The organism is Ruegeria sp. O4 (assembly GCF_056535125.1).
Genome location: NZ_JBQERO010000006.1, coordinates 111,566 through 167,178, shown reverse-complemented (window position 1 = coordinate 167,178; position 55,613 = coordinate 111,566). Strand labels below are relative to the sequence as shown.

At 59.6% G+C, this 55,613-nt stretch carries 58 protein-coding genes (2 of these 58 running past the window's edge); 31 read left to right on the top strand and 27 right to left on the bottom strand.

Annotated features, from left to right (window positions below; translation table 11 throughout):
- Positions 1-1,667, bottom strand: the 5' portion of a protein-coding gene (clpA, locus tag ACR0J7_RS10060) for an ATP-dependent Clp protease ATP-binding subunit ClpA (protein ID WP_480493588.1). 658 nt of this gene lie to the left of the window's left edge; 1,667 of the gene's 2,325 nt are visible here — the first part of the coding sequence; its start codon is at positions 1,665-1,667; its stop codon lies beyond the left edge, outside the window.
- A gap of 174 nt (positions 1,668-1,841) precedes the next feature.
- Positions 1,842-2,609 carry a hydroxyacylglutathione hydrolase gene (gene gloB, locus ACR0J7_RS10055; RefSeq protein WP_267363007.1) on the bottom strand — a complete coding sequence of 256 codons (768 nt, stop codon included), beginning with the start codon at positions 2,607-2,609 and terminating at the stop codon, positions 1,842-1,844.
- Between the two features lie 61 nt (positions 2,610-2,670).
- Between gloB and ACR0J7_RS10050 the strand changes: the two genes are divergently transcribed.
- The 7 genes from ACR0J7_RS10050 (at position 2,671) to ACR0J7_RS10020 (ending at position 9,028) form a co-directional block, all read left to right on the top strand.
- Positions 2,671-3,405 (top strand): class I SAM-dependent methyltransferase, encoded by a 735-nt coding sequence (locus tag ACR0J7_RS10050; RefSeq protein WP_480622105.1) that lies wholly within the window; start codon positions 2,671-2,673, stop codon positions 3,403-3,405.
- A gap of 302 nt (positions 3,406-3,707) precedes the next feature.
- Entirely contained in the window at positions 3,708-4,268 is a 561-nt protein-coding gene (locus ACR0J7_RS10045; RefSeq protein WP_209598051.1) for a F0F1 ATP synthase subunit delta, read from the top strand.
- Positions 4,269-5,807, top strand: a complete 1,539-nt coding sequence (atpA, locus tag ACR0J7_RS10040) for a F0F1 ATP synthase subunit alpha (RefSeq protein ID WP_209504804.1) — start codon at positions 4,269-4,271, stop codon at positions 5,805-5,807.
- 12 nt (positions 5,808-5,819) lie between these two features.
- Positions 5,820-6,695: a F0F1 ATP synthase subunit gamma gene (locus tag ACR0J7_RS10035; protein WP_480487549.1), complete on the top strand. Its 876-nt coding sequence runs from the start codon at positions 5,820-5,822 to the stop codon at positions 6,693-6,695.
- Between the two features lie 20 nt (positions 6,696-6,715).
- A complete protein-coding gene (atpD, locus tag ACR0J7_RS10030; RefSeq protein ID WP_209504802.1) occupies positions 6,716-8,140 on the top strand; it encodes a F0F1 ATP synthase subunit beta in 1,425 nt (474 codons plus the stop codon).
- Between the two features lie 12 nt (positions 8,141-8,152).
- A complete protein-coding gene (locus tag ACR0J7_RS10025; protein WP_209504801.1) occupies positions 8,153-8,563 on the top strand; it encodes a F0F1 ATP synthase subunit epsilon in 411 nt (136 codons plus the stop codon).
- A 114-nt stretch (positions 8,564-8,677) separates the two neighbouring features.
- Positions 8,678-9,028: an H-type lectin domain-containing protein gene (locus ACR0J7_RS10020; RefSeq protein ID WP_480482280.1), complete on the top strand. Its 351-nt coding sequence runs from the start codon at positions 8,678-8,680 to the stop codon at positions 9,026-9,028.
- Between the two features lie 28 nt (positions 9,029-9,056).
- Here the strand turns inward: ACR0J7_RS10020 and rpiB are convergent, their stop codons facing one another.
- Entirely contained in the window at positions 9,057-9,506 is a 450-nt protein-coding gene (gene rpiB / locus ACR0J7_RS10015) for a ribose 5-phosphate isomerase B (RefSeq protein WP_480482278.1), read from the bottom strand.
- Between the two features lie 105 nt (positions 9,507-9,611).
- Positions 9,612-10,631 carry a ribose-phosphate pyrophosphokinase gene (locus tag ACR0J7_RS10010; protein ID WP_209504798.1) on the bottom strand — a complete coding sequence of 340 codons (1,020 nt, stop codon included), beginning with the start codon at positions 10,629-10,631 and terminating at the stop codon, positions 9,612-9,614.
- A 107-nt stretch (positions 10,632-10,738) separates the two neighbouring features.
- Here ACR0J7_RS10010 and ACR0J7_RS10005 point away from each other — a divergent pair, with 107 nt between their 5' ends.
- A complete protein-coding gene (locus ACR0J7_RS10005) occupies positions 10,739-11,341 on the top strand; it encodes a DsbA family protein (protein WP_480557821.1) in 603 nt (200 codons plus the stop codon).
- A 14-nt stretch (positions 11,342-11,355) separates the two neighbouring features.
- Positions 11,356-12,171, top strand: coding sequence for an alpha/beta fold hydrolase (locus ACR0J7_RS10000; RefSeq protein ID WP_480914090.1), 816 nt, complete (start codon positions 11,356-11,358; stop codon positions 12,169-12,171).
- Here the strand turns inward: ACR0J7_RS10000 and ACR0J7_RS09995 are convergent.
- The 3 genes from ACR0J7_RS09995 to ACR0J7_RS09985 are packed head-to-tail and all read right to left on the bottom strand — an operon-like array spanning position 12,158 to position 14,594.
- Complete coding sequence (locus tag ACR0J7_RS09995; RefSeq protein ID WP_480914088.1) at positions 12,158-13,192, bottom strand: threonine aldolase family protein; 1,035 nt, start codon at positions 13,190-13,192, stop codon at positions 12,158-12,160. The genes ACR0J7_RS10000 and ACR0J7_RS09995 overlap by 14 nt on opposite strands.
- Positions 13,192-13,665: a YcgN family cysteine cluster protein gene (locus ACR0J7_RS09990; RefSeq protein WP_209504795.1), complete on the bottom strand. Its 474-nt coding sequence runs from the start codon at positions 13,663-13,665 to the stop codon at positions 13,192-13,194. The genes ACR0J7_RS09995 and ACR0J7_RS09990 overlap by 1 nt, the downstream gene beginning before the upstream one ends.
- Positions 13,662-14,594 carry a bifunctional riboflavin kinase/FAD synthetase gene (locus ACR0J7_RS09985; RefSeq protein WP_480475451.1) on the bottom strand — a complete coding sequence of 311 codons (933 nt, stop codon included), beginning with the start codon at positions 14,592-14,594 and terminating at the stop codon, positions 13,662-13,664. Before ACR0J7_RS09985 ends, ACR0J7_RS09990 begins: the two co-directional genes overlap by 4 nt.
- Positions 14,595-14,855: 261 nt before the next feature.
- On the opposite strand from ACR0J7_RS09985, the gene ACR0J7_RS09980 reads away from it, so the two are divergent.
- A complete protein-coding gene (locus tag ACR0J7_RS09980; RefSeq protein WP_209598048.1) occupies positions 14,856-15,437 on the top strand; it encodes a methylenetetrahydrofolate reductase C-terminal domain-containing protein in 582 nt (193 codons plus the stop codon).
- Positions 15,434-16,423, top strand: coding sequence for a methylenetetrahydrofolate reductase (locus ACR0J7_RS09975; RefSeq protein ID WP_480914085.1), 990 nt, complete (start codon positions 15,434-15,436; stop codon positions 16,421-16,423). Before ACR0J7_RS09980 ends, ACR0J7_RS09975 begins: the two co-directional genes overlap by 4 nt.
- A 75-nt stretch (positions 16,424-16,498) precedes the next feature.
- Here ACR0J7_RS09975 and ACR0J7_RS09970 read toward each other — a convergent pair whose 3' ends face one another.
- The 4 genes from ACR0J7_RS09970 to ACR0J7_RS09955 all read right to left on the bottom strand — a co-directional run bounded on the left by ACR0J7_RS09970 (position 16,499) and on the right by ACR0J7_RS09955 (position 20,122).
- Positions 16,499-16,942, bottom strand: coding sequence for a MaoC family dehydratase (locus tag ACR0J7_RS09970; RefSeq protein ID WP_209504791.1), 444 nt, complete (start codon positions 16,940-16,942; stop codon positions 16,499-16,501).
- A 101-nt stretch (positions 16,943-17,043) separates the two neighbouring features.
- Positions 17,044-17,919 (bottom strand): TIGR01459 family HAD-type hydrolase, encoded by an 876-nt coding sequence (locus ACR0J7_RS09965; RefSeq protein WP_209504790.1) that lies wholly within the window; start codon positions 17,917-17,919, stop codon positions 17,044-17,046.
- Positions 17,920-18,110: 191 nt separating this feature from the next.
- A complete protein-coding gene (locus ACR0J7_RS09960) occupies positions 18,111-19,031 on the bottom strand; it encodes a manganese-dependent inorganic pyrophosphatase (RefSeq protein ID WP_480475459.1) in 921 nt (306 codons plus the stop codon).
- Between the two features lie 110 nt (positions 19,032-19,141).
- Positions 19,142-20,122: a TraB/GumN family protein gene (locus tag ACR0J7_RS09955; protein WP_480773769.1), complete on the bottom strand. Its 981-nt coding sequence runs from the start codon at positions 20,120-20,122 to the stop codon at positions 19,142-19,144.
- 110 nt (positions 20,123-20,232) lie between these two features.
- Between ACR0J7_RS09955 and ACR0J7_RS09950 the strand changes: the two genes are divergently transcribed.
- The 6 genes from ACR0J7_RS09950 (at position 20,233) to ACR0J7_RS09925 (ending at position 26,089) form a co-directional block, all read left to right on the top strand.
- On the top strand, positions 20,233-20,907 hold the full coding sequence (locus tag ACR0J7_RS09950; RefSeq protein WP_480557812.1) for a DUF2161 domain-containing phosphodiesterase: 675 nt from the start codon (positions 20,233-20,235) through the stop codon (positions 20,905-20,907).
- Positions 20,908-21,059: 152 nt separating this feature from the next.
- The gene (gene groES / locus ACR0J7_RS09945; protein WP_209504786.1) at positions 21,060-21,347 is read left to right on the top strand and encodes a co-chaperone GroES; all 288 of its coding nucleotides are present in this window, start codon (positions 21,060-21,062) and stop codon (positions 21,345-21,347) included.
- Between the two features lie 53 nt (positions 21,348-21,400).
- Positions 21,401-23,041 carry a chaperonin GroEL gene (gene groL / locus ACR0J7_RS09940; RefSeq protein WP_480587939.1) on the top strand — a complete coding sequence of 547 codons (1,641 nt, stop codon included), beginning with the start codon at positions 21,401-21,403 and terminating at the stop codon, positions 23,039-23,041.
- Positions 23,042-23,286: 245 nt separating this feature from the next.
- Complete coding sequence (locus ACR0J7_RS09935) at positions 23,287-24,138, top strand: DMT family transporter (protein WP_480914084.1); 852 nt, start codon at positions 23,287-23,289, stop codon at positions 24,136-24,138.
- 29 nt (positions 24,139-24,167) lie between these two features.
- Positions 24,168-24,941 carry an alpha/beta fold hydrolase gene (locus ACR0J7_RS09930; protein ID WP_480565335.1) on the top strand — a complete coding sequence of 258 codons (774 nt, stop codon included), beginning with the start codon at positions 24,168-24,170 and terminating at the stop codon, positions 24,939-24,941.
- Entirely contained in the window at positions 24,938-26,089 is a 1,152-nt protein-coding gene (locus tag ACR0J7_RS09925) for an alpha-D-ribose 1-methylphosphonate 5-triphosphate diphosphatase (RefSeq protein WP_480565338.1), read from the top strand. The genes ACR0J7_RS09930 and ACR0J7_RS09925 overlap by 4 nt, the downstream gene beginning before the upstream one ends.
- A 65-nt stretch (positions 26,090-26,154) precedes the next feature.
- Here ACR0J7_RS09925 and ACR0J7_RS09920 read toward each other — a convergent pair whose 3' ends face one another.
- From ACR0J7_RS09920 to ACR0J7_RS09905, 4 genes are all read right to left on the bottom strand, one after another.
- Positions 26,155-27,222, bottom strand: coding sequence for a 5-(carboxyamino)imidazole ribonucleotide synthase (locus tag ACR0J7_RS09920; RefSeq protein ID WP_480565341.1), 1,068 nt, complete (start codon positions 27,220-27,222; stop codon positions 26,155-26,157).
- Between the two features lie 2 nt (positions 27,223-27,224).
- On the bottom strand, positions 27,225-27,980 hold the full coding sequence (locus ACR0J7_RS09915; RefSeq protein ID WP_480565344.1) for an NAD(P)-binding domain-containing protein: 756 nt from the start codon (positions 27,978-27,980) through the stop codon (positions 27,225-27,227).
- On the bottom strand, positions 27,977-28,462 hold the full coding sequence (purE, locus tag ACR0J7_RS09910; protein WP_480539325.1) for a 5-(carboxyamino)imidazole ribonucleotide mutase: 486 nt from the start codon (positions 28,460-28,462) through the stop codon (positions 27,977-27,979). The genes ACR0J7_RS09915 and purE overlap by 4 nt, the downstream gene beginning before the upstream one ends.
- A 76-nt stretch (positions 28,463-28,538) precedes the next feature.
- Positions 28,539-28,763: a YdcH family protein gene (locus ACR0J7_RS09905; protein WP_267362973.1), complete on the bottom strand. Its 225-nt coding sequence runs from the start codon at positions 28,761-28,763 to the stop codon at positions 28,539-28,541.
- Between the two features lie 163 nt (positions 28,764-28,926).
- Here ACR0J7_RS09905 and ACR0J7_RS09900 point away from each other — a divergent pair, with 163 nt between their 5' ends.
- The 3 genes from ACR0J7_RS09900 to ACR0J7_RS09890 all read left to right on the top strand — a co-directional run bounded on the left by ACR0J7_RS09900 (position 28,927) and on the right by ACR0J7_RS09890 (position 30,551).
- On the top strand, positions 28,927-29,340 hold the full coding sequence (locus ACR0J7_RS09900; protein ID WP_058275530.1) for an Hsp20 family protein: 414 nt from the start codon (positions 28,927-28,929) through the stop codon (positions 29,338-29,340).
- Between the two features lie 5 nt (positions 29,341-29,345).
- Positions 29,346-29,570, top strand: coding sequence for a DUF1150 family protein (locus tag ACR0J7_RS09895; protein WP_209504776.1), 225 nt, complete (start codon positions 29,346-29,348; stop codon positions 29,568-29,570).
- 93 nt (positions 29,571-29,663) lie between these two features.
- Positions 29,664-30,551 (top strand): PhzF family phenazine biosynthesis protein, encoded by an 888-nt coding sequence (locus tag ACR0J7_RS09890; RefSeq protein ID WP_480914080.1) that lies wholly within the window; start codon positions 29,664-29,666, stop codon positions 30,549-30,551.
- A 100-nt stretch (positions 30,552-30,651) separates the two neighbouring features.
- On the opposite strand, the gene ACR0J7_RS09885 is transcribed toward ACR0J7_RS09890, so the two are convergent.
- The 4 genes from ACR0J7_RS09885 to trxB form a co-directional block, all read right to left on the bottom strand.
- Positions 30,652-32,370: a bifunctional sulfate adenylyltransferase/adenylylsulfate kinase gene (locus ACR0J7_RS09885; protein WP_267362968.1), complete on the bottom strand. Its 1,719-nt coding sequence runs from the start codon at positions 32,368-32,370 to the stop codon at positions 30,652-30,654.
- A gap of 196 nt (positions 32,371-32,566) precedes the next feature.
- Positions 32,567-34,258 carry an adenylate/guanylate cyclase domain-containing protein gene (locus ACR0J7_RS09880; RefSeq protein WP_480914078.1) on the bottom strand — a complete coding sequence of 564 codons (1,692 nt, stop codon included), beginning with the start codon at positions 34,256-34,258 and terminating at the stop codon, positions 32,567-32,569.
- 80 nt (positions 34,259-34,338) lie between these two features.
- Complete coding sequence (locus ACR0J7_RS09875; RefSeq protein WP_480505925.1) at positions 34,339-34,788, bottom strand: RES family NAD+ phosphorylase; 450 nt, start codon at positions 34,786-34,788, stop codon at positions 34,339-34,341.
- Between the two features lie 3 nt (positions 34,789-34,791).
- Positions 34,792-35,733 (bottom strand): thioredoxin-disulfide reductase, encoded by a 942-nt coding sequence (gene trxB, locus ACR0J7_RS09870; RefSeq protein ID WP_209598032.1) that lies wholly within the window; start codon positions 35,731-35,733, stop codon positions 34,792-34,794.
- Between the two features lie 226 nt (positions 35,734-35,959).
- Here trxB and ACR0J7_RS09865 point away from each other — a divergent pair, with 226 nt between their 5' ends.
- A complete protein-coding gene (locus ACR0J7_RS09865) occupies positions 35,960-36,460 on the top strand; it encodes an Lrp/AsnC family transcriptional regulator (protein ID WP_209504770.1) in 501 nt (166 codons plus the stop codon).
- A gap of 119 nt (positions 36,461-36,579) precedes the next feature.
- Here the strand turns inward: ACR0J7_RS09865 and ACR0J7_RS09860 are convergent, their stop codons facing one another.
- The 5 genes from ACR0J7_RS09860 to lgt form a co-directional block, all read right to left on the bottom strand.
- Positions 36,580-37,362 carry a Hint domain-containing protein gene (locus ACR0J7_RS09860; protein ID WP_267362963.1) on the bottom strand — a complete coding sequence of 261 codons (783 nt, stop codon included), beginning with the start codon at positions 37,360-37,362 and terminating at the stop codon, positions 36,580-36,582.
- 330 nt (positions 37,363-37,692) lie between these two features.
- A complete protein-coding gene (locus ACR0J7_RS09855; RefSeq protein WP_267362961.1) occupies positions 37,693-37,821 on the bottom strand; it encodes a hypothetical protein in 129 nt (42 codons plus the stop codon).
- Positions 37,822-38,091: 270 nt separating this feature from the next.
- Positions 38,092-38,850: a peptidoglycan editing factor PgeF gene (pgeF, locus tag ACR0J7_RS09850; RefSeq protein ID WP_480553930.1), complete on the bottom strand. Its 759-nt coding sequence runs from the start codon at positions 38,848-38,850 to the stop codon at positions 38,092-38,094.
- A complete protein-coding gene (locus ACR0J7_RS09845) occupies positions 38,847-39,914 on the bottom strand; it encodes a class I SAM-dependent methyltransferase (protein WP_480914075.1) in 1,068 nt (355 codons plus the stop codon). The genes pgeF and ACR0J7_RS09845 overlap by 4 nt, the downstream gene beginning before the upstream one ends.
- Positions 39,911-40,801 (bottom strand): prolipoprotein diacylglyceryl transferase, encoded by an 891-nt coding sequence (gene lgt, locus ACR0J7_RS09840; RefSeq protein ID WP_480546136.1) that lies wholly within the window; start codon positions 40,799-40,801, stop codon positions 39,911-39,913. The genes ACR0J7_RS09845 and lgt overlap by 4 nt, the downstream gene beginning before the upstream one ends.
- Positions 40,802-40,898: 97 nt before the next feature.
- On the opposite strand from lgt, the gene ACR0J7_RS09835 reads away from it, so the two are divergent.
- The 5 genes from ACR0J7_RS09835 to ACR0J7_RS09815 all read left to right on the top strand — a co-directional run bounded on the left by ACR0J7_RS09835 (position 40,899) and on the right by ACR0J7_RS09815 (position 44,105).
- Positions 40,899-41,147, top strand: coding sequence for an accessory factor UbiK family protein (locus tag ACR0J7_RS09835; RefSeq protein ID WP_050604795.1), 249 nt, complete (start codon positions 40,899-40,901; stop codon positions 41,145-41,147).
- A 321-nt stretch (positions 41,148-41,468) separates the two neighbouring features.
- Positions 41,469-41,969 carry a type III secretion system chaperone family protein gene (locus ACR0J7_RS09830; protein WP_209598027.1) on the top strand — a complete coding sequence of 167 codons (501 nt, stop codon included), beginning with the start codon at positions 41,469-41,471 and terminating at the stop codon, positions 41,967-41,969.
- A gap of 39 nt (positions 41,970-42,008) precedes the next feature.
- Entirely contained in the window at positions 42,009-42,824 is an 816-nt protein-coding gene (gene proC, locus ACR0J7_RS09825) for a pyrroline-5-carboxylate reductase (RefSeq protein ID WP_480910634.1), read from the top strand.
- A complete protein-coding gene (locus ACR0J7_RS09820) occupies positions 42,817-43,155 on the top strand; it encodes a tRNA-binding protein (RefSeq protein WP_267362951.1) in 339 nt (112 codons plus the stop codon). Before proC ends, ACR0J7_RS09820 begins: the two co-directional genes overlap by 8 nt.
- Positions 43,155-44,105 carry a 2-hydroxyacid dehydrogenase gene (locus ACR0J7_RS09815; RefSeq protein WP_480914072.1) on the top strand — a complete coding sequence of 317 codons (951 nt, stop codon included), beginning with the start codon at positions 43,155-43,157 and terminating at the stop codon, positions 44,103-44,105. The genes ACR0J7_RS09820 and ACR0J7_RS09815 overlap by 1 nt, the downstream gene beginning before the upstream one ends.
- Here ACR0J7_RS09815 and ACR0J7_RS09810 read toward each other — a convergent pair.
- Complete coding sequence (locus ACR0J7_RS09810) at positions 44,102-44,680, bottom strand: thymidine kinase (protein ID WP_480914069.1); 579 nt, start codon at positions 44,678-44,680, stop codon at positions 44,102-44,104. The two genes, ACR0J7_RS09815 and ACR0J7_RS09810, sit on opposite strands and share 4 nt — an antisense overlap.
- A gap of 355 nt (positions 44,681-45,035) precedes the next feature.
- Here ACR0J7_RS09810 and ACR0J7_RS09805 point away from each other — a divergent pair, with 355 nt between their 5' ends.
- Positions 45,036-45,497, top strand: coding sequence for a hypothetical protein (locus ACR0J7_RS09805; protein WP_480475505.1), 462 nt, complete (start codon positions 45,036-45,038; stop codon positions 45,495-45,497).
- 159 nt (positions 45,498-45,656) lie between these two features.
- A complete protein-coding gene (locus ACR0J7_RS09800) occupies positions 45,657-47,459 on the top strand; it encodes a hypothetical protein (protein WP_480914067.1) in 1,803 nt (600 codons plus the stop codon).
- Positions 47,460-47,485: 26 nt separating this feature from the next.
- Here ACR0J7_RS09800 and ACR0J7_RS09795 read toward each other — a convergent pair whose 3' ends face one another.
- A complete protein-coding gene (locus ACR0J7_RS09795) occupies positions 47,486-48,610 on the bottom strand; it encodes a beta-ketoacyl-ACP synthase III (protein ID WP_480914064.1) in 1,125 nt (374 codons plus the stop codon).
- Positions 48,611-48,770: 160 nt separating this feature from the next.
- Between ACR0J7_RS09795 and ACR0J7_RS09790 the strand changes: the two genes are divergently transcribed.
- From ACR0J7_RS09790 to ACR0J7_RS09780, 3 genes are read left to right on the top strand one after another with little or no spacing between them, the layout of a single operon-like run.
- Positions 48,771-49,238 carry a MarR family winged helix-turn-helix transcriptional regulator gene (locus ACR0J7_RS09790; RefSeq protein ID WP_480487592.1) on the top strand — a complete coding sequence of 156 codons (468 nt, stop codon included), beginning with the start codon at positions 48,771-48,773 and terminating at the stop codon, positions 49,236-49,238.
- Positions 49,235-50,272: an efflux RND transporter periplasmic adaptor subunit gene (locus ACR0J7_RS09785; protein WP_480493636.1), complete on the top strand. Its 1,038-nt coding sequence runs from the start codon at positions 49,235-49,237 to the stop codon at positions 50,270-50,272. Before ACR0J7_RS09790 ends, ACR0J7_RS09785 begins: the two co-directional genes overlap by 4 nt.
- Before the next feature lie 11 nt (positions 50,273-50,283).
- On the top strand, positions 50,284-53,331 hold the full coding sequence (locus tag ACR0J7_RS09780; protein ID WP_480914062.1) for an efflux RND transporter permease subunit: 3,048 nt from the start codon (positions 50,284-50,286) through the stop codon (positions 53,329-53,331).
- Between the two features lie 65 nt (positions 53,332-53,396).
- On the opposite strand, the gene carB is transcribed toward ACR0J7_RS09780, so the two are convergent.
- Positions 53,397-55,613, bottom strand: the 3' portion of a protein-coding gene (gene carB, locus ACR0J7_RS09775) for a carbamoyl-phosphate synthase large subunit (RefSeq protein ID WP_480914059.1). It continues 1,137 nt past the right edge of the window; only the last 2,217 of its 3,354 coding nucleotides appear in the window; its start codon lies beyond the right edge, outside the window; the stop codon is at positions 53,397-53,399.

Below are 55,613 nucleotides of genomic sequence, written 5' to 3'. Positions count from 1 at the left end.
TGATCGAACCCGACATAGCCCGGAGGTGCGCCGATCAGACGGCTGACTGCGTGTTTCTCCATGTATTCCGACATGTCGAAACGCAGCAGTTCAACGCCCAGCGTATCCGCCAGCTGTTTCGCCACCTCGGTCTTGCCCACGCCGGTCGGGCCGGCAAACAGATAGTTGCCGATGGGTTTTTCGGGTTCCCGCAGGCCGGCACGGGCCAGTTTGATTGCGCTGGCCAGTGCCTCGATCGCCAGATTCTGCCCAAACACCACCCGTTTCAGCGAGGCTTCGAGGTCTTTCAGCACCTCGGCATCGTCCTTGGTGACGTTCTTGGGCGGGATGCGGGCGATCTTGGCAACCACGGCCTCAATCTCTTTGACACCAATGGTCTTGCGCCGTTTGCTTTCCGCCACCAGATGCTGCGCCGCGCCAGCCTCGTCAATCACGTCGATGGCCTTGTCGGGCAGCTTGCGGTCGTTGATGTAACGTGCCGACAGCTCGACCGCGGTTCTGATCGCATCAGCGGTGTACTTGATGTCGTGATGTTTTTCGAAATAAGGCTTCAGACCGCGCAGGATCTTGACGCTGTCTTCAACCGAAGGCTCGTTCACATCGATCTTCTGGAACCGGCGCGACAGGGCGCGGTCCTTCTCGAAATGCTGGCGAAACTCTTTGTAGGTGGTCGAGCCCATGGTGCGCAGCTTGCCGCCCTGCAACGCAGGCTTCAGCAGGTTCGAGGCATCCATTGCCCCGCCCGAGGTTGCACCGGCACCGATCACGGTGTGAATTTCGTCGATGAAAAGCACCGCGTCGGGGTGCTCTTCCAGCTCGGTTACAACCGCTTTCAGGCGTTCTTCGAAATCGCCGCGATAACGGGTCCCGGCCAGCAGTGCACCCATGTCCAGCGAGTAGATGGTGGTGTTTGCCAAGACATCCGGCGCCTCTCCGGCGACGATCTTGTGCGCCAGACCTTCGGCGATGGCGGTTTTGCCCACGCCCGGATCGCCCACCAGCAGCGGGTTGTTCTTGCGGCGGCGGCACAGCACCTGGATACAGCGTTCCACCTCATCCGCGCGCCCGATCAGCGGATCGACATCACCCGCACGCGATTTCGCGTTCAGGTCAATGCAGTATTTCCCAAGCGCACTTTCCTTTTGTTCCGTGTCGCCGGAACCTGTCTGAGCTTCTTCTTCCACCTGATCCGCACCGGATACCGACCGGCTTTCGCCATACGCGGGGTCTTTGGCCACGCCATGGGCGATGAAATTGACCGCGTCATACCGGGTCATGTCCTGTTCCTGCAGGAAATAGGCGGCATTGCTTTCGCGTTCAGCGAATATCGCGACCAGCACATTGGCGCCGGTCACTTCGGTCCGGCCCGAGCTTTGCACATGAATCGCAGCGCGTTGAATGACGCGCTGGAACGCTGCCGTTGGTACGGCTTCGGACCCGTCGATATCCGTGACCAGATTTGAAAGATCTTCGTCTATGAACTCAACCAGAGTGCTGCGCAACTCGTCCAGATCAACACTGCACGCTTTCATGACGCGCACCGCATCGGGTTCTTCCAGAAGCGCCAGCAGCAAATGCTCCAGCGTCGCAAATTCGTGTCGCCGTTCATTCGCAGCCGCCAAGGCCGCGTGGATGGCTTGTTCCAGTGTGCTCGAGAATGAAGGCACGCGGGTGCTCCTCTGTCTTGGGTCAGAAGGGGGCGGGCTTTCGGCCGGAACCCCATCCCAACCATGTCCTCATACTATTAGAGTTTGGTTGATCGTGGCCTGGCTTCAAGGGTTTTCTTTCACTTGACAGTCACATTTGTTGTGACCGTGGCCGTGAAGAGGGGCAAATAAGCATCAGAACCTGTCTTTTCTACCCCGAATTTCGGCGAAAACCGCCACAGGATCGGCGTTTTCCATGCCAAGATGGGCCTGAATCGCCGGATCCGTGGCCCTCAGGAACGGGTTGGTGGCTTTTTCAAGCGCCAAAACCGACGGAACAGTGGCTTCGCCAGCGGCGCGGGCGCGGTCGATATCGGCAATTCGCTGTTTCAGCGCAGCGTTCTCGGGATCGACGGTAATGGCGAATTTCGCGTTGGATTGTGTATATTCATGCCCCGAACAGACCAGAGTGTCGTCCGGCAAAGCGGCCAGCTTGCTCAGCGACGCCCACATCTGCGCTGGGCTGCCTTCGAACAGACGCCCACACCCGAGGGCCATCAGGCTGTCAGCGGTAAAGACAACTGCGCTCTGCGGAAAATAAAACGCGATATGACCAACTGTGTGCCCCGAAACGTCCAGCACCTCGACCGGTTCGCCACCCACCTCAAAGCTGTCGCCTTCGGCAACCTGCTGGTCCAGCGGGGGCAGGCGGTGCGCGTCGGCGGCCGCACCGATGACCTTTGCGGGGTGCTTGGCCAGAATTTCGGCCAGCCCTTCAACGTGATCCCAGTGATGATGGGTCAGCAGCACATGTGACAACGTCCATCCCCGATCTTCCAGCGCTGCAAGAATCGGCGCGGCTTCGGGCGCATCGATCAGCGCAGTCTGGCCATTGCCGCTGTCATGGGCCAGAAAGGCGTAATTGTCGCTGAGGCACGGGATTGTAACGATTTCAAGAGGCATGGCCTTTTGCCCTTTCATTGCTAGACTGCGCCCAGCTAAGCCGATTGACCGGATGTCCGCAATGCATCTTGATGTGCAGGATCTGAGGAACTTCTACTACCGCAGCACCCTTGGGCGCGCGGCACAGGCAGCTATTCGCGGGCGGCTGACCGAGCTCTGGCCCGAAGCCAAAGGTCAGACGGTTGCCGGTTTTGGCTTTGCCGTGCCGCTGTTGCGCCCTTATCTGGCCGATGCGCGCCGGGTCATCGGGCTGATGCCCGGCCCGCAGGGTGTGATGCCCTGGCCTGCGGGGATGCCCAATGTCTCGGTCCTGACGGAAGAGACCCGGTGGCCCATTGAAACCGGTCACGTGGACAAGCTGGTGGTGATGCACGGGCTGGAAACGTCCGAGCGGCCAAACCAGCTGCTCGAGGAATGCTGGCGTGTTTTGGGCCCTGGTGGCAGGGCCGTGTTCATTGTTCCGAACCGGGCGGGTCTGTGGTCACGTACGGACAAAACGCCATTTGGCTTTGGTCGTCCCTATTCCGCCACTCAGCTGGAAAATCAGCTCAGGTCGCATTACTTCCTGCCCGAGGCGCATTGCTCGGCTCTTTACATGCCGCCGTCCTTCCGGCGGTTCTGGTTGAAATCGGGCAGTCTGATCGAAAAAACCGGACAGCGCATTCCAACTGTCATGGCGGGCGGGGTGTTGATGGTTGAGGTCACAAAGAACATTCATCCGCCTCGGGGCAATGTCACCAAAGATGCCATAAGGAAGCCGATCAAGGCGCTTGACGGTTTGCTAAAGCCTGCATGACAACTGCGTGCATCCCAAAGTGACAAATTCGCGAGAAAAAAGTCACAGGAATCGCAAAAACCTGCATATTCGTAACATTTTTCAACCGGGTTGACGGGTCCAAACGGTCGCACTTGGTGTAAGTGTATGAAAATTAACATTTTGTGGATAAATCTGTTACCGCTATAGCGTATTGCTTGGTTGGTTCACCTCTGCTACATCCCCGGTGATTTTGATCCCCGACCGTCTGGCCGGGGTTTCCTCACGCCCCAAGGTAGCGGCCGCTACCCAAAATCGGGGCCTCAAATATCGGAAGGGTGGACGTGTCCGAACCAGCTTCGATTTCCACAGGCATCGCCGAGCGCTATGCCACCGCGATCTTCGAGATCGCAAAAGAGAATAATGACCTTGCGGGTCTGGAATCCGGCATCAATGATCTGGCAGCAGCACTGGGCGACAGTGCCGACCTGCGTGACCTGATCGCATCGCCTTTGATTTCGCGGGCCGAGCAAGAAGGAGCAATTGCCGCTGTTGCTGACAAGATGGGGCTGAACGCCATCCTGCGCAACACGCTGGCTCTGATGGCGCAGAAACGCCGCCTGTTTGTTGTGCCGCAACTGGTGCAGGTGCTGCGTGACATGCTGGCAGATGAGCGTGGCGAAGTGACCGCCGATGTCGCCTCGGCCAAGGCGCTGACCAAGACACAACTGGAAAAACTGTCCAAGACGCTGTCCGAGCGTGTGGGCAAGACCGTAACTATCAATGCGACCGTGGATGAAAGCCTCATCGGCGGTCTTGTCGTCAAAGTGGGCTCGAAAATGATCGACAGTTCGATCCGTTCGAAGCTGAACTCCCTACAGAATGCAATGAAAGAGGTCGGATAAATGGGAATCCAAGCTGCAGAGATTTCTGCAATCCTGAAGGACCAGATCAAGAATTTTGGTCAGGAAGCCGAAGTGGCCGAGATCGGTCGCGTGCTGAGCGTCGGTGACGGGATTGCCCGTGTATATGGCCTGGACAACGTTCAAGCCGGTGAGATGGTCGAATTCCCCGGCGGCATCATGGGTATGGCGCTGAACCTGGAAAGCGACAACGTCGGTGTCGTTATTTTCGGTTCTGACCGTGACATCAAAGAAGGTGACACTGTCAAGCGCACCAACTCGATCGTGGACGTTCCGATCGGTGACGAGCTGCTGGGCCGTGTTGTTGACGGTCTGGGCAACCCGCTGGATGGCAAAGGTCCGATCAATGCCACCAAGCGTGGCGTTGCAGACGTCAAGGCACCTGGCATCATCCCGCGTAAATCGGTGCACGAACCGATGGCAACCGGCCTGAAATCGGTTGACGCGATGATCCCGATTGGCCGTGGCCAGCGCGAGCTGATCATTGGTGACCGACAGACCGGTAAAACCGCTGTGGCTCTGGACACCATCCTGAACCAGAAGGTCTATAACGAAGCAGCAGGCGACGACGAGTCGAAGAAACTGTACTGCGTTTACGTTGCGATCGGTCAGAAACGTTCGACCGTTGCCCAGCTGGTGAAGAAACTGGAAGAATCCGGTGCGATTGAGTATTCGATCGTTGTCGCCGCAACCGCGTCCGACCCGGCACCGATGCAGTTCCTGGCACCCTATGCCGCAACCGCGATGGCGGAATACTTCCGTGACAATGGCCGCCACGCGCTGATCATCTATGATGACCTGTCGAAACAGGCCGTGTCCTACCGTCAGATGTCGCTGCTGCTGCGCCGCCCGCCGGGCCGCGAAGCCTATCCGGGTGACGTTTTCTACCTCCACTCCCGCCTGCTGGAACGTTCGGCGAAGCTGAACGAAGACTTCGGCGCAGGTTCGCTGACCGCTCTGCCGGTTATCGAAACCCAGGGTGGTGACGTTTCGGCCTTTATTCCGACCAACGTGATCTCGATCACCGACGGTCAGATCTTCCTGGAAACCGAACTGTTCTATCAGGGCATCCGTCCTGCTGTGAACACCGGTCTGTCGGTTTCGCGTGTGGGCTCGTCGGCTCAGACCGACGCGATGAAATCGGTTGCCGGTCCGGTCAAGCTGGAACTGGCTCAGTATCGCGAAATGGCGGCCTTTGCACAGTTTGGTTCCGACCTCGACGCCGCAACCCAGCAGCTGCTGAACCGCGGTGCGCGCCTGACCGAGCTGATGAAGCAGCCGCAGTACTCGCCGCTGACCAACGCGGAAATCGTCTGCGTCATCTTCGCGGGCACCAACGGTTACCTCGATAAGATCGACGTGTCGGATGTTGGCCGCTACGAGGCTGGCCTGCTGGCGCATCTGCGCGGCAAGCACGCTGACCTGCTGAAGTGGATCACCGACGAAGATCCGAAGATCAAAGGCGACGCGTCCGACAAACTCAAAGCAGCGATCGACGAATACGCCGCGACCTTCGCTTGATAGGAGGTTCCGATGCCTAGTCTGAAGGACCTTAAAAACAGGATCGAGTCGGTCAAATCGACCCGCAAGATCACCAAGGCCATGCAGATGGTCGCGGCCGCAAAACTGCGCCGCGCCCAGGAATCTGCCGAAGCCTCGCGCCCTTATGCCGAGCGGTTCAATGCCGTGATGGCCGGGCTGGCGGCGTCGGTCGGGGGCAGCGACAGCGCCCCCAAGCTGCTCCGTGGTTCGGGCAGTGATGATGTCCATCTGCTGGTTGTGTTGACAGCTGAACGCGGCCTGTGTGGCGGCTTCAACTCGAACATCGCCAAGCTGGCCCGCCAGAAGGCGGAAGAGCTGCGCGGCAAGGGCAAGACGGTCAAGATTCTGACCGTCGGCAAGAAAGGCCGCGACGCGCTCAAGCGTGATTTTGGCGATCTGTTCGTTGGGCATGTGGACCTGAGCGAGGTCAAGCGTCTGGGTTATTCCAACGCGCAGGACATCGCAAAGGACATCCTGTCCCGCTTCGACGGGGGCGAGTTCGACGTTGCCACGATCTTCTACTCGAAGTTCGTCAACGTTGTGACCCAGATCCCGACGGCACAGCAAGTCATCCCCGCCTCGTTCGAGGAATCGGAAGGTGACGACAGCGGTGCCATTTTCGACTACGAGCCCAGCGAAGAGGCCATTCTGGCCGACCTGCTGCCCAAGGGGGTTGCGACCGCGATCTTCTCGGCTCTGCTCGAAAACGGAGCGTCTGAACAGGGCGCGCGGATGTCCGCAATGGACAACGCGACACGCAACGCGGGTGAGATGATCGACAAGCTGACGATCCAGTTCAACCGCTCGCGTCAGGCCGTGATCACCAACGAGCTGATTGAAATTATTTCCGGCGCCGAGGCGCTGTAGAGACAAACCGGAGACGAAACATGGCGAATGCAAAAGGCAAAGTCACACAGATCATCGGGGCCGTCGTCGACGTGCACTTCGAAGATCAGCTGCCTGAAATTCTGAACGCGCTGGAAACCACCAACAACGGCAAGCGCCTGGTGTTGGAAGTTGCTCAGCACCTGGGTGAAAACACTGTCCGCACCATCGCGATGGACGCGACCGAAGGTCTGGTCCGTGGTGAAGTGGTCACCGACACCGGTGCACCGATCTCGGTTCCGGTTGGCAACGCCACCCTGGGCCGCATCCTGAACGTGGTCGGCGAGCCGATCGACGAAAAAGGCCCGGTTGAGGCAACCGAAGCGCGCGCGATCCACCAGCCCGCACCGACCTTTGCCGAACAGTCGACCGAGTCCGAAGTTCTGGTCACCGGCATCAAGGTGGTTGACCTGCTGGCCCCTTACGCCAAAGGCGGTAAGATCGGCCTGTTCGGCGGCGCCGGCGTTGGTAAAACCGTTCTGATCATGGAACTGATCAACAACATCGCAAAAGTGCACTCGGGCTTCTCGGTGTTTGCGGGTGTTGGTGAACGGACCCGTGAAGGCAACGACCTGTATCACGAGATGATCGAATCGAACGTGATCAAGCCGGACAACCTGTCGGAAAGCCAGGTGGCCCTGGTTTACGGTCAGATGAACGAGCCTCCGGGTGCGCGTGCGCGTGTTGCTCTGACCGGTCTGACTCTGGCCGAGCAGTTCCGCGACCAGTCCGGTACCGACGTTCTGTTCTTCGTCGACAACATCTTCCGCTTTACACAGGCGGGTTCCGAGGTGTCGGCTCTGCTGGGTCGTATTCCGTCCGCCGTGGGCTACCAGCCGACACTGGCTACCGACATGGGTGCCCTGCAGGAACGCATCACCTCGACAAAGGCCGGATCGATCACTTCGGTGCAGGCGATCTACGTGCCTGCGGACGACTTGACCGACCCTGCGCCGGCAACCTCGTTTGCTCACTTGGATGCGACCACCGTTCTCAACCGTGCGATCTCGGAAAAGGGTATCTACCCGGCGGTTGACCCGCTCGACTCGACCTCGCGCCTGCTCGACCCGGCCATCGTCGGCGAAGAGCACTACAAGGTTGCGACCGACGTTCAGCAGATCCTCCAGCGCTACAAGTCGTTGCAGGACATCATCGCCATCCTCGGCATGGACGAACTGTCGGAAGAGGACAAGCTGACCGTGGCCCGTGCCCGTAAGATCGAACGCTTCCTGTCGCAGCCGTTCGACGTGGCCGAGGTCTTCACCGGCTCGCCGGGTGTTCAGGTTCCTCTGGATGTCACCATCTCGTCGTTCAAGGCCGTTGTGGCTGGCGAATACGATCACCTGCCCGAAGCAGCCTTCCTGATGGTTGGCGGCATCGACGAAGTGATCGCCAAAGCCGAAAAAATGGCAGCAGCAGCCGCCTAAGGAGTATCCCTGATGGCAAACACGATGCATTTCGACCTCGTCAGCCCCGAGCGGAGCCTTGCTTCGCTCGAGGTCACCGCGGTCCAGATTCCCGGCGCGGACGGGGACATGACGGCGATGCCCGATCATGCCCCCACCATCACAACGCTGCGCCCCGGTCTGCTGAAGGTTGAGGCACCCGAAGGGTCCAGCGAATACCTGGTCACCGGCGGGTTTGCCCAGATCAACGGCGACAGCCTGTCGGTTCTGGCCGAAAAGGCGGTTCCGGTTTCGGAAATCACCCGTTCGCATATGGACGAGCTGATTGCCGAGGCACGCGCCTCGCACGAAGCGGCAAAGGGCGGCGACGACATGTCGATCGTCGACGAAGCCGCCAAGCTGCTGGCCGATATGGAAGCTCTTGGGACACATATGAGCCTGTAATTGGCTTAACAGTGGAAAATTGGAATGGCCTCGCAATTGCGGGGCCGTTTTTTTGTCGTGCTTTTGCCAGAAAGCCGGGGTAAGTTGCGGAAATTCAAGTATAATGATGAAAACATGAAAAAATTTCTGACCCATCCCATTGGCATCGATCAGGGTGAAAGTGTTCTGTTTTCGGAATTTGCCGAAGGCGGGGACATGTGGACTGGCGAAGGCCCCCGCGAACGCCGGAAACCCATCCAATTCAAGGGCACGTTTCTTAGCCCGCCCATGGTTCAGATCGGGATTTCCCTTTGGGATGTCGACACATCATCAGCCCTGCGCGCCGAGGTTCAGGCAGAAAATATCACCTCGGAAGGGTTCGAAGCGGTGTTTCGGACATGGTCCGACACGCGGATTGCCCGGATCCGGATCAGTTGGACCGCGTTCGGAGAGGTGGCGCATCCAGACGACTGGAACATTTCCTGATCCGGGGCTTGCAGGACAGGCGCGGGGCTCAGTCGTCCTGCGCTTCGATCATGTCGACCCGTGTGGCGTGGCGGCCGCCTTCGAATTCGGCCCCCAGAAACGCATCCACAATATCCAGCGCCTGACCTTCGCCGACAACGCGCGCGCCAATCGACAGCATGTTGGCATTGTTGTGCTGGCGGATCATCCGCGCAGAAAACGCATCCGAACAGACGCCGCAGCGAATGCCGGGTACCTTGTTTGCAGCCATCATGATGCCCTGACCCGTGCCGCAGAGGATAATACCCAATTCGCAATCACCCGATGCAACAGTCAGTGCCGCGGCCTTGCCGTGTTTGGGATAATGGGTGCTTTCAGAGGTCGTCGGGCCGATATCGACCACGTCCCAGCCTTGCTGCGCGATGTGGTTGGCCACGGCCTGACGCAGCTCGATTGCCGCGTGGTCGCTGGAAAGAACAATGCGTTTGTTGCCAGTCATGGAGATCGGTCCACTTGTGTCGCTGATCGCGCACATGGGTCAGGCTTGTGCGCAATCGATGGTTCAAAAAGAAAGGGACGACACATCCTGTCGCCCCGTCCAAACTCAATCCATCTGGTACATGGATTCGTAGATCGGTGTCAGCGTCTTGTCTTCGAACAGGGATGACACGCTGGTTCCGTTCCAGATGTTCAGGATCGCCTGCGTAAAGATAGGCGCGGTCGGAACAATGCGGATGTTCTTGGCGCCCAAAATCTCTTTGGTCGGCTGGATCGTGTCGGTCAGCACCAGCGACTTCATCACCGAGTTTGTCACCCGTTCCACCGCAGGGCCGCTCATGACGCCATGCGTGATGTAGGAATGAACCTCTTTCGCACCGTTATCCAGCAGCACCTGCGCCGCCTTGCACAGCGTTCCGGCGGTGTCGCACATGTCGTCCACGATCAGACAGATCTTGTCCTTCACATCCCCGATCACGGTCATCTCGGCGACTTCGCCCGCTTTCTCGCGGCGCTTGTCCACGATCGACAGAGGGGCGTTGATCCGCTTGGCCAGTTCGCGCGCGCGGGCCACGCCGCCCACGTCGGGTGAAACCACCATGATTTCATCCAGATTTCCCTTGAACTGATGCTTCACATCCAGCGCAAAGATGGGCGAGGCATAAAGGTTGTCCACGGGCATATCGAAAAAACCCTGAATCTGGGCCGCGTGCAGGTCCATTGTCAGGATCCGTTCGATCCCGGCCCCGGTCAGCATGTTGGCCACCAGCTTGGCGCTGATGGGCGTGCGGGCCTTGGTGCGACGGTCCTGACGGGCGTACCCGAAATACGGAATCACGGCGGTGATCCGCTGCGCGGACGACCGGCGCAGAGCATCTGCGATGATCAACAGTTCCATCAGGTTGTCATTGGCCGGGTTCGAGGTCGGCTGGATAATGAACATATCCTCGCCGCGCACATTCTCGAACACTTCGACGAAAATCTCACCGTCGTTGAACCGTTCGACACGCGCATCGACCAGACCCTGATCAACGCCTCGGTACAGGCTCATGCGGCGTGCGATGGCTTGGGCAAGCGGAAGGTTGGCGTTCCCAGCGATAAGCTTGGGTTCGTGAAGTGTCGGCATCGGCTGAGGTCCCCGGGCAGCAATGGCAATGTGACAGAATCGTGATGTTGACACCGCTTAGCATGGCCTTACCGTCCCGCAAAGGTAACGCAGCGGAGAAAGTGCACATGACCCAGATTGACTACTTTTTTGCGACACTCTCGCCCTATTCCTATCTGGCAGGGATGCGGCTGGAAGAAATCGCGGCAAAACACGGCGCCACGATCAACTATAAACCGCTGGACATTATCGCCCTGTTCGCGCGCACCGGGGGAACCCCTCCGAAAGACCGGCATATCTCTCGTATCGAATACCGCGCACAGGAGCTGCTGCGCCAATCCAAGAATCTGGGGATGGAGTTCAATCTGAAACCCGCGCACTGGCCGACCAACATGGCCCCGTCATCTTATGCGGTTATTGCCGCGATCAAGGACGGCTCGGGCGATGTGGGCAAGCTGAGTCATTCCTTCCTTCGCGCCTGCTGGGCCGAGGAAAAGGATATCGCACAGGACGATGTTATCCGCGAATGTCTGACGCAAGCCGGGTTTGATCCCGGTCTGGCAGACAGCGGCTTGCTGGTGGGGGCAGAAACCTATGCCGCCAACCTAGAGGAAGCCGTGGACCGGGGTGTATTCGGCGCACCGTTCTATATCACGCCCGACGATCAGCGGTTCTGGGGTCAGGACAGGCTGGACGATCTGGATCGGCATCTGGCCAAGATGAACGGGTGACGGTCAGGGCCGTGATGCAATCCGTTTTCGTCAGGCACTTGGGTGAGGGGGAGCGGAAACTGCTCGCCCTCCATTGCACGATTGCGCATTCCGGTGCCTGGTCTGGTTTGGCCAGTGCGCTGGATGGCTGCGCGTCATTTATTGCCCCGGATATGCTGTCGCATGGGCGCAGCCCGGATTGGGACGGGCAGGGTGATTTCTTTGACGCTGTGACCAAACCCGCCTTGGCTGAATTGACCGAACCCATGGATGTAATCGGGCATTCCTTTGGGGCGATGATCGCGCTCAGGCTGGCGATCGAACATCCTGACCGCGTGCGCAGCCTGATCCTGATCGAACCCGTGTTCTTTGCAGTTGCAAAACAGGATGCGCCGCTGTTGTTCGACCAGCACGAACGGGACTCCGAGCCGGTCAATGCGGCCTTCGCGTCTGGTGACAAGGTTTTGGCCGCGCGCCTGTTCAACAGGGCGTGGAGCACAAAGATCAGCCCCAAATGGCCTGATTTGCCCGAACGCACGCGGGCAAATATGGTGCGCGGGATCGATGCGGTTCCGGCTGTGCAGCCTGTGCTCTACGATGATCAGGCAGGTTTGCTTGACCCGGATCGGCTCCGGCGTGCATCGATGCCGACCCTGCTGCTGAGCGGGTCAGAGACGCCGCCGGTGATCCACGCGATTTGCGCCGGGCTGCAACGGCGTCTGCCTGATGCGCGCCATGAAAGCATCAGCGGCGCAGGGCACATGCTGCCGATTTCACACCCTGATGAAACCGGCGCTTTGCTGCGGGCGTTCTGGCAGGCCAACGCCCCGATAGGCGTTAAAGCAGATTGAGAAACTGATCGATCTCCGCCGCTCCGATGGACCAGTCGCAAACCAGCCTGCACGCAAGGATTTCGTTATCATCCTCGCCGTCCAGCTCTGCCCCCCAAAGGTGATAAACCGCGCCGGCCTCGTGCAGCTGCTTGTGCTTCGCGCGTGGGAATGAGGCAAAGATCATATTGGCCTGCGGTTCGTGCAGAAACGCGGCCCCCTTGGCGCGCAAACCCTCGGCCAAGCGGGCGCAGTTGTCATTGGCCTGACGTGCCATCTTCAGCCACAAGTCGTCTTCCAGATAGGCGGCCATCTGAGCGGACAGATAGCGGTGCTTGGAAAACAGATGCGCCCCGCGTTTGCGCCGCAGCTCAAACTCCCAGGCTTTGCTTTCATCAAAGAACACCACCGCCTCGACACCCATCAGACCGTTCTTGGTGCCACCAAAACTGACAGCATCCACACCTGCTTTCCATGTCATATCCGCCGGGGAGCAGTTCAGCGCAACCAACGCGTTGGTAAAGCGCGCGCCGTCCAGATGTACAGGCAGGCCGTACGTCTTGGCGACCCCGCACAGGGCCTGCAACTCTGCCAGCGAATAAACCGATCCGCGCTCGGTCACTTGTGTGATCGACACGGGTCCGCGCTGCGGCCCATGTACGCCGCGTGTTTCTTCACCCAGAATTGACCCGCGCAGCGCCTCAGGGGTCATCTTGTCTCCGCCCGGAACCAGGGTCAGCTTGGCGCCGCTGTAAAACTCCGGTGCGTTGCATTCGTCCTCGTGGATATGCGCGACTGGGGAACAGAAAACCGTTTCCCAAGGCTTTGACAATGTTGCAAGGGCCAGAGAATTCGCGGCTGTCCCCGTCGCCACCAGATAGACCGCAGCACCCGGAGCCTCGAAGATGCTGCGGATACGGTCGCGCACCTCGTTCATCAGCGTATCCGCACCATAGGCCATCTGATAGCCCTGATTGACCTCGGCCAGCCTGGCCATGACCTGCGGATGAACCGGCCCGGAATTGTCAGACGCGAAATGCATCAGCTTGGCTCCTCGATTATGTAATCTTCCCACTCTTCCATGGGTGTCTCAAACTCGGACACTGTGCGCCCCTGAACCGAGACCCCGGCGGCATGCACACTGTCCGCTGTACCAGATATCAACGGGTGCCAGTCGTAAAGCGGTTTGCCTTCCCACAACAACCGATACGCGCAGGTTTGTGGCAACCAATAGGCATGTTCGTCGATATTGTCGGGGGTCATGACGATGCATTCGGGCACGAATTGATGCCGGATGTCGTATTGTACGCAGCGGCAGCTTTCGTCATCCAACAGGCGGCACGCGACGCAGGTCAGGGCAACCTCGCCCGTGTCTTCATCTTCCAGCTTGTTCAGGCAGCATTTGCCGCAGCCATCACATAACGCCTCCCACTCGCGCTGGTTCATTTGGCGCAGGGGTTTGCGCTCCCAAAACCGGGCAGGCAGGCCCGTGCGTTCAATCGGATCAACACTCATAGGGTGGTCAATATACCGCGGGCCTGTTTGCAGTCGGCATCCATCTGCGTGATCAGACTCTCCAGCCCGTCAAATGTCATCTCGGGGCGCAGAAAGTCGATCAGACCCACCGACAGCGTCGCCCCGTACAGATCGCCCGAAAAGTCGAACAGGAAGGTTTCGATATTGGGCACCTGGCCGTTAAACATCGGACGTACCCCGATCGAGGCCGCGCCGTGATAGCTGCCTTTATGCGGCCCATCCAACACGTCCACCAATACGGCGTAGACACCGAACTTTGGCGGGTGCAGCCCTTCGATGGACATATTCGCGGTGGGAAAGCCCAACTCGCGCCCGCGCTGTTCGCCCCCGATCACTTCGCCTTCGATCCGGTGCCAGTGTCCCAGCATCGCGGCTGCGTCCCGTGGTCGGCCGTCGCTCAGCGCGGTGCGAATGGCGGTTGAGGACACAACGTTTTCCGACCGTTCCATCAAAGGCGCAATCGTCACGCCGAACCCCATGTCCCGCCCGAACCGCACCAGATCCTGCGCCGTGCCGCTGCGGCCCTTGCCAAAGCAGAAATCGGCCCCCACCACGACATGCGACAGGCCCAGCCCGTCGCAGATCACGTTGCGTGCAAACTCTTCCGGCGATAGCCCTGCCAGCGCGGCGTTGAACGGCAGTTCATACAGCTTCTCTACGCCCAGCTTTTCCAGCCGGTGCGCCCGCGCATTGCCCCGCATCAGGCGGAACGGAGGCGTGTCCGGCGCAAAATACTCCCGCGGATGCGGCTCGAAGGTCAACACACCCAGCGGCGCGTCTGGCGCAGCATTACGGGCCAGTTCGATGACCGACTGGTGCCCCAAATGAACGCCGTCGAAATTCCCGATTGCCACGCTGGCGCCGCGATCTTCTGGCTGGACGAACTGGATATCCCGGATGATGTGCATAGACGATTGCGTAGCGGCGCGAGTCAATTTGTTCAAGCGGCAGTTTGAATTCCAAGAATGCGATCCTGCGAATGAGCTTTGAACATTTCGCTTGGCCGGGAAATGGACGAGGCCAATCCAAGTATTTCAGACCAGGCGTCTCCAACCGCTTGATTCAAAAAAAACTCCGGGTTTAGACTGAAAATCCGGTTCTCTGGATTTACAGCGAGCCGGATCAAAGCCCGGCCAGGTTCGAACGAACCCAGCACAGGAGGCAGACCCATGTACCGAATGCGACTGTTCGCGATTCGTCATGCCCGCACTTTCGAGTGGATCTATAAATGTGTCGAACGCGGCATGGTCGCGATGGACCCGCTATTTGCAAAGATCGGATATAACCGCGTCGAACGCCCCATTGCACTGGTCGAGAAGGGCGTCAAAACCCTGTTGTTCGATTGCAAGATGTGCGGGCAATGCGTGTTGTCATCCACCGGAATGTCCTGCCCGATGAACTGCCCAAAGCAATTGCGCAATGGCCCATGTGGCGGCGTACGTCCCGGCGAGTTCTGTGAGGTGAAGCCGGATATGAAATGCGTCTGGGCCCTGGCCTGGAACGGAGCCAGCCGTATGCGGGACGGAGCCGACAAGATAAAAGAAGTTCTGCCACCGGTGGAGCACACGTTGAAAGGCTCGTCATCCTGGTTGCGGGTCAGCCGCGAGATTGCAGCGCACGAGCGCGAGACCCGGGATGCTGCCCGATTGGCGCTGGCCGAGGCATTCCCCGAAGCGCGCGAGAATGAACCTTCTGCGGCACCACTGGCCGCCGAACCACCCAACGCGATAAACCGGGAACTGAAGAAATGAGTGATACCCATCGCAACGAGGTGGAGCCGATTGGCTATGTTCCGGTTCCCCAAGGATATGTGTCGCACAGCCGGTTGGAAAAGGTACTCCGTTCAGGCCGTTTCGCAGTCACCGCCGAATTGAACCCACCCGACAGTGCCGACCCCGAGGATGTTTTTCAGGCGGCCCAACCGCTTGGTGAAGTGGCTGACGCGATCAATGCAACCGATGCTTCGGGCGCGAACTGTCACATGTCCTCGATTGGGATTTGTGCCTTGCTGACGCGCGCGGGTTATTCTCCGGTCTATCAGATTTCCTGCCGCGACCGGAACCGGATTGCCATTCAGGGAGATGTTCTGGGGGCTGCGGCGTTGGGCGTCAGTAACGTGCTGTGCCTGACCGGCGACGGCGTCGGCGTCGGGGATCAGCCGGGGGCAAAACCGGTTTTCGATTTCGATTCCCTGACCCTGTTGCGGACGATCCGCACGATGCGCGATCAGGGAATGTTCCTTTCTGGTCGTAAGATCACGCGCCCGCCGCAACTGTTCCTTGGTGCTGCCGAAAACCCCTGTATCCCGCCTTATGACTGGCGACCTGACCGTCTGGCAAAGAAGGTTGAGGCCGGGGCCGAGTATATTCAGACCAATTACATCTACGACATTCCGCTGTTCGAGAAATTCATGGCGCGGGTGAGGGATGCGGGGCTGGACAAGAAAGTGTTCATCATCACGGGCGTCGGCCCCATCGCGTCAGCGCGTGCGGCACGCTGGATGCGCAGCAATGTTCCCGGCATTCACATCCCCGATCAGGTAATCGAGCGGATGGAGAAAGCCGAAAAACCAGCTGACGAGGGCAAAAAGATCTGTATCGAACTGATCCAGCAGATTCGCGATATCGCGGGGGTGTCCGGTGTTCATGTGATGGCCTACAGGCGCGAACACGTGGTGTCAGAGATCATTCTGGAATCCGGTGCGTTGAAAGGGCGAAAACGCGCCCGCCTGTCCTGAAAGTCACAGGCAAAAAACAGCGCTCAAACAAAAAAGGCGCCGGTCGGGCGCCTTTTGCATGGATGTGTTCGCCGATCAGTCGAACTTGCGCGACGGAGCCAGTACCATGGCTTCGCCGATCAGAACCTTCTTACCCTCGACCGAGCAATGACAATCCAGTTTGACGCGGCGCTTGGAAAAGTCGATGTCGATGACTTTGACCTCGGCATAAACCATGTCACCGGGGCGCACGGGGGCCAGGAACTTCAGTGACTGCCCCATATAGACCGTGCCATGGCCCGGCAGTTGTTCACCAATTACGGCCGAGATCAGCCCAGCTGTCAGCATTCCGTGTGCGATGCGCCCTTCGAAGATTGTATCGCGGGCATAATCATCATCCAGATGCACCGGGTTCCGGTCTGTCGAGACCTGCGCGAACATCTCGATATCTTCGTCCGTCACCACTTTACGCAGGTGGCGGGACATGCCCATTTCGATGTCTTCGATACAGATCGTTCCGCGTGGAAGATTGTCCAACATGTTGCCCTCACTCGAAATCGACCGAGAAAGAAAAAACCACTATCCGGCCTAGGTTGGCAACTTTATTACTTCGCAGTTGCAGAAAATCAAGTCTTTTCTTGCTATCTCAATCGACCGATTGTGTAGGTCGGGTTGATCTTTTCCCTTTCGATATAAGCCGTTAGGGATTCGTGATCCGGATGGTGCGACGTTTTTGTCTCAGCCGCCGCCAGCCCGCCCGAAATGAACAGGGAATCAATGCCTTCACCCATGCCCCCCAGAATGTCCGTATGGGGGCCGTCGCCGATCACCAGAATGTCGCTGTCCGGGATATCATGGCCCAGTTCCTGCAACCTGCGGCGCGCCAGATCGTAGATCGGCGGGTGCGGCTTGCCGAAATACAGGCTCTCGCCGCCCATCTCGGTATAGAGCTTGGCCAAAGCGCCGGCACACCATTCGCGCACCTCGCCGCGATCGACAACAATATCGGGGTTTGCGCATAGCAGCTTCATGCCCATCTGCTTGGCATAGAGGAAATCGGGGCGGTTCACGTCCGGGTCAGCCATCGGATCAAAGGGACCACAGCAGACGATCCCCTCGGCCTCTCTCAGCGGGACGCGTTCGATATGGATCGGGTGGTGCAGCAGTTTCAGTGGCTCGAAAAAGCCTGCATCGCGCTGCCATTCTCCCATGAAGTAAACCTTGTGCCCGACAGCGCCACGGAACATCGCCGACCGCGCGGAATCGCCGCTGGTGGCAATGGTGTCATAGGCATCTGCGGGAACATTGAACTGCATCAGTTGCTCGGCCACACCCGCGCGGGGTTTGGGCGAGTTCGTGACCAGCACGACAAGCCCCCCGTCCGCGCGATAGGCTTGAAGGGCTGCGACAGCTTCGGGATAGGCCGTGATCCCGTTGTGAACGCACCCCCACAGATCGACAAACAACGCTTTGTAGCGGGCAGAGATTTCGGACAGCGCGTGAACGATCTGGGTCATATGTGGCCTCAAGCTGAAACTGCACGAGCCTTATGACCGATTGGCAAGGGATTGGCCACCAATCGATCGGTGGCCGCCCTGTATTTCATCTGTCGGGTACAGGTCTGCCCAAGCGCAATGCCGAAGGCGCAGACTCAGGACTAATAATGCGAGGCCTGTTTTACTCAGAACGACAGACCCCGCGCGTTTCTTCAGACCTTCAGGTTCGGAATGATCTGCTTCTTACGGCTCATGATGCCCGGCAGAACCACGGCGTCGCCATCGACGGATGCGCCAAAGCTTTTCTCGGCAACGGTTTTGACCAGATCGTTGGGCACCAGCAGAGTGGCTTCCTCGTTCAGGATATCGACGACGAACAGCAGCACCTGATCGACACCGTCTTCCTTGGCGACATCCACCATCGAACCCGCCAGGCTTGCCTTGCGGTCCAGAATGACGCCCGGCGCAGTGGTTTCCAGAACCGAAACGCGGAATTTGGTGCCATCGACCTCGTATTCCTTGCTGTCCATGCGGATCAGTTCGGCATCCGAGAAGGACGAGACATCCGATTTCGCCGCAAACATGTCTGCCGCGTAAGCCGAGATATCCAGCTCCAGCTCGGCTGCCAGCCGCTCAGCAACCTCGCGGTCATGGGGCGTGGTGGTGGGCGAGCGGAATTCCAGCGTGTCCGAGAGGATGCAGGTCAGTGCCGCGCCCTTGATGGCATCGGGCATCTTGGCCGCATCGTCGCCCATCAGGTCGACCATGATGGTGGCCGTGCAGGCCAGCGGGCGCACGGTGATGTCGATCGGGCCTTTGGTTTCCAGACCACCGACCAGCTTGTGGTGGTCGATGATGGCGCGGATGTCCGCGTCATTGACATTGGCGGGCAGTTCGGCGGGGTTGTTGGTGTCGACGATGACCACCGGAGTGTCCGCGGCCAGATCGTCCAGGATGCGCGGTTTGGGCAGATCCCAGTTGTCCAGCATGAATGCCGCTTCGGTGTTGGGTTCGCCCAACAGCACGGGCTCGGCCTGCACACCTTTGATTTCGTTAAGGTACCACGACCACAGGATCGGCGAGCCTGTGGAATCGGTGTCGGGGGATTTGTGGCCAAATACGAGCGTTGTCATGTCAGCGTCCTGCGGAATGGAAATTTGCGCGCCTTATAGGGCGGACAAACGTCCTTGTCACGCCACAGCAGCCCGTCTGCGACGCTTGGTCTGAAAACCGCTGAACCGGCTTAGAAAGCGGCGCGTGTCAGCGTGTATCCGGCCTGCCACAGCTGGTTCAGCAAACCGTGATCGTCACTCAGATGACCTGCGCCGACCGCGATCACTGCCGTCTGATCCGTGATGGCCAGAATATGCTCCATCCACAGGGCATTCCGCTGGACCAGCATCTGCTGCTCGAACCCGTTCCATTCCTCATCGAAGACGTCCCGGCTCAGCCCGGATTCCTCGAACCCCTGCAGGCGGGCAAATTGTATGATCTCGGCGTGCTTTTCTTCCAGATATCCATTGGCCATGGTGGCCAGTTGATCGTTGCTTCCCATCATCGCCCCGGACAGGCGCACCAGTGACTCGACCTGCTGTTCCAACGGGTGGCTGTCGAACATGGCGATCAGGTCGTCGATACGTTCCAGCGAGTGTTGCGGAATGCCGTTTTCTGCGGCCAGATCATTCAGGCGGGCGTCCATGCCGTAGGTCCCGTTCGGATCTTCCATCATGCAGGGCGGGATGCTCAGCATCATGCTCAAGAACCACGGTCGCATTTTGGCCGCCATCCAGCCGGGAATGCCGCGCTGGTTCAACGCGGTCGAGAATGCGGCCCAGTCTTCATCTCCCATCAGGTCGATCAGGGTCGGCCCGGATGTGATCATTACAGCGTTGAGATTATTGGCCAGGTTTTTTTCGAATGCGTCCATGTCAGTCTGGGTGACTTCGAAATAGAACGCGTCAGCCTTGCTCAGGTCCGGAGACAGGCGTTCAACCACCTTTTCCATGCGTTCGTCATACGTGTGCAGGGTGCCAATGATGTGCAGAACCGTGTCATCCTTGCGCGCAATCCAGTGGTTGCCTTCCGGAAAGGGGATGTCCGCCACCGCGCGCTGCAACTCGGCCCGCGCGTCATCCGACAGCTGCGGGCGCAGGTCCTGCCCATCGCACGCAGCCGCAGCCGTGATCGGGGCCAGTAGAAAAGCAAGAAATGTCAGCAGGCGCATGAACCCATCCGGTGTTGTGTCATCAAGGTGTTCCAGACATAGCCATGCCTGCGACCCATGTTCAAGCAACCCGTCTGGTATTCCTCAACAATCTGCGTAGCATAGGCCCCATGAACCGCGAGCAGGACCTCTATCCCCCGATCAAGGCGCTTTTGGAGCGTCAGGGATACACCGTCAAAGGAGAAGTGGGCGCTGCCGATATCGTCGCGATGCGCGAAGACGAGCCGCCTGTGATTGTCGAGCTCAAGCTCAGGTTCACGCTGTCCCTGTTCCATCAGGCAATTGCCCGCCTGAAACTCACGGATCAGGTCTATATCGGGGTCAGCAAACCCACCGGGCGCACGGCCCGGCGGGCGCTCAGGGACAATCTGGCGCTGTGCCGCAGGCTTGGTCTGGGTCTGATCACCGTACGTACCGATGGCACGGTCGAGGTGCAATGCGATCCGGGGCCCTATGCGCCGCGCAAGAACAAGGCCAGGGCGGCGCGGCTGCTGCGCGAATTCGACCGGCTGGAGGGCGACCCCAATTCCGGGGGCGCGACACGTCATGGGATCGTGACGGCCTACCGCCAGGATGCGCTGAAATGCGCGGCCTTTCTGGCCGAACACGGCCCGGCCAAAGGGGCCGAGGTCGCCAGATCGGTGGGTGTTCCGGTCGCCACCCGGTTGATGCGGGAAAATCACTATGGCTGGTTCGAGAAGGTTGAAAAAGGTGTCTACGCTCTTACCTCTGAGGGAACAGACGGCTTAAAACACTGGGCCTACAGCTGGGAACAGGCCGACTAGGCCGTTCTCAAAAAAATCCCAAACACCTTGTTGACTCGGCGTTTTAGACTCCCTAGCTATGCGTCGTTATCACTCACACACACCGAGTGCTAACGCCTCGTCGAATGGCGAGGGGAGGATAAACAAAACTTTGAGCCCAAGGAGCTGCAAAGATGGCATTGAAACCGCTTCATGACCGTGTGCTGGTTCGCCGTACCGAAAGCGATGAAAAAACCGCAGGCGGACTGATCATTCCTGACAGCGCAAAAGAAAAGCCCAGCGAAGGCCAAGTCGTCGCAACCGGCGAAGGCGCGCGCAAGGACAGCGGCGAGCTGATCGCAATGGCGGTCAAGGCTGGCGACAAGATCCTGTTCGGCAAATGGTCGGGCACCGAGGTCCAGGTCGACGGCGAAGAGCTGCTGATGATGAAAGAAAGCGACATCATGGGGATCATCGAGTAAGCCCGCGCTTTCTCTGATCTTCCACTCAACACATTTTCTCAAGGAGAAACGACATGGCTGCAAAGGACGTCAAGTTCGACACCGATGCCCGCAACAAGATGCTGAAAGGCGTCAACATTCTGGCGGATGCTGTCAAAGTGACCCTGGGCCCCAAAGGCCGCAACGTGGTTCTGGACAAATCCTTCGGCGCACCGCGCATCACCAAAGACGGTGTTTCGGTTGCCAAGGAAATCGAACTGGAAGACAAGTTCGAAAACATGGGTGCGCAGATGGTGAAAGAAGTCGCCAGCCGCACCAATGACGAAGCCGGTGACGGCACCACCACCGCGACCGTTCTGGCGCAGGCCATCGTCAAAGAAGGCCTGAAGCAGGTTGCAGCGGGCCTGAACCCGATGGACCTGAAGCGCGGCATCGACCTGGCAACAGCCAAAGTCGTCGAAGGCATCCGTGCTGCTTCGCGTGAAGTCAAAGACTCGGCAGAAGTTGCTCAGGTTGGCACCATCTCGGCCAATGGTGAAGCTGAAATTGGCCAGCAGATCGCAGACGCGATGCAGAAGGTTGGCAACGAAGGCGTCATCACCGTCGAAGAAAACAAAGGTCTGGAAACCGAGACCGATGTTGTTGAGGGTATGCAGTTCGATCGCGGCTACCTGTCGCCTTACTTCGTCACCAACGCAGACAAGATGATCGCAGAACTCGACGACTGCATGATCCTGCTGCACGAAAAGAAACTGTCCTCGCTGCAGCCGATGGTTCCGCTGCTCGAGCAGGTGATCCAGTCGCAAAAGCCGCTGCTGATCATTGCAGAAGACGTTGAAGGCGAAGCGCTGGCAACTCTGGTTGTCAACAAACTGCGCGGCGGCCTGAAAATTGCTGCTGTCAAGGCACCGGGCTTCGGCGATCGCCGCAAAGCCATGCTGCAGGACATCGCAATCCTGACCGGCGGTCAGGTGATCAGCGAAGATCTGGGCATGAAGCTCGAGAATGTCACCATGGACATGCTGGGCACCGCCAAGAAGATCGAGATCAGCAAAGACGAAACCACCATCGTCGACGGTGCTGGCGAGAAAGCCGAGATCGAAGCACGTGTTGCTCAGATCCGCACCCAGATCGAAGAAACCTCGTCGGATTACGACCGTGAAAAACTGCAGGAACGCGTTGCCAAACTGGCAGGCGGTGTTGCCGTTATCCGCGTCGGCGGCATGACCGAAGTTGAAGTGAAAGAGCGTAAGGACCGTGTGGACGATGCTCTGAACGCAACACGCGCAGCCGTTCAGGAAGGCGTCGTTGTAGGCGGTGGCGTTGCTCTGGTTCAGGCCGGTAAAGCACTGGAATCGCTGAAAGGCGCAAACGCTGATCAGGACGCAGGCATCAACATCGTGCGCAAGGCCATCGAAGCGCCGCTGCGCCAGATCGCCGAAAACGCAGGCGTTGACGGTGCGGTTGTTGCAGGCAAAGTGCGCGAATCTTCGGATCCGGCCTTTGGCTTCAATGCTCAGACCGAAGAATATGGCGACATGTTCTCGTTCGGCGTGATCGACCCGGCCAAAGTTGTCCGTACCGCTCTGGAAGATGCGGCATCGGTTGCCGGCCTGCTGGTCACCACCGAAGCGATGGTTGCAGACAAACCGCAAAAAGATGCGCCTGCTGGTGGCGGCATGCCCGACATGGGCGGCATGGGCGGCATGATGTAAGCACGTCGAATTCGCCTAAGCGAATTCTGACGACCCCTGACAGGCGTTTGGCTGCAAGGTCAGGCTGTCGAGAGGGGAAGCAAAGTGCTAACGGACGGGGTCGCCTTTTGGCGGCCCCGTTTCATTTCCGATGGCCGCAATGCGGCCATGCCTCCGGCGGGAGTATTTTGGAAAAGATGAAGCCTGGGCCGCGTGTGCCCGAATTGTGAGTGTCCAACTCGCCGCCAAGTCGGTATGTGGTTGAAATGCGACTGTTCCTTCTGACCGCCCTAACCATGTGCGCCTTTGCGGCGAACTCCATTCTGAACCGGCTGGCTATCGACAGCGGGTCCAGTGATCCCGCGGGGTTTGCCATTATCCGGGTTCTGGCGGGGGCGTTGGTTCTGGCCGCACTGATCCTGCTGCGTAGAGGACATTTGCCCCTGCGCAACCGCAGGCGCGTCATCGGGGCCGGGTCGCTTTCCCTGTATATGATCGGGTTTTCCATTGCCTATCTGACGTTGGATGCGGGGCTGGGCGCGCTTATCCTGTTTGCCGTTGTGCAGATCACCATGTTCGCCGCCACCGCCCTTACCGGGGCCAAACCCACCCGACGACAGTTGGCCGGGGCAGCGATTGCACTGGGTGGTCTGGCCTGTGTCCTGTGGCCCACGGGAACAGTGCGGGTCGATCCGACCGGAACCGTTTTGATGATTGCAGCCGGGATCGGCTGGGCAGCCTATTCACTGGCCGGGCGGTCCGAGCCTGACGCATTGCAAGGCACGGCAGCGAATTTCATCGCCGCGCTGCCGGTGACCGCGCTGGCCCTGATGGCCACAGGGGCAGAGTGGCACATGACCGGAATGGGCTATCTCCTCGCGGTCCTTTCGGGTGGCGTAACATCTGGTCTGGGATACGCCTTGTGGTATCGCGTCCTGCCCCGGCTGGCACCGTCGACGGCGGCAGTCATTCAGCTCAGCGTGCCGGTGATCGCGATTGTGGGCGGCGTGGTGCTGTTGGGGGAAAGCGCGGGCGTGCGGCTGCTTGTTGGTGCGGCACTGGTTTTGGGCGGTATCGCGCTGGCTGTCCTGCGACGTCAACGCGGGAAGGGCTTTTAACGCAGGTGCACAGGCTTTATCTGGCGGGTATGAGAATTCTGATCGCCCTGCTTTGTTGTCTATTTCCCGCCGTGGCCAACGCGAAATGCGTTGTCCTGCTGCACGGTCTTGCCCGGACCGAGGCGTCGTTCAGCGTGATGGAACAACTGTTCAAAGCGAATGGCTATTCCGTGGTGCGCCCCGGTTACCCTTCGACCGAAATCGGTATCCCCGAACTGGCCGAACAAACCATCCCGCAAGCATTTGCAGCCTGCGGCAGTGACACCGTCAATGTCGTTGCGCATTCCATGGGTGGCATCCTGTTGCGATACTGGTTGCAGGACCACAGCCCTGAAAACATGGGCCGTGTCGTCATGCTGGGGCCACCCAATCAGGGTAGCCAGCTGGTCGATGAACTCAGCGCGTGGGAGGTGTTCGGATACCTGAACGGCCCGGCCGGACTGCAACTGGGCACGGGCCCGGATGGAATTCCCAGCCGCCTGCCGCCTGTGGATTTCGAACTGGGGGTCATCGCAGGTGATCAGTCCCTGAACCTCGTGTTTTCATCTCTGATCGACGGCCCGGACGATGGCAAGGTGTCGGTCGAATCCACCAAAGTCGAAGGCATGGCCGATCATCTCGTCTTGCCGGTGACCCACACTTTCATGATGAACAACCCGCAGGTCATGGCACAGGCTCTGCACTTTATCGAATTTGGTCGGTTCGATCCCCAGATCACTTGGCTGGACGGTGTGATGGACGTAATAGACGAGATCTGCATCGGGCAGAATTGCTCGGAACCGGGGGCGGAGCCATCAGAATGACCACATTGGAACTGACATTGACCGGTGCCGAGGTTCTGCTACCGGATGAAGGGCTGTCACGCGCGGAGCTTTCCGTTGCAGGTGGGGTCATTCAGAAAGACGCAACCGGGCGGCGGATTGACCTGACCGGGTTTCTTGTTCTGCCAGGTATTGTCGACTTGCACGGCGATGGGTTCGAACGCCATATCGCCCCACGTCGCGGCGCGATGAAGCAGATGAATGAGGGCATTCTGTCGGTCGAGGCCGAACTGGCCGCCAACGGCATCACCACAGCCGTTCTGGCGCAGTTTTACAGCTGGGAAGGCGGCGTGCGCGGCCCGGACTTTGCCGCGCAGGTGTTTGCGGCCATCGCAGCGGTCAAGGGCAGCACGGTCACCGATCTGATCCCGCAATTGCGGTTCGAGACCAATATGCTCGCGGATTACGACGGGCTGGCCCGTCGCATCGCCGATTGGCAGGTGCCATACGTGGTCTTCAATGATCACCTGCCGCATGATCGTTTGGCACAGGGCAAGAAACCACCGCGCCTGACCGGGCAGGCATTGAAGGCCGGACGCAACCCAGAGGCGCATTTTGCGATGCTGCTCGACATGCACGCCCGCAAGGCTGAGGTTCCGGCCGCGCTAAAAGCGCTCTGTTCGGACCTTGCGGACATGGGCGTGCGTCTGGGCAGCCACGATGACGCAACTGCCGAGGCGCGCGCTTGGTGGCGCAGCCAAGGGGTGCGTATTGCCGAGTTTCCCGAAACGCTTGAAGCCGCCGAGGCGGCGCGCGCTGCCGGGGATCACGTCATTCTCGGCTCGCCCAATGTGGTCCGCGGCGGCTCGCATAAGGGCAATGCCAGCGCGGTAGAGCTGATCGCCATGGGGCTCTGTGATGCGCTGGCCTCGGATTACCATTATCCCAGTCCACGCCGCGCGGCGCTGATGCTGATCAAAACCGGGCTGCTGGATCTCGCAGGGGCCTGGGCGCTGATCTCATCCGGCCCCGCGCGGGTGCTGGACTTGCAGGACCGGGGCACGCTTGCCGCGGGCAAACGCGCCGATCTGGTAATCCTTGACGCAACCACTCACCGGGTCGCCGCGACACTGGCGGGCGGGCGCGTCAGCTACATGTCAGGGGATATCGCGGCGCGCTTTGTGGGGTGAAACCAGACCGGCTTCACCTTTTTTTAAATACTCTCGCCGAAGGCATCGCGCCGCAGCGCGATATTCTACCGCATGATCCGGTTGAAATGTCCCATCTTGCGACCGGCCTTGACCTCGGCCTTGCCGTAAAGATGCAGCGCGACGTCCCGTTCGCGCGCCAGCTCGGGCACACGGTCCATATCGTCGCCAATCAGGTTCTCCATCACCACATCCGAGTGGCGCTGCCCGTCGCCCAACGGCCAGCCCGCCACAGCGCGGATGTGCTGTTCGAACTGATCCACGGCGCAGCCATTCTGCGTCCAGTGGCCCGAGTTATGCACGCGCGGCGCGATCTCGTTCACGATCAGCCCGCCGGGTGTCACGAACAGCTCAACGCCCATGACACCGACATATTCCAGCGCGTTCAGGATATTGGCCGCCAGCAGGATGGCATCGGTGCGCTGGGCGGGGGACAGTCGGGCAGGGATGGTGGTGGTGTGCAGGATGCCGTCGCGGTGCACATTCTCACCCGGATCAAAACAGGCCACCTGACCATCCAGCCCCCGCGCTGCAATGATCGAAACCTCGTGTGAGAAATCAACGAACCCCTCCAGAAGGGCAGGCGCACCAGCCATATCGGCCAGCGCGGCCTCGGCATCCCGGGGGGTGCGCAATCTGGCTTGTCCTTTGCCGTCATAGCCAAAGCGGCGGGTCTTCAGGATGGCGGGGGCGCCGATTTCTTCGATGGCCGCATTCAGGCTGTCCAGATCGGTGATATCCGCAAACGGAGCCGTTTTCAGGCCAAGCCCCTGCAGGAACGTCTTCTCGGTCAGGCGGTCCTGACTGACCCTCAATGCCTCACGCCCGGGACGAATGGGGCGATGGGCTTCCAGAATATCCAATGCCTCGGTCGGGATGTTCTCGAACTCATAGGTGATGACGTCCACCGCATCGGCGAAGGCCGTCAAGGCGTCGATATCGTCGTAGGCCGCTGTCGTAACCCGATCCGCAACCTGCCCGGCAGGCGGGTTTGCGCCCGGCTCGTAGATGTGGCTGACAAACCCCAGCCGAGAGGCCGCCACCGACAGCATCCGGCCCAGCTGGCCGCCACCCAGAATCCCAATCACTGCACCTTGGGCGAGCATCTCCGCCATCGTCAATTCTCCAAACGTTTTCCAATTGCGCCAAGCGCCGCTCTCAGCGCCTCATGCGCGCCCTGTTCGATCAGGGTGCCCGTCATTTGCAGGCTCAAAGTACCTTCGGTCGCCAAAGCGTCGCGCTCCTGTGCCAACCGCCCGGCTGTGCCTTTTTCCATCGCGGCGAGAAAACCCGCCATCAACTGCGTGGTATAGAACTCGGCCCCGTCCGCATCGCCGGTTACGTCACCCAGCCATTCGGCCCCGGTGGCCATCAGATCCAGAACGCCGGGAACCATGGCACAAATGGCAAAATGCGCGTTCAGCGCCGCTTCATCCGCAACCTTGACCACTGGGTTTTCCGGCTCAAACAGCTCGGCCAGCAAGCGGTCATTGCCGAACGCCGCCATCGGGCAGCCACCGGACTGCAAGAACCCCAGCGGGATGGTTTGGACGAAATCCGACGCAGGGGCGCAAAGCTTGGCCAAATCCTCGGCGGAAACGGCCGCCATAACCGACACAACCTGCTGATCGGCGCGAAAGGTCAGGGGGGCCAGAACCTCGGCCGCGATATGCGGGCGCAGGCACAGAAACACGATGTCCGAGGCGTCAATCACCGCTTGCGGCGGCGCGATAGTCACGCCCAGTTCGGCCTTCAGGTCAGCCGAGACCTCGGCGTTGCGTTCTGTCACGCTGATCTCATGCCCTTTGGCGGCCATCAGCCGCGCAATCGGCGCGGCGATATGCCCGGTGCCGATAAACCCGATCCGGCTCATCCCAGCGGTTCCTCGGGGATTGAGGCGGACAACGCGTCACGCCAGGCATCCAGCCGCGCGGCCAGGGCTTCATCCTGCAAGGCCAGAATGCCCGCTGCCATCAGGCCCGCATTGGCTCCGCCAGCCGACCCGATTGCCATGGTCGCCACCGGAAAGCCCTTGGGCATCTGCACAATGGAATACAGCGAATCCACCCCCGACAGGGCCCGCGTCTGCACAGGCACGCCAATCACCGGTACGCGTGTTTTCGAGGCCATCATACCCGGCAGATGTGCCGCTCCGCCAGCGCCCGCGATGATCACCTGCAACCCGCGTGATACGGCGGTCTTGCCATAGTCCCACAACCGGTCCGGGGTGCGATGGGCCGAAACGATACGCGCCTCATAAGCGATGCCCAGTTCATCCAGAATATCTGCGGCTTCCTTCATCGTGGGCCAGTCCGACTGGCTGCCCATGATGATCCCCACTGTCACATCGCTCATCCGCTTACGTCCCCGCGCTCAGAAAGAGCGCGCACTATAGCCAAATCCGCTTTTGTGGCAATGCGGTACAGGGCGTTCAGGCAATGATATCGGGGGTCAGGCGGTCTTCGATCAGGCGGATGAAGTCTTTCAGGCGCAGTTTTTCCTTTTTCAGACGCCGAAGGGTCAACTGATCAGCCGTTCCTTTTTCGTGCAGCGCCTCGATCGCCTCATCAAGGTCGCGGTGCTGGCGGCGAAAAACCTCCAACTCAACCCGCAGAACTTCTTCGGTTTTCATCGAAAGGTCGGTTGGCGCGTTCATTGGCGACTCGGGCTTGTTGTGGTGCTTGCCCAACAAGATAGTGTGTCAGACGTTATCGCGCCAGACCTTGTGGACATCCTGTTTTCTTCCCATATTCTATAACAAGCGGTTGCCGGAACGGGACCGCGCACCACGTCGCTTTGACAATAAAGGACGAAAATACGTGTCGAAACTTACTCTTGGCTCATACCCGCATCTTTTGGGGTTCGAGCAGCTGGAACGCCTTCTGGAACGGTCTGCAAAGGCCGGTAATGAAGGATACCCGCCCTATAACATCGAACAGACCTCGGACTTTTCCTACCGCATCACCCTTGCGGTGGCCGGGTTCGCCGAAGAGGATCTGTCGATCACCATCGAGGATCGCCAACTGGTGATCCGGGGCCGTCAGCGCGACGACAGCGAGGGGCGCATCTTCCTGCACCGTGGTATCGCGGCGCGTCAGTTTCAGCGCATGTTCGTGCTGGCTGACGGGGTCGAGGTGGGAGAGGCGATCATGGAAAACGGTCTGCTGCATGTGGATCTGACCCGCGCCGTGCCGGAAACCGTGGTTCAGACAATCAACATACGGAAGGGGTAAGAGCAATGAATACACCGATTGAAATCAACACCGAAGGCGATCGTATCGTCTATGTGAAAACAGTCGACGTTGCCGATCTGCCGCGTGATCTGCGCGATCAGGCAGGTGATCTGGATCACCTTTATGCCGTGCACGATTCCGATGGGCAGCAACTGGCGCTTGTGGCCGACCGCAAGCTGGCCTTCGTTCTGGCCCGTCAGCACGACCTGTCACCTGTGGCCGTTCACTGAACGGCCCCTTTGTCCCGGTGGGGCTGTAACGTTCCCCGCAACACACGCGCATCGGCGAAACTGCCGCTTTTAACCTGTAACGGAGCCGACTGCATGAGCTGGTTTGAATTCGACTGGGTAGACGCCTTCACCAATCGTGCATTTGGCGGCAACGGTTGTGCCGTGGTCCACGGCGGCGCGGGTCTCTCGGCCGAGGTCTGCATGGCCTATGTGCGCGAAACCTCTCTGGTCGAATGCACATTCACCGGCCCGTCCGACGTGGCCGACATCCGCGTCCGTTATTTTCTGGCCAGCCGTGAAATTCCCTTTGCCGGTCATCCGACGATTGCCACCGTAGCGGCGATGCGGTCGCGCGGCATGATCTCCAGCGATAACCTGACGCTGGAAACCGGCGCTGGCATCGTTTCGATCGGTTTGCAGGGCGAACAGATTGAGATGACGCAGGTCGCACCGCAATTTGGTGCGCATGTGCCAGCCGATCTGGTGGCAAAGGCGATCAGCCTGCCGCAAGAAGCCATCATCTCGCCGCCCCGGATGGTTTCAACCGGCTTGCCCTTCTGTATTACCGTTCTGCGCGATCATGACGCTTTGCGCGCAGCCCACCTTTCCGAGGACGCGCTGCGCAAAGTGGCTGCGACGGCAGGGTATTCCGGCTCGGATATGGCCGAGCCCTTTCTTGTGACGCTCCAAGGGGCTACCGACGCGGGCGATACGTTCTCGCGCCTGCTCATGGCCCCGCCCAGCCCGCCCGAGGATCCGTTTACCGGGTCCGCCACCGGGGCCATGGCGGCCTATCTGTGGAAATATGGGCTGATGACCAAAGACAGTTTCGTTGCGGAACAGGGTCACGATATGGGCCGCCCCGGTCAGGCCGTTGTCACGCGCGTTGGCCCCACCGACGCGATGACGGGAATCAAGGTAGCCGGTCAAGGGCATATCCTGATGCGCGGGCAGGTGGATCTGCCACAAGCCACCCAGTAGCCGAACCGTTCCCGTCCCCAGGGACTGCCCGGAACGCCTCAGACTATCAAAACAAAAACGGCCCCCGAGAACCGGAGGCCGCGGCATTCATTCATCTGGTTCAGCCGGCTGCGATCAGGCCCATGCTTTCCAGCTTCAGCAGCACCTGATGAGCGCAGTTGTCGACCTCGACATTCTCGGTCTCGACACGCAATTCAGGGTTCTGAGGCACGTCATACGGGTCCGAGATACCGGTGAATTCCTTGATCTTGCCTTCGCGGGCCAGCTTGTACAGACCCTTGCGGTCGCGCCGCTCACACTCTTCGATGGTGGTCGCAACATGCACTTCGCAGAAGGCACCGAACTGCTCGATCTCTTCGCGTACCGCGCGGCGCGTGGTGGCATAAGGTGCGATCGGGGCGCAGATGGCGATGCCACCATTCTTGGTGATCTCGGATGCGACATATCCGATCCGGCGGATGTTCAGGTCGCGATGCTCTTTCGAGAAACCCAGTTCGGATGACAGGTTTTTCCGCACGATATCGCCATCCAGCAAAGTGACCGGACGGCCCCCCATCTCCATCAGCTTGACCATAAGCGCGTTGGCGATGGTGGACTTGCCCGAGCCCGAGAAGCCGGTGAAGAACACGGTAAAGCCCTGCTGGCTGCGTGGCGGCTTGGTCTTGCGCAGCTCGGCCACCACTTCGGGAAAGCTGAACCATTCGGGGATTTCCAGACCTTCGGCCAGACGGCGGCGCAGCTCGGTGCCCGAGATGTTCAGGATCGTGACATTGTCCTTGTCCAGAATCTCGTCATTCGGCTCGTATTGCGCGCGTTCCTGCACATAGACCATGTGCTTGAAATCGACCATCTCGACGCCGATCTCGTCCTGGAACTGGCGGAACAGGTCCTGCGCGTCATAGGGGCCATAGAAATCTTCACCGGCCGAGTTCTTGCCCGGGCCCGCGTGATCGCGGCCCACGATGAAATGGGTGCAGCCATGGTTGGCTCGGATCAGCCCGTGCCAGACCGCCTCGCGCGGGCCAGCCATGCGCATCGCCAGATTCAGCAGGCTCATCGAGGTGGTGGATGCGGGATACTTGTCCAGCACCGCCTCATAGCAGCGCACGCGGGTAAAGTGGTCCACATCGCCCGGCTTGGTCATGCCGACGACCGGGTGGATCAGCAGGTTGGCCTGCGCTTCCTTGGCGGCGCGGAAGGTCAGCTCCTGATGCGCACGGTGCAAGGGGTTGCGGGTTTGGAAGGCCACGATCCGGCGCCAGCCCAGCTTGCGGAAATAGGCGCGCAGCTCGTTCGGCGTGTCGCGGCGACCGCGGAAGTCATAGTGAACAGGCTGCTGGATGCCCACGACAGGGCCACCCAGATAGACCTTGCCCGCCACATTGTGCAGATAATTCACAGCCGGGTGGGCATCGTCATCGGCACCAAAAACCTTCTCGGCCTCGCGGGCCTTGTTTGGGGTCCAGCGGTCAGTGACCGTCATGGTGCCCAGAATCACGCCTTCCTGATCGCGCAGCGCGATATCCTGACCCAGTTCGATCTTGTCCGCAAAGTCTTCGCTGACGTCCAGCGTGATGGGCATCGGCCATAGCGTGCCATCAGCCAGACGCATGTTTTCGACGACATTGTCGTAATCGGCTTCGCTCAGGAAACCTTTGAGCGGGTTGAAACCGCCATTCATCAGCAGTTCCAGATCACAGATCTGGCGCGGGCTCAGATCCCAACTGGTCAGGTCGGCGGCTTCAACCTTCAGTTTCTGGGCCGAGTCATACGACACATAAAGTTCGGGAATGGGGGCCAGATTGCTTAACATCGTCATCTGAATACTCTTATCGCAGTGTTGTGTTGCCAATGATTCAAGGGCGTTTTCGGGGCATTTGCACCGACTGTTGGGCGAAGTCCACTGGCGTCAATGAAACAAAGGACGATATGCGCTGATTTCTCGCGGATTGGAAGGAATTTCCAACTCTGAAATCAAAATGATGATCTCGTTCCTTGGGGCGTATATATTCCGATCATGCAAGGTATAACTGTTCCTGTTTTCGCGTGTGCGGCGCAAGCCCGGACGCGCGGGTGACTGGCAGGGCGGGAATCGGATCGGCAACGCCGCGCAGCTGGAACATCCGGATACCCTCCGGCGGCAGGTTCATACCCGCAGCCTTCAACACCTCTTGCGAGACCAGCAACTCGACCCCCAAGGCCTTGGTTTCGCTTTCCAGTCGGCTGGCCACATTGACGGCGTCGCCGATGATCGTTCTCGCGGCATGTCCCTGCGCGCCAATCTCACCCAGCACCAGATCACCAAGGTGTAAGCCCATTCCGATGCGAATGCCGGGGCTGCCTTCGGCCTCAAGCTGCTCGTTGAACCGGTCAAGGGCATGGCTGATATCTATCGCAGCCTTCAACCCCGCGCTGGCGGATGCGGCTGCATCGGGTTTTTCGAAAACCGCCAGCAACCCGTCTCCCATATACTTGTCCACGACACCGCCGTCCTTGGTGATGGCAGGTACGACGGCGTCGAAGAACCGGTTCAGCAGGAACACGATATCATAGGGCAGCTGACCCGTCGTGCGGGCGGTAAATCCGCGCATGTCCAGAAACAGCACGGCCAGTTTCCGTTCCTGCCCCTGACTGGCATGCCCGCGAACGCGCCCGCCATCCGGTTGAAAAACGCGGAAAACAGTGGTCGGTTCCGTCGGGCGGATCTGGCAGGCCAGCCGTGTCTGCGGTGAGGCGCCGACAGCGGCGAGGCTGCGGGCCTCGACATCGCCGGGCGGGGGCAGGGCGTTAGCGCCTTCCTCGATGATGACGCGGCATGTGGTGCAGCGTCCCTTCCCGCCGCACAAGGCCGTATGGGGCACACTATGTGCCTGCGAAATCTCAAGCAGGGTCATGCCCTTTTCGGCATCCACCTCGGGCCCGTTGCTGTAACTTACCCGCACCGAATGCCTGCGCCGCCACAGCTTGCGCCCGATATACACAAGACCCGTGGCCGCCAAGGCGAGCCAGAACGCCAAAAGGGCATTATCCTTGACGGTGAACATGGTCTGGAACGCCTCGGGCGAGGGCCAGTTGTAATGCTCGATAAATTGTTCCCGCAGAAACTCATCCGCGAATTCCAACCAAATGCGGCGGCCCTCGGTCAGCAGACCGGCCAAGGCGAACATGGGGATGAAGACGGCAACACCGATCAGATAGGGTACGGCGCTGGACCACCATTTCGTCAGCCGTAACCACATATGCAGCCCGATACAGCCATGCACCCAGACGATCAGCAACAGTGCGCTTTGCATCCAAATCACGGTGCTGGGCCACATCAGGATGATGATATACCCCATCTCGTCATTGACGTCATAGATCTCGTGCGCGACCCGCGTCTGGATGACATGCGAGATCAGCTGCAAAGGTATCAGCAGACCCAGAACAATCTGCAACGCCGTGCTGAACGGCATGCGCAGGGTCCGGCGTTGTGCGATCGAAGCTAGCGCCAGACCGGCATGAGTGAACAACGCCGCATAAAGCAGCAGGCTCATAAAACTGTGCCGCGTCACCGCTGTTCGACCGTCCTGCATCCCGTGCAGATAATCGGTGTGAAACAGGCCCAGTCCGATGTTGATGAAATGGAAGAAAGCGAAAGCAAACAGAACCAACCCGCTGCCGATCCGAAGCCGGGCTGCCCAACCGCCACGCCACAAAGCGCTCTTCAAGAATACCACCTGTATCGCTGTTCGCCGTGGTTGGACTTTGCGAGGACGTTCGCGGTCAGGTCAAGGCTTCGGGTGCAAATCTAGGCCTGCCAATGGGTGGCGGGGTGTTGGGATTGAATTGATATCTTGTCCGCACAAAACAGCACCAGATGGCTGAGGTCAGGGCGCGAGCGCGAGCTGTAGATCAAGCCGTCCGCCCCCAGTGCCCGCGCTTTATCTGAAAAAGACCATGTCGGGGAAGGGGCCCCCGTCGCGCGAATATCCTGCCAGATCACCGATGCAGCCGTCTGCCCGCGGTAGTCCACCAATCGCGCGTTTTCCACCAGAAACCTTTGAACCACCCGGTCGGGATCATCACCCGAGATGTAGCGGCGGATGGCGACCGAAGCGCCCTCGGCGCTGAGCGAGGCATAAAGCGCGAATTGTCCGGAATGATGAAAGCGCCCCTCGGGCGCGCGGGCAGGCAGCAATGGGGCTGCTGCCTGCGACGCAAACAGAATTCTCCAGACAGGGCCAGAGAATTCAAGCATGTGTCAGTCCTGTTCGGCCAGGAACCGTTCGGCATCCAGTGCCGCCATACAGCCCATTCCCGCGCTTGTTACCGCCTGACGATAGACATGGTCGGTCAGATCGCCCGCTGCGAACACGCCGGGAATCGACGTTTCGGTGCTGCCCGGTTTGGTGACGACATAACCACCCATATGGGTTTCCAGCGTGTCTTTGACCAACTCGTTCGCAGGGGCGTGGCCGATGGCGACAAAGACGCCCTTGCACGGGATCTCGGTGATCTCGCCGGTTTTGACATGTTTGACCCGAACACCTTCAACGCCCAAAGGCGCATCGGTGCCGATCACTTCTTCCAACTGGTGGAACCACAGCGGTACGATCTTTTCATTCTTCAACAGGCGATCCTGAAGGATTTTTTCCGCCCGCAACTCATCGCGGCGGTGGATCAGGGTCACCTTGCTGGCAAAATTGGTCAGGAACAGGGCCTCTTCCACGGCTGTGTTGCCGCCGCCAATCACCACGATTTCCTGCCCGCGATAGAAGAACCCGTCACAGGTGGCGCAGGCCGAGACGCCAAAGCCCTTGAACTTCTCTTCCGACGGCAGACCCAGCCATTTCGCACGCGCGCCGGTGGCCAGAATGACAGCGTCCGCCGTGTATGTGGTGCCGCTGTCGCCCTTGGCGGTGAAGGGGCGCTTGCTGAGGTCCAGATCGCTGATGATATCGCCGATCACCTCACATCCCATGGCCTTGGCATGGTCCTGCATCCGCACCATCAGGTCCGGGCCCTGCACCTCGGTGTCGCCGGGCCAGTTTTCGACCTCGGTCGTCGTTGTCAGCTGACCACCGGGTTCGATGCCCTGTACCAGAATGGGTTCCAGCATGGCGCGGCTTGCATATACGCCTGCGGTGTATCCTGCGGGCCCCGACCCGATGATCAGAACCTTGGTGTGTCTTGTGTCGGCCATGGTGCCCCCGCTCGAATTGCCTGAATTGGGCCCGCGGCCCGTCGCCCCGATATAGCGACCGACCGGCCCGGCTTAAAGCCCCTTACTGTTCAGGTCCCCTCGGGACGGGGCGCCCTGGGTTTTAGGGGAGAAGGCGAAAAGGAAACAAAGAAAATTGCGCATCTGCGAAACATTATTGCGCGCGTGTGGGGTGCTGATATAAGAACCGAAAAATCAGGAGCATTTGATGGTCACGACTCGGCTGGATGATATCGATCGCAAGATTCTGGCGGAACTGCAGGCGGACGGTCGTATGACCAATGTCGAGCTGGCAAAACGGGTCGGAATCTCGGCCCCGCCCTGTCTGCGCCGGGTGCGCACGCTCGAAGAATCCGGCTTCATCACCGGCTATCACGCCGAGGTCAACTCACGCGAGTTGGGGTTCGAGGTTCAGGTATTTGCCATGGTTGGTCTGGACAGCCAGGCCGAAGTCGAACTGCGCGCGTTCGAAGGCCGTTGCCGCGAATGGCCATTGGTCCGCGAATGCCACATGCTGAACGGCGAGGTGGACTTCATCCTGAAATGCGTCGCACCTGACCTGAGCAGCTTTCAGCAGTTTCTGACGGGCGAGTTGCTGACCACGCCAAACGTGGCCAGCGTCAAGACATCGCTCGTTATTCGCGGCGCAAAAGACGAGCCAGGCGTACCGTTCGACGTTCTGGAAGAACGTATGAACCGGACGGCGTAACGCCAACACGTTTTGGTTGCGCGGTGATTGGTGGCAACAGTGCTGCCACCGCAAGGGATAGAACCCAACTTATTACCAGCTGCATGATGCCCCCCATAATGCAGTAATCACAATCATGCTCAGGCCGTCATCGCGTCGATCTCACCATCTCCGGCGCGCGGCATCAGCAGCGGGCCGAAATCGTTCAGCGACTCGATATGCGCGAACAGGTTCAGATAGATCGACCGAAGCGAGTGGCTGATCATGCGAACCGCATTCACACCTGGATGATATGTTTCGAACTGTAATCCATCTACGCGAATAACGGAATGGCGTTTTAAACAAATGTGAAACAGTTCAACGGGGGTGGGCGGCATTGTTTCAATGACACCCATCCCGTCCTGAAATTCGGACACGGGTGTAAGAATCGGCTGCCCCCCATGCAGGTGCCGCAAATGCGCAGGTGTACCCACGATTCGCGCCGCCGGGCCGGCAATGACACCCGACATTGGCTTTTGCATCCCGAACGTATCCGCCATGATCCGCGTCAGCGGTCGCGTCCGGCCACGTGAATCCGCGCGTCCGGGGATCAACGTGACAGATCCCTTCCACAACACGGTTTCCGATGCGCCATCCTGCGTCAGGACCGTATCCCCCGGCATCAGATCCTCGATTGCCATCGGTCCATGTTCCGTTTCTACCAAAGATCCACGTGTGAAGGCGCAAAACGCGTCTTCAAACATCGGCAGGGCAGGTGCGATGTGGCGGGTCTGAACCACATCTCCGTTCTTCAACAGGCTGCTGACCTCATAGCGGCGCAGCTGGGCTTTTGGCTTGGAAACCGGCCGCGGCGCGTCCCGCAGCATAACAGACGTTTCGATAGCATTTCTGGCCGCGCGGGCCAGTGAATTAGGAATAGTCATTAATATTCCGTCCCCTCAAAATGTTCGGTCAGGCGCGGCGTACCCCCGTACAGACGCGCCCGGCGAACTGGTTCTTTGCCTTGAAACAAATGGGTGACCCTCGGGCGGCAACCGGTACGGTCCCGCGACGCGACTAAATCTCGCTTTCCAATGGTCAACACATTGACCCCCCAGACAAACTCGTACTTCACGGGCGAAATTGCCCGCACACACACAACTCCTAAAAAGTCACGAACCCCTCGCTCGTGACGCGCGATACATCAGGCCGGAGCGAACCTGATACGCGTTGACCCAAATAAGACCGGCAGCTTGGTCTCTGGGTTTTCTGTCTCAGCGTCGTGCCGCGATGCGACTGGCGACCCTGACAGAATTGCTTGTTACCCGCTTCCACGGCATTTCCAGGTTCTGGTCCCGAGTGGCCTCGACCATGGCTTTCAGAAAGCGTGATTTGGTCTTCATTTTTTGGTCCTGCTCTGAACGGGGTGTATTTCCCCACATCCTCTGTGAACCTTTTGTGACGCGGGTTTGCGGCAGGGATAAGGCTTATCCGGGATGATTTGCGGACAGAAAAATGAAGTCAGACGGACCTCCCACTCAACACGCCAGCGCCCGATTTTCGAACGTCAGATACCGATCTGATTACTGGCAAAAACTCGTTACGATTCTGATGCCCAATCAACACAACAAATGTGGCGGAAAAGTGGCAGGGCACCTAAATCTGGACGAAGATCACAATCTTATGACGGAGATCAGGCGCCCGTAATCGACCTCGTTCGCGTGCGTTGATCGGCGATAGGAATAGAACCTGTCGGGGTCGGAATATGTGCAGTGCCGGGTCCACTCGGCCTGTCCGATTCCCGCCTGCCGCAGCCGGTGCAGCCCGAAGGCGGGCAGATCAAATTGCAGGCGGTCACTTTCACCATTGGCAAAAAAGCGGCTGTTGTCCGGTGAATCCGCCAGGAACGCGTCCAGAAACTCTGGCCCCACTTCGTAAGCGCGCTGGGAAATACTGGGTCCGATCACGGCGCAGATATTGCTGCGGTCGGCCCCCAGCGCCTCCATCGCGTCCAGCGTTGCCTCCAGAACACCGTCCAGCGCGCCGCGCCACCCGGCATGGGCGGCACCGATCACATGCGCGTCGGGATCGGCGAACAGAACCGGCTGGCAATCGGCCGTCAGGATCGTCAGGGCCAGACCGGGTGTTGCTGTGACAATGGCATCCGCTTTGGGCTTTTCACCTTCAACCGGGGCTTTGACTGTCAGAACCGTTGGCGAATGAACCTGATGCACCGCGACCATTGCCTCGGGTTCAACCTCCATCGCGTCTGCCACCCGTCGCCGGTTCAGCGCGACAATCTCGGTTTGATCCGAGGACCCCTGACCGCAGTTCAACCCGCTGAAAATTCCTGAAGACGCGCCGCCGCGACGGGTAAAGAACCCATGGCGAAATGGCGACAGCAGATCCGAGGTCAGAATTTCCAGCGTCATGGTTCCAATCCTGGTGGTGGGGCTGCATAGGCCGGGAAAAGGCCCATCACCTTGAACAGATTTCCCATTTCATCAGGATGCGTCAACCGCCGATGCGCGGCAATCAGCGCATCCAGCTCGGAACCGCTCAGTGCCTTGGACAGGGCTTGCGCGCGGGCGGTGATCCCCAGCCGTTCGAGGAAGACGCCCTGCGGTGTCAAGCGCGTATGCCTGCACCCACAGGCGCGGGTCGCAACGGCCAAAGGCTCAAAATCCACATGCGCGGTCAAATCGGCCTGACCGGGCGATGCCAGAGGATCGGAATGTTCGTGGTTTTGCAGAGCCTGCAAGGTATCGCCCAGCGAATGCCAGTCGCCATAATCCACAATCAATGCCGCGCCGCCATGGCTGGCGACCCGCCCTGCGATCACGGTCAAAACGGGAATCGCAGCAGCACACAGTTCGACCAGATCACCGTCCTTGGTGTCCGACAGCCTGTCATTCAACGCCACCTGCGGCCCGATCGCGCCCAGTCCGAACGTCAACCCGCCGTCGCGCTCACCCACCAGACGCTCGCGCCAGCCCGTACCGTCACGCTGAAACTGGCGGATGGGCAGGGCATCAAAGAACTCGTTGGCAACCAGCATCAGCGGCTGGTCGGGCAGGTCGGCGATCATGTCGATCCAGACCGCCTCGTATTCGTTCAGCGTTGCCGCCTGCACCTGTTTCAATACAGGCGATGCTTCGACCAGAACTACCTGCGCCGCCTCGTGAAAACCGGGTACAGACCGTGTGGCGCGCAGAATATCGGCCATCAGGGTACCGCGCCCCGGCCCCAGCTCACACAGGGTAAACGGTGCGGGCCGTCCCTGATCCATCCAGCTTTGCGCCAGAGACAGCCCGACCAGCTCTCCGAACATCTGACTGATTTCCGGCGCTGTGGTGAAATCCCCCGCAGCCCCCAGCGGATCACGGGTCGTGTAATAGCCCAGCGCCGGATGCAGCAGGCACTCAGCCATGTAATCCGCCACGCTCATGGGTCCATCCTGCCGGATGCGGGCGACCAGATGATCGGTCAGGCTCATACTGCCTGCCGCCGCGCGCGCTGGGCAAACCACAATCCAAGCGCGATCATCGGCAGCGACAGGAACTGCCCCATGGTCAGCCCGTACCCGCCCACATGCCAGGCCAGCCCCAGCGGATTGCCGGGCGATACGAATTGTGCGTCCGGCTGGCGAAAGAACTCGACGATAAAGCGCGACGCGCCGTAGCCCGCAAGAAACGTCCCCATGACAAGGCCCGGTGTGCGAAAACCGCCGCGCCGATAGACCAGCCACAGCAATACCGCCCCAAGCAACACCCCCTCCAGCGCGGCCTCATACAGCTGCGACGGGTGCCGGGCGCACATGCCTGCGACCACGCCGGGGCAATCCTGCGCAGCATATCCAGGAAAGATGACAGCCCAGGGCAGCTCGCTCGGGCGGCCCCACAGCTCGGCGTTGACGAAATTGGCCAGCCGCCCTAGCAGCAATCCGGGCGGAACGGTGTAGGCAACCAGATCCCCCAGCGACAGGGCAGGGATCCGGTGCCGTCGTGCAAACAGGTACGACGCAAGGATTACGCCCAGCAGGCCGCCATGAAACGCCATGCCGCCTTGCCAGACCTTCACGATCTCCAGCGGGTGCGACAGGTAATAACCCGGTTGATAAAACAGCACAAAGCCCAGCCGCCCTCCCAGAATCACGCCCAGAATGATCCAGGTAACCAGATCCTCCAGCTGTTCGGGCTTCATCGGCGGGCCATCCGCAGGCCAGAGCGCCGGGCGGCGCAACGCCACAACAGCCAGCCGCCACGCGATCAGGATGCCCGCGATATAGGCCAGCGCATACCACCTTAACGCGAACTCCATCCCGAACAGCGGGATCGAGAACAGTTCGGGCGACAGATCGGGGAAATTCAGAACAGCCTGCATGTGCGTCTCATTGCCCGGGGTTTGCAGGTCAAGTCAACCTTGAGCCCGCGCCATTCTTTGCCCATATACAGGTAAACCGCGAGATCGGAGAACAGATATGCAGACCCGCAACAAAATCCTGGATGACGTGTCCCAGCTGATGACCAACGCCATGGGCGTGGCGCAGGGCGCGCGGGAAGAGGCTGAAAACGCGATGAAGTCGATGATCGACCGCTGGCTGGCCGACCGCGATTTCGTCACCCGTGAAGAATTTGACGCCGTGCGCGCCATGGCTCAGAAGGCGCGCGAAGAAAACGCGGCACTCGAAGCCCGCATTGCCGCGCTCGAGGCGAAACTGGACAAATAACGCCCCGGCGTTCCCTGTTTTCACAATTTTCGGACAAAGCATTCCGCCGCGCAATCCAGCCCGGATTGTGCGGTGCTGTGTATTCTGACGTGTCGCAGAATTTATTCAAGACAAAGCTGACTCTGTCGCCAATATTTTGATCGCCGTTGCCTTCTGTCCACAACTTATTGCTGTTATCCCCAATAATTAGGGTTGCCAGAACTTACGCCACATCGCACCATATTTAGTACAGGCCTATGGGGGAAGCCCGGTTTGTAGAGCAGGCAACTAGCGCTGGGGCGCTGCCAGCCCCGAAATGCTAGAGATTAGTGAGGTGGCATTATGGCCCTTTCCGAGCAGTATCTCGAAGAAGACATTCATCCGATCGACATTGTTGAGCATCTGGCCGAACACCACGACTGGGATTTTGATCGCATTGGGGACGATCAGATTGCCATGGCCGTTGAAGGGCAGTGGCGGACCTATTCGATCACATTGGCCTGGTCCAACTATGACGAAACGCTGCGCATGGTGTGCAGCTTCGAAATGGAACCACCGGCCGAGCGTGAAATGCAGCTCTATGAGCTGCTCAACAAGATGAACGACCAGTGCTGGGCAGGCGCGTTTACCTATTGGGCAAACCAGAAGCTGATGGTCTATCGCTATGGTCTGGTCCTTGCAGGCGGGCAAACGGCCAGCGCTGACCAGATCGACACGATGATCAATGCCGCCGTCATGAGCGCCGAGCGGTACTACCCCGCGATCCAATTGGTGACCTGGGGCAACAGAGGGCCAGAAGAAGCCATGCAAGTGGCCATTGCAGAGGCCTACGGCCGCGCGTAAACCTTTGCCCCGAACCGATATGTAAAGCGGGAGGGGCAAATGGACATGACGCGAGTGGCCGAACAGGGGCTTGTGCTTCTGGGGTGCGGAAAGATGGGGTCCGCAATGCTGGCGGGATGGCTGGAACACGGCCTTCCGCCAGCTTCCGTTTGGGTCATCGATCCCTACCCGTCAGATTGGCTGAAGGCGCAGGGCGTCAATATCAACGCACCGTTGCCCGAATCCCCCGCCGTGGTGCTGGTTGCGGTCAAACCGCAGATGATGGGCGAAGCCCTGCCTGCCCTTCAGGCGCTGGGCGGTGGGTCCAGCCTGTTCATTTCCGTTGCGGCTGGTACCTCGATTGCCACCTTCGAATCCGTTCTGGGCCAAGACACCCCGATCATTCGCGCAATGCCCAACACACCCGCCGCTATCCGTCAGGGCATCACGGCACTGATCGGCAACGCACACGCCTCCGAGACCGATATGGAACAGGCCGAAAACCTGCTGGCGGCAGTGGGCCAGACCGTTCGCCTAGAGGATGAGGCACAGATGGACGCCGTCACCGGGCTCAGCGGGTCCGGCCCGGCCTATGTGTTCCATCTGATCGAAACCCTGGCCGCAGCGGGCGAGGCGCATGGCCTGCCTGCCGAGCTTGCGATGAAACTGGCCAAGTCCACTGTGGCCGGTGCCGGGGCACTGGCCATGGCGTCCGACGAAGACCCCGCGCAGCTGCGCATCAACGTGACCTCTCCGAACGGTACCACACAGGCCGCGCTTGAGGTGCTGATGCATCAGGAAACCGGCTTTCCTGACCTGCTGCACCGTGCCGTCAAGGCCGCAACCGACCGATCCAAGGAGCTCTCGCGTGAGTGAAATTTCGTTCGACGACTTTCTCAAGGTCGATATTCGCGTGGGCGAGGTGATCCGCGCCGAGCCCTATCCCGAGGCCCGCAAACCCGCGATCAAGATGTGGATCGACTTTGGTGACGAGATCGGCGAGCGCAAGACCTCGGCCCAGATCACCGCGCATTACGATCCGGCCACTCTGGTTGGCAAACAGGTCATGGCTGTCGTCAACTTCCCTCCGCGCCAGATCGGCAAGTTCATGTCCGAAGTTCTGGTGCTGGGTCTTCCCGATGACAGCGGCGAGATCGTTCTGATCGGCCCCGACGGCAAGGTTCCTACAGGCGGGCGGATGCACTGATGAAACTGCTGATCACGCGCCCGATGACCCCGGCAGTCGAATCGCGCGCCCGCGCCGATTTCGATGTGACCATCCGGGAAAACACCCTGCCCATGTCACGGCAGGAGATGCTGGCCGCTCTGGCCGATTACGACGTGGTCGTCCCGACGCTGGGTGATCAGTTTTCGTCGCAGATTTTTGCAGAAGCCGGTCCACCGCGCTGCAAGCTGCTGGCCAATTTCGGTGTTGGCTTCAACCATATCGACGTGGATGCGGCACGCGCGGCCGGGATTGACGTAACCAATACCCCCGGCGCCGTCACCGATGCCACGGCTGATATCGCCATGACCCTGCTGCTGACCACAGCCCGGCGCGCCGGTGAGGGTGAGCGGCTGGTGCGGTCGGGTCAGTGGCAGGGCTGGCACCCGACGCAGATGCTGGGCCATCACGTGACCGGCAAGCGCGTGGGCATCGTCGGCATGGGCCGCATCGGGCAGGCCATCGCGCGCCGCTGTCATTTCGGGTTTGCCATGCAGGTGGCCTATCAATCCCGCAATCCAAAAGATCTGGATTTCCCGGCAGAATTCACACCTGACCTTGAAACACTCGCCGCTTCGGTCGATTTCCTTGTGCTTGCGGTTCCCGGTGGTGCGGAAACCCGCCACCTGATCAATGCGCAGGTTCTTGAGGCGATGAACCCCTCGGCTATTCTGGTCAACATCGCCCGTGGCGAGGTGGTGGACGAGGTCGCGCTGATCACGGCGCTGCAAACCGGTCAGATCGCGGGGGCGGGGCTGGACGTCTACGAATTCGAACCCAAAGTGCCGCAAGCCCTGTGCGATATGGAAAACGTCACCCTGCTGCCCCATCTGGGCACCGCCACCGAAGAGGTGCGCAGCAGCATGGGACACATGGCGCTGGATAACGTGGCGGCCTTTGTCGCGGGCAGGGCGCTGCCCAACCCGGTCTAGTCGCCCACCGCTTCACGCCAGTGTTTGCGGCAGAGCGAGACATAGGTCTCGTTCCCGCCGATCTGCACCTGCGCCCCTTCAGTGATGGCCTTGCCGGTCTCGTCGCGACGAATCACCATCGTGGCCTTGCGGCCGCATTCACAGATCGTGCGCACTTCGCGCATTTCGTCGGCAAGGGCCAGCAGGGTGGCGGAACCGGGGAACAGCTTGCCCTGAAAATCCACGCGCAGACCATAGGCCAGCACCGGCACATCCAGATCGTCCACCGCACGGGCCAGTTGCCAGACCTGCGCCTCGGACAGGAACTGTGCCTCGTCGATGAAAACGCAGGCCACCATACCCTTGTCCAGCCGGGACCGGATCATGGCGAAGACATCATCTTCGGGTGTGAACGTGTCAGCCTGCTCCGATATGCCGATGCGCGATGCAATCCGCCCCGCACCCGCCCGCCCGTCAAGGGCGGCGGTCATCAGATAGGTCTGCATCCCGCGCTCGCGATAGTTGTGCGACGCCTGTAGCAACACGGTCGACTTGCCCGCGTTCATGGTGGAATAGTTGAAATACAGCTTTGCCATGGCGTGGGTCTAAAACGCCCGGCCAAAAGGAACAAGAGAGCAAAGGGATGTAAGAAGCGACGTCGCCATTGCGTGTGCAGAGGCCGAGCTGGGCTCGTAGGGGATGGAACCCCCGCGTCTGCAACAGCGACGCCGTCGGCCAACATGTGGCCAAAACAAAGCAAGGCCCAACAATACCGCCCCGCAATCACTCTTTACCGGCTTGAACTGCCGCCACTCACTCACAAAATCCCCCGCTTATCTGAGGGATAGTCAATGTATGACATTTCAATTATGACTCAGGTATGGGAAATTTCCCGACGCTTTCCCCGGTTTGGACACCGGGCGGGCGTTTGCAGGTAATAAAGGTAAATCAATGGCAGATATCGGGGCCTATCTGAAGAAACACACAGAAGCGCTGGTCAAAGATGTCGGAATAGAAGCTGCTTGTGAAATCACCGGAAAATCCAAGGCGACCCTGGGCCGGTATTATTCGGACAATGCCGAACACGCGGACAGGTTCATGCCCGTGGATGCGGTGGCTCGGCTTGAAAACGCAGCAACTTATCCGCATGTGACATCCGCGCTGGCGGATCTGAAAAACATCACCTTGTCCTACAGCGAACGCAACACCGAGGATCCTCGCACAGGCGGGGTGAATTCGGATGTCATCGCGCTCAGCCAGCGGTTTGCAATGTTGATGACTGAATATCAGTCCGCTATCGAAGATGGCATCATCACGGTGAACGAAGCCAAAAGGCTGCTGAAAGAAACCAGTTTGCTTCAGCAGGTCCTGATTGAAATGAAACTGCACCTGGAAGAAGAAAGCGTCAGCTAGGCTTGGTGGCGGCCAGCTATCGGCCAAAAACCGCCTGCCCGGATCGCAGCAGATGTCGTGCGCTTTGTGGCATGATCACCGACCGGACTCTGCGCCTCAATTCAGTCACGTCTTTCAGATAAGCTGTGGCACAGGCAAGATCGTCAAGGGCAGGAAACCATGCAGAAAATGCAGGGAAATTACAGCATTCTCGCAGACCGTATGGTTTGGCGGTCGTTCCTGTTTGTCTATGCGCTCTTTCTGGCCACGGTGCTGTTTGGCGCTTATCAGGAAGGCCCCGATGATGCGATGCGCTGGGTCATGGTACAGGACCTGCTGGTGGGACAGGGTTGGTTTGACGCCTATCAGCATCGGCTGGGGCCCGGTGACGGCACGCTGATGCACTGGTCCCGGCTTGTCGATGCACCGATTGCCGGGCTCTACGCGTTGTCCGCGATGGTCGTGCCGCCCGACACCGCCTTGCAAGTGACCGCGTTTGTGTGGCCGGTGCTGCTGGCGGGGCTGACCCTGTGGGCCTTTGCTGTCACCGGCGCAGCGTTGGGCGGGCGAAATGGCGCGATTTCGGCACTGGTGGTCGGTGCGCTGACGCTCGAACATTATCGGAAGTTCGACTATTTCTCGTTTGACCACCACAATGTTCAGATTCTGCTGTTTGCAGCGGCCCTCATGTTCTTTGTCCTGCGCAAGGCCAAACCCTCTGCTGCGGGATGGCTGGGTGTCTGTCTGGCCCTTTCGGTGTCAATCGGAACCGAATCGATCGTGCAGGTCGCGATTATCGCGGTGTTCTTCACGATTGACTGGATCGTGACCGGCACAGCCGCCCGCCGCCGCACCATGGTGTTTGGAACCGGGCTGGCGCTGACCCTGTTGCTGGCCAGCGTTGCAACAACGGGGCGTCAGGGCTTTCTGTTCCCAAGCTGCGATGCCCTGACGATCAGTGTGGCCCTGCCGGCCGGGATCGCGGCCCTGTGCCTGTGTGCAGCAGCCTGGGTCGGGTCGGGCTGGTCCTATTGGGGGCGCATCGGCGCGTGTCTTGCGACAGGCGCTGTAACACTTGGCTGCGCTTACGCATTTGCACCGCATTGCCTTGAAAACCCGATTGCGGACCTGCCTCAGGACATGCGCGACTTCTGGCTCAGCCAGGTTGCCGAAGCACAGAATATAACCGTCGTGCTGGAACGACATCGGGGCGAGGCTGCGGCCCTGATCGCCATGTCCGTCATCACGGCGGTTGCAGCGTTGTTCTTTGTCCGACAGTCACAAGACAAAATGGACTATCTTCTGTTTCTGGCGCTGATTGTGACCGGGTTTTCCATGTTTCTGTACCAGTCCCGGATGATGACGTTTCTGGGCGTGTCCCTTGTGGCTGTTCAGGCTCAGATGCTGCGCGCCCTTTACATCAGTTACAGAACCCATGGTCGCACGCTTTCCGGCCTGGCTATGGTAGGCTTTGTTGTCTGCGTCTCGCCAAAGATCGGCATCAGCGTGGAAAAACAGCTGGGACGATTTGCGCGCCCCTCCCTTGCGGCACCCGTCGCCGAGGTCGCGCCGGATTCGCAAAACGACGGCGCCGCCTGCAAGGCGCCCGAGGCCTACGCGGCCCTGAAAAACCTGCCAGCCGGAATGGTTCTGGTCGATTTCGATTATGCGGCAGAGGTGCTGCGCTATACCGATCATTCGGTTCTGGCGGGCAATTATCACCGCAACCGGGCCGGAATTCAGGCGCAGATTGCGGTTTTGCGTATGGATGCGTCCCAGGCCGGTCCGCGTCTTGCCGCGCTGGGTGTAAGCTATGTGCTGTTTTGCGCCGCTGCGCCCCGTGCCGAATTCTGGGACTGGGCGTCTCAGGGGCGCGGGCTGCAATCCCAACTGGCAAAGGGTGAAACCCCCGCCTATCTCAGTCGGATTGATGGTGGGGAAGGGGCCGCGTTTCAGGTTTTTCAGTTGGCTGCCGATTTCTAGGCCGTCAGCGCGTTGCGGAATGCCGATCAGGCGTGACGCTTCACGATCACCGATCCAACCGAATACCCGGCCCCAAAAGAACAGATCAGCCCCAGATCACCCTCTTGCAGATCGTCCGAGTATTTCGAAAACGCAATGATCGACCCTGCGGATGAGGTGTTCGCATAATCCTGAAGGATATTGGGTTGCTCGCCCGCCTCGGGTTCGCGGCCCAGAACCTTCTTGCCGATGAAGTCGTTCATTGTCTTGTTGGCCTGATGCAGCCACAGGCGTTTGAGGTCGGTATTGCTGACCCCTTCGGCCTCCATATGGTCGCTGATATGCTTGCTGACCATCGGCAACACTTCCTTGAACACCTTCCGGCCGTTCTGCATGAACTGCATGTCGCGGCGGTCAATCACACCATCGGGGCGCGACCGGCGCAGGAACCCGTTGTTGTTGCGGATATTGTTGGAAAAGGCGGTGGCACAGCGGGTCGACAGGATTTCGAAATGCGGGCCTTTTGCGTCTTCGATCCGCTCGATCAGCGTTGCCGTTGCCACATCACCAAAGATAAAGTGACAATCCCGGTCGCGCCATTCCAGATGGCCCGAGCAGATTTCAGGGTTCACCACCAACGCCGCGCGCACCGAACCGGACCGCACCATATCCGCCGCCGCCTGAATGCCGAACGTGGCCGAAGAACAGGCGACATTCATGTCAAAGCCAAACCCGTCGATGCCCATTTCCTGCTGAATCTCGATTGCAATCGCCGGATAGGCGCGCTCGTGGTTCGAGGCCGCGCAGATCACCAGATCGACATCCGCCGCCGTGCGCCCCGCCTGCGCCAGCGCCTTCTTGCAGGCATCCACTGCCATCTCGGTCATGATCCCGGGCTCGTCATCGCTGCGCTGGCGCAGCGTCGGGTGCATCACGTCCGGGTTCAGCACCCCGGTCTTGTCCATCACGTACCGGTTATGAATGCCCGATGCCTTGACGATGAACTCTTCCGAGGAATGCTGCATCGCCTCCATCTGCCCGGCTGCGATGGCCTCGGCATTCTTCGCGTTCTGCTTGTCGGCATAGGCGTTGAACGCTTCAACAAGCTCGGCGTTGGTGATGACGTTTTCCGGGGTGAAGACACCGGTACCGGTGATGGCGGGGGTATACATGGCGGGTCCTGAATGTTTCGGATTCGCCCAAAATGCAGTCATGGCGTGATTTGATCAAGATATGTTGACCTAAGGGAATTCGTTCCTGGGCGCAGTTTCATATCTTGAATAGTTCAGAAATTGAAGTATATCGCCCCGTAACCCGCGCGGAGACCCCCCAATGCCCGACGATATCAGCGCCAGACTGGGCCGCCTCAGCCCCGAGATTCAGGCGATCATGGGCGTCTATGCCCTGTACTGGAAACTGGAAGAGACCTTCGACTGTATCGAAACAGACCTGAGCCACCCGGAATGCCACATGCTGATCAAACTGGATCAGCCCAAGCGCATGGGCGTTCTGGCCGCTGATATGTTAAGCGTCCCGTCAACGATCACCGCCACAGCCGATGCCCTTGAAAAAGCGGGCTACCTGACGCGGCGGCGTGACCCCGAAGACCGCCGCGCCTGGTTGCTGGTGCTGACAGAGCAGGGCGAAGAGGCCCGCAACATGCTGGTCGCCGCCGCCGGGGACCTGTTTCACAGGGCCTCGGGCCTAAACGAACAAGAAACTGCCGAATTCGCGCGACTGGCGCGCAAAATCCGCGACAACGTATTGAAAACGGGAATTCCCGAGGGATTGAAGAAATGAAACTCCTGACCTCTCTGGGCCTTGCACTGGCCATTCTGGCAACCCCGATTGCCGCTCAAGATACCCCGAAACCGGTGAAACTCATGCAGGTGCGCGAAACCGCGCCGGGTTTCACGCGGCAGTTCTTTGGCCGCGTCGCCGCGCGCCAGACCGTTGATCTTGCCTTTCAGGTTGCTGGCCAGATTGTCGAGATGCCCATCAACGAAGGCTTCATGATTCCCAAGGATGGTCTGATTGCCCGCCTGGATCAGGAACCGTTCGAGCTGCGCCTTGATCGGGCGCGGCTGCAAAAGGAACAGGCCGACCGCACCGTCGCTCGCCTGTCGCGCCTGCGCGGTACAACCGCCAGCCAGGTGGCCGTGGACGACGCCGAGACCGAGGCGCAGCTGGCCGCAATCGCCCTGCGCGACGCGGAATATGAACTGGAACACGCCACGCTGACCGCGCCGTTTGACGCGCTGGTCTCCAGCCGCTCGGTCGAGGCGTTTACGACCGTCTCGGCGGGCACCCCCATCGTCCGCATTCACGACATGTCGGAACTTCGCATCGTGGTCGATGTGCCCGAGATCCTGTTTCAACGCTCTGGCCAGAATGACGACTTCTTCATCACCGCGAAATTCCCGGTCAGTGACGAAGTCTTCCCGCTGGAAATCCGTGAATTCGACGCGGAAACCTCCAGCGTCGGTCAAACTTTCCGCATCCAGTTTGGCCTGACCCCGCCAAAGGGGCTGCAAATCTTTCCCGGTTCTTCCGTTACCGTCAACGTTCAGGTGCAGGACAACCGCACAGGCATCGTCGTCCCGGCGACCGCCGTAGTCGCTGACGCAAACGGCGCGCTGAACGTCGTGGTGTTTTCCCCGGTCGGGGCGGATGAGGGCACCGTGCGCCGCGTCCCAGTGACCATCGAGCCCACGCAAACCGGCGAAGTCCGGGTGCTGACGGGCCTGTCAGATGGGGATGAGGTCGTTGTGGCCGGGGGCGCTGTGCTGACGGATGGTCAGACGGTGCGCCGGTTCGCCGGTTTCGCGAACTGAGGGGCTGACAGATGAACATCGCCCGCGCCTCAATCGACCGGCCGCTTTACACATGGCTGGTCATTCTCATTGCTCTCATTGGGGGCATCTGGGGGTTCACATCGCTTGGCCGTCTGGAAGACCCGGCCTTTACAATCAAGAACGCGGTTGTCATCACGCAATACCCGGGCGCCACCGCCGAACAGGTGGCGCTGGAAGTATCGGAACCGCTGGAATCCGCCATACAGCAGATGGGCGAGGTGGATGTCATCACCTCGGTCAATCAACCCGGACGGTCCCTGATCGAGGTCGAGATCAAGTCGACATATGACGGCACCGAACTGCCTGCCATCTGGACCCGGCTCAGGGCCAAGGTGCGCGACGCCGCGCGCGGCCTGCCTTCGGGCGTCGGCCAGCCGTTTGTGAATGACGGGTTCGGCGATGTTTTCGGCCTGTTCTATGCGGTGACCGCCCAAGGGTTCTCGGACGCTGAAAAACACGAACTGGCAACGTTCCTGCGGCGGGAACTGCTCACCGTGGACGGCGTCGCCGATGTCGAGGTTCAGGGCCTGCCGGACGAGGCGATCTTTGTCGAACCCGATCTGGCTATTTCGGTGAACCAGAATGTCCCGCTGCAAGCAATCAACCAGGCCATCGCCAATGCGGATTCGGTCAATTCCTCAGGGTCCTTACGCTCTGATAATGACCGGACCACCATCCTGACGGCTGAAGGGTCAGACAGCGTGTCGGCCATTGCGGGCCTGTCTGTTGGTTCACAAGGGCAGGTGATCAACCTCTTTGACATGTCCGATGTCTATCGTGCCCGTCAGAACGACCCCGACATCATTATCCGCTACAACGGGACCGAGGCCTTCACCTTGGGTATCGCGGGTCTGGCCACGGAAAACATTGTCGAGGTTGGTAAACGTGCTGATGCAAAGTTCGCGGAATTGAACACAAGCATTCCCTTCGGTGTCGAAATCCTGCCGATCTATCAGCAACATGTGGTGGTCGAACAGGCCTCGAACGACTTTCTCGTGAACCTTGCCATGTCGGTGGCCATCGTGGTCGCCGTCCTGGGCATCTTCATGGGCTGGCGCGCGGCCATTGTTGTCGGCTCGACCCTGCTGCTGACCGTTGTCGGCACGCTTCTGTTCATGTCGCTCTTCTCAATCGAGATGGAGCGAATCTCATTGGGTGCCCTGATCATCGCCATGGGGATGCTGGTGGACAACGCCATCGTTGTGGCCGAAGGAATGCAGATATCCATGCTGCGCGGCCAGTCCTCGCGCGATGCGGCCGAGGATGTGGCGTCAAAAACCCAGATCCCGCTGCTGGGTGCGACCGTGATCGGCATCATGGCCTTTGCGGGCATTGGCCTCAGCCCGGATGCAACCGGAGAATTCCTGTTCTCTCTGTTCGCCGTGATCGGCATTTCACTGTTGCTCAGCTGGGTTTTGGCGATCACCGTCACGCCGCTGTTGGGGCATTACTTCTTCAAACAGGGCAAAGCAGGCGAGATCGACGCTTACGGCGGCCTCCTGTTCCGCACCTATGGTGCGATCCTGCGCTTTGCGCTGCGCTTCCGATGGCTGGTTGTTGCTGGTCTCGTCGGCGTAACCGTGGTGTGCTATGCCGGGTTTGGGCTGATGAAACAGCAGTTCTTCCCCAACTCCAACACGCCTTTGTTCTTCGTGCACTACAAACTGCCGCAGGGCACACCGATTGCACGAACCGCCGAAGACATGGCGGTGTTCGAAGAGTGGTTGGCAGCACGCGACGACGTCGTCTCGGTCACGACCTTTGTCGGCCAGGGGGCTACCCGTTTTATGCTGACCTATTCAGCCGAAAAGCCGAATCCCAGCTATGGGCACATGGTCATCCGCACAGCAAGCCTGGACGACATCCCGGCGCTGCAAGCGGACCTTGAGGCGTTTGGGTCCGTCCAGTTCCCCGAAGGTGAGTTCGGCACCAAGCGTCTGGTCTTTGGCCCCGGCGGTGGTGATCCGATTCAGGCCCGCTTCTCGGGCAGCGATCCGGTCGTGCTGCGCCAGCTTGCTGATGAGGCGGTGCAGCGCATGGCAGCCGCATCCCCGAACGCGCTGTTGGTTCATCACGACTGGCGCGAACAGGAACTGGCTCTGCAACCGATCTATGCCACCGAACGGGCGCAGACAGCCGGTGTCACACGCGAAGACATCGCCGCCACCCTGCAATTCTCGACCGACGGCATTACGGGTGGTGTGTTCCGCGAGCGCGACCGCCTGATCCCGATCATCCTGCGCCGACCCGCGGACGAAGATTACTCGATCGTTGATCAGGTCGTGTACTCGGACCAGTCGGAAAAGTTTGTACCAATTGAACAAATGGTGGATGGATTCGAGTACAAAACGCTCAATACGCTGGTTCACCGTCGTGATCGGGTTCTGACCATCACCGTCGGCGCGGACATCCCGCCCGACCTGACTGCGGCGCAGGTCCACGCCGAAGTTCGGGACGCCATCGAGGCCATCGAATTGCCGCCCGGCTACAAGATGGAATGGGGTGGAGAGTTCGAAAACTCGCGCAAAGCGCAGGCAAGCCTGGGCAGACAATTGCCGCTGAGCCTGCTGATCATGGTGTTGATTTCGGTCCTGTTGTTCAACGCGATCCGTCAGCCGATCATCATCTGGCTGCTGGTGCCGATGTCCGTGAACGGCGTGGTGATCGGCCTGCTGGGAACAGGACTGCCCTTCACCTTTACGGCACTTCTGGGCCTGCTCAGCCTGTCGGGTATGCTGATCAAGAACGGCATTGTTCTGGTTGAGGAAATCGATCTGGTCCGCGCCACAGGAAAGCCCCTGCGCGATGCAATCATCGAAGCATCCGTGTCGCGTTTGCGGCCCGTCATGCTGGCGGCTGTCACGACCATTCTGGGCATGGCGCCACTGCTGACGGATGCGTTCTTCGTCTCGATGGCAGTAACGATCATGGGCGGTCTGGCATTTGCCACCGTGCTGACAATGGTCGCGGCACCGGTGTTTTACCTGCTGTTCTTCGCCCGTGACGAACGAAAGAAAACGATGGAGGCGCCTGCGTAAGGCATTGAAAATAAATAAAAGCCCCAGAGTTTCCCTTGGGGCTTTTTCATTTGGTTTTGGGATCTTTACCCCTGTAGCGATTTCACCTCGACGTCGCCCTCAGCTTGTGCCTTGATCGCCAGTGCTGCGGCATTGGCCCCTGCAGCGGTGGTGAAATACGGGATCTTGTCATACAGCGCGATCGAGCGGATGGCCTTGCTGTCCTCAACCGCCTGCGCACCTTCGGTGGTGTTCATCACCAGCTGCACCTGACCGTCTTTCAGCATGTCCACAACATCCGGGCGGCCTTCGTACACCTTGTTCACCACGTCACAGGCAACACCCTGTTCGTCCAGCCAGCTTTGGGTGCCGCGCGTGGCCACAAGCGTGAAGCCCTGATCAACCAGAACCTGTGCCGCTTCCAGCATGGCTTTGCCCTTGTCGGCATCCTTGATCGAAATGAACGCACGGCCAGAGGACGGCAGCACCATGCCCGCGCCCATCTGCGCCTTGAGGAACGCGCGTGGGAAGTCACGGTCCCAGCCCATCACCTCGCCTGTCGAGCGCATTTCCGGGCCAAGGATGGTGTCGACGCCGGGGAAACGGGCGAAGGGCATGACGGCCTCTTTCACCGAGAACCAGGGCATATCCGGATCGGCCAGCGTCATCTGGTCCGCGATCTTGGTGTCCTTGCCTTCCTGATAGGGCGGGCGCATCGGGAAATCGGCCAACTTCTCGCCCGCCATGATGCGCGCCGCAATCGACGCAATCGCACTGTCGGTGGCCTTGGCAACAAACGGTACGGTGCGCGACGCGCGCGGGTTCACTTCGATCAGATAGATCTCATCATCCTTGATCGCGAATTGCACATTCATCAGGCCAACAACATTCAGAGCCTTGGCCAGCTTGAACGCCTGATCCTTGATCTGCCCGATGATCTCTTTCGACAGTGAATAGGGCGGCAGCGAACAGGCGGAATCGCCCGAGTGGACGCCCGCCTCTTCGATATGCTGCATGATGCCCGCGACGTGGACATCGGTGCCGTCACACAGGGCGTCTACGTCCAGTTCGACCGCGCCCGCCAGATAGCTGTCCAGAAGTACGGGGCTGTCGCCCGAGACCACAACGGCCTCGTTGATATAGCGTCGCAGCTGATCCATATCGCGCACGATTTCCATCGCACGACCGCCCAGAACGTAAGAGGGGCGAATGACCAGCGGGAAACCGATCTCTTCGGCAATCTCCAGCGCCTTTTCATCGGTCGAGGCAATACCGTTTCTGGGCTGTTTCAGGCCCAGTTCATTGACCAGCGCCTGGAACCGTTCACGGTCTTCGGCCAGGTCAATTGCGTCCGGTGTGGTACCCAGAATCGGAATACCCTCGGCCTCAAGCGCGTTGGCCAGCTTCAACGGAGTTTGCCCACCGAACTGAACGATCACGCCGTGCAGCGTGCCGTTTTCCTGTTCCTTCGTCAGGATTTCCATGACGTGTTCAAAGGTCAGCGGCTCAAAATACAGACGGTCCGAGGTGTCGTAGTCGGTCGAAACCGTCTCGGGGTTGCAATTGACCATGATGGTCTCGTACCCGGCCTCGGTCAGCGCATAGCAGGCGTGGCAGCAGCAATAATCGAACTCGATCCCCTGACCGATCCGGTTCGGACCACCACCAAGAATAACGACCTTCTTGCGGTCGCTTGGGCGTGCCTCGCATTCGACATCGCCCATCATAGGGGCTTCGTAGGTCGAGTACATATAGGGGGTTTGCGCTTCGAACTCAGCAGCGCAGGTATCGATGCGTTTGAAGACCGCGGTAACGCCCAGATTGTGGCGGGCGCGGCGCACGTTATCTTCGCTGCGGCCTGACAGATTGCCCAGACGCGCATCGGTAAAGCCCAGCATCTTGAGCTTGCGGATGCCTTCTTCGGTCACTGGCAGACCGTCCTTGCGCACGGTGCGTTCTGCTTCGATGATCTCGCGAATGCGGGCCAGGAACCAGGGGTCAAACTTGGTGACGCCAAAGATTTCATCGTCGGCCAGGCCATGACGCATGGCTTGTGCGATAGTGCGCAGACGGTCGGGGGTCTGCTTGCTGATCGCCTTGATGACATGCGCCTTGTCATCGCTGCTTTCGACCTCATCCCACAGGCCGATGCTCAACCCCGGAATTTCGATCTCATCAAACCCGGTCAGGCCGGATTCCATCGATGCCAGCGCCTTCTGCATGGATTCGTGGATGGTGCGCCCGATGGACATCGCCTCACCCACTGACTTCATTGCAGTGGTCAGGTAGGGTTCAGAGCCGGG

Coding starts and splice junctions, on each gene's coding strand:
- gloB (WP_267363007.1), bottom strand. CDS start 2,609: ATGCCTCTTGAAATCGTTACAATCCCGTGCCTCAGCGACAATTACGCC.
- ACR0J7_RS10050 (WP_480622105.1), top strand. CDS start 2,671: ATGCATCTTGATGTGCAGGATCTGAGGAACTTCTACTACCGCAGCACC.
- atpA (WP_209504804.1), top strand. CDS start 4,269: ATGGGAATCCAAGCTGCAGAGATTTCTGCAATCCTGAAGGACCAGATC.
- ACR0J7_RS10035 (WP_480487549.1), top strand. CDS start 5,820: ATGCCTAGTCTGAAGGACCTTAAAAACAGGATCGAGTCGGTCAAATCG.
- atpD (WP_209504802.1), top strand. CDS start 6,716: ATGGCGAATGCAAAAGGCAAAGTCACACAGATCATCGGGGCCGTCGTC.
- ACR0J7_RS10025 (WP_209504801.1), top strand. CDS start 8,153: ATGGCAAACACGATGCATTTCGACCTCGTCAGCCCCGAGCGGAGCCTT.
- ACR0J7_RS10020 (WP_480482280.1), top strand. CDS start 8,678: ATGAAAAAATTTCTGACCCATCCCATTGGCATCGATCAGGGTGAAAGT.
- rpiB (WP_480482278.1), bottom strand. CDS start 9,506: ATGACTGGCAACAAACGCATTGTTCTTTCCAGCGACCACGCGGCAATC.
- ACR0J7_RS10010 (WP_209504798.1), bottom strand. CDS start 10,631: ATGCCGACACTTCACGAACCCAAGCTTATCGCTGGGAACGCCAACCTT.
- ACR0J7_RS10005 (WP_480557821.1), top strand. CDS start 10,739: ATGACCCAGATTGACTACTTTTTTGCGACACTCTCGCCCTATTCCTAT.
- ACR0J7_RS10000 (WP_480914090.1), top strand. CDS start 11,356: ATGCAATCCGTTTTCGTCAGGCACTTGGGTGAGGGGGAGCGGAAACTG.
- ACR0J7_RS09995 (WP_480914088.1), bottom strand. CDS start 13,192: ATGCATTTCGCGTCTGACAATTCCGGGCCGGTTCATCCGCAGGTCATG.
- ACR0J7_RS09990 (WP_209504795.1), bottom strand. CDS start 13,665: ATGAGTGTTGATCCGATTGAACGCACGGGCCTGCCTGCCCGGTTTTGG.
- ACR0J7_RS09985 (WP_480475451.1), bottom strand. CDS start 14,594: ATGCACATCATCCGGGATATCCAGTTCGTCCAGCCAGAAGATCGCGGC.
- ACR0J7_RS09980 (WP_209598048.1), top strand. CDS start 14,856: ATGTACCGAATGCGACTGTTCGCGATTCGTCATGCCCGCACTTTCGAG.
- ACR0J7_RS09975 (WP_480914085.1), top strand. CDS start 15,434: ATGAGTGATACCCATCGCAACGAGGTGGAGCCGATTGGCTATGTTCCG.
- ACR0J7_RS09970 (WP_209504791.1), bottom strand. CDS start 16,942: ATGTTGGACAATCTTCCACGCGGAACGATCTGTATCGAAGACATCGAA.
- ACR0J7_RS09965 (WP_209504790.1), bottom strand. CDS start 17,919: ATGACCCAGATCGTTCACGCGCTGTCCGAAATCTCTGCCCGCTACAAA.
- ACR0J7_RS09960 (WP_480475459.1), bottom strand. CDS start 19,031: ATGACAACGCTCGTATTTGGCCACAAATCCCCCGACACCGATTCCACA.
- ACR0J7_RS09955 (WP_480773769.1), bottom strand. CDS start 20,122: ATGCGCCTGCTGACATTTCTTGCTTTTCTACTGGCCCCGATCACGGCT.
- ACR0J7_RS09950 (WP_480557812.1), top strand. CDS start 20,233: ATGAACCGCGAGCAGGACCTCTATCCCCCGATCAAGGCGCTTTTGGAG.
- groES (WP_209504786.1), top strand. CDS start 21,060: ATGGCATTGAAACCGCTTCATGACCGTGTGCTGGTTCGCCGTACCGAA.
- groL (WP_480587939.1), top strand. CDS start 21,401: ATGGCTGCAAAGGACGTCAAGTTCGACACCGATGCCCGCAACAAGATG.
- ACR0J7_RS09935 (WP_480914084.1), top strand. CDS start 23,287: ATGCGACTGTTCCTTCTGACCGCCCTAACCATGTGCGCCTTTGCGGCG.
- ACR0J7_RS09930 (WP_480565335.1), top strand. CDS start 24,168: ATGAGAATTCTGATCGCCCTGCTTTGTTGTCTATTTCCCGCCGTGGCC.
- ACR0J7_RS09925 (WP_480565338.1), top strand. CDS start 24,938: ATGACCACATTGGAACTGACATTGACCGGTGCCGAGGTTCTGCTACCG.
- ACR0J7_RS09920 (WP_480565341.1), bottom strand. CDS start 27,222: ATGGCGGAGATGCTCGCCCAAGGTGCAGTGATTGGGATTCTGGGTGGC.
- ACR0J7_RS09915 (WP_480565344.1), bottom strand. CDS start 27,980: ATGAGCCGGATCGGGTTTATCGGCACCGGGCATATCGCCGCGCCGATT.
- purE (WP_480539325.1), bottom strand. CDS start 28,462: ATGAGCGATGTGACAGTGGGGATCATCATGGGCAGCCAGTCGGACTGG.
- ACR0J7_RS09905 (WP_267362973.1), bottom strand. CDS start 28,763: ATGAACGCGCCAACCGACCTTTCGATGAAAACCGAAGAAGTTCTGCGG.
- ACR0J7_RS09895 (WP_209504776.1), top strand. CDS start 29,346: ATGAATACACCGATTGAAATCAACACCGAAGGCGATCGTATCGTCTAT.
- ACR0J7_RS09890 (WP_480914080.1), top strand. CDS start 29,664: ATGAGCTGGTTTGAATTCGACTGGGTAGACGCCTTCACCAATCGTGCA.
- ACR0J7_RS09885 (WP_267362968.1), bottom strand. CDS start 32,370: ATGACGATGTTAAGCAATCTGGCCCCCATTCCCGAACTTTATGTGTCG.
- ACR0J7_RS09875 (WP_480505925.1), bottom strand. CDS start 34,788: ATGCTTGAATTCTCTGGCCCTGTCTGGAGAATTCTGTTTGCGTCGCAG.
- trxB (WP_209598032.1), bottom strand. CDS start 35,733: ATGGCCGACACAAGACACACCAAGGTTCTGATCATCGGGTCGGGGCCC.
- ACR0J7_RS09865 (WP_209504770.1), top strand. CDS start 35,960: ATGGTCACGACTCGGCTGGATGATATCGATCGCAAGATTCTGGCGGAA.
- ACR0J7_RS09860 (WP_267362963.1), bottom strand. CDS start 37,362: ATGACTATTCCTAATTCACTGGCCCGCGCGGCCAGAAATGCTATCGAA.
- ACR0J7_RS09855 (WP_267362961.1), bottom strand. CDS start 37,821: ATGAAGACCAAATCACGCTTTCTGAAAGCCATGGTCGAGGCCACTCGG.
- pgeF (WP_480553930.1), bottom strand. CDS start 38,850: ATGACGCTGGAAATTCTGACCTCGGATCTGCTGTCGCCATTTCGCCAT.
- ACR0J7_RS09845 (WP_480914075.1), bottom strand. CDS start 39,914: ATGAGCCTGACCGATCATCTGGTCGCCCGCATCCGGCAGGATGGACCC.
- lgt (WP_480546136.1), bottom strand. CDS start 40,801: ATGCAGGCTGTTCTGAATTTCCCCGATCTGTCGCCCGAACTGTTCTCG.
- ACR0J7_RS09835 (WP_050604795.1), top strand. CDS start 40,899: ATGCAGACCCGCAACAAAATCCTGGATGACGTGTCCCAGCTGATGACC.
- ACR0J7_RS09830 (WP_209598027.1), top strand. CDS start 41,469: ATGGCCCTTTCCGAGCAGTATCTCGAAGAAGACATTCATCCGATCGAC.
- proC (WP_480910634.1), top strand. CDS start 42,009: ATGGACATGACGCGAGTGGCCGAACAGGGGCTTGTGCTTCTGGGGTGC.
- ACR0J7_RS09815 (WP_480914072.1), top strand. CDS start 43,155: ATGAAACTGCTGATCACGCGCCCGATGACCCCGGCAGTCGAATCGCGC.
- ACR0J7_RS09810 (WP_480914069.1), bottom strand. CDS start 44,680: ATGGCAAAGCTGTATTTCAACTATTCCACCATGAACGCGGGCAAGTCG.
- ACR0J7_RS09805 (WP_480475505.1), top strand. CDS start 45,036: ATGGCAGATATCGGGGCCTATCTGAAGAAACACACAGAAGCGCTGGTC.
- ACR0J7_RS09800 (WP_480914067.1), top strand. CDS start 45,657: ATGCAGAAAATGCAGGGAAATTACAGCATTCTCGCAGACCGTATGGTT.
- ACR0J7_RS09795 (WP_480914064.1), bottom strand. CDS start 48,610: ATGTATACCCCCGCCATCACCGGTACCGGTGTCTTCACCCCGGAAAAC.
- ACR0J7_RS09790 (WP_480487592.1), top strand. CDS start 48,771: ATGCCCGACGATATCAGCGCCAGACTGGGCCGCCTCAGCCCCGAGATT.
- ACR0J7_RS09785 (WP_480493636.1), top strand. CDS start 49,235: ATGAAACTCCTGACCTCTCTGGGCCTTGCACTGGCCATTCTGGCAACC.
- ACR0J7_RS09780 (WP_480914062.1), top strand. CDS start 50,284: ATGAACATCGCCCGCGCCTCAATCGACCGGCCGCTTTACACATGGCTG.